The organism is Cellvibrio polysaccharolyticus, from assembly GCF_015182315.1.
In the GTDB taxonomy this organism is placed as follows: domain Bacteria; phylum Pseudomonadota; class Gammaproteobacteria; order Pseudomonadales; family Cellvibrionaceae; genus Cellvibrio; species Cellvibrio polysaccharolyticus.
The window spans coordinates 1,323,830-1,381,500 of the sequence record NZ_PRDL01000001.1; the positions used below are offsets into that span (position 1 = coordinate 1,323,830).

General features: G+C 51.4%; 51 protein-coding genes (2 of these 51 running past the window's edge). 19 read left to right on the forward strand and 32 right to left on the reverse strand.

Features of this window, described 5'->3' with window-relative positions; translation table 11 throughout:
- Positions 1-368, reverse strand: the beginning of a protein-coding gene (locus C4F51_RS05575) for a CvfB family protein (protein WP_193907923.1). 472 nt of this gene lie to the left of the window's left edge; only the first 368 of its 840 coding nucleotides appear in the window; its start codon is at positions 366-368; its stop codon lies beyond the left edge, outside the window.
- Between the two features lie 130 nt (positions 369-498).
- Between C4F51_RS05575 and C4F51_RS05580 the strand changes: the two genes are divergently transcribed.
- Both C4F51_RS05580 and C4F51_RS05585 read left to right on the forward strand, forming a co-directional pair.
- The gene (locus C4F51_RS05580; protein WP_193907945.1) at positions 499-1,599 is read left to right on the forward strand and encodes a site-2 protease family protein; all 1,101 of its coding nucleotides are present in this window, start codon (positions 499-501) and stop codon (positions 1,597-1,599) included.
- A 26-nt stretch (positions 1,600-1,625) separates the two neighbouring features.
- Complete coding sequence (locus tag C4F51_RS05585; RefSeq protein WP_193907947.1) at positions 1,626-2,183, forward strand: thioredoxin family protein; 558 nt, start codon at positions 1,626-1,628, stop codon at positions 2,181-2,183.
- A gap of 109 nt (positions 2,184-2,292) precedes the next feature.
- Here C4F51_RS05585 and mdoH read toward each other — a convergent pair whose 3' ends face one another.
- From mdoH to coxB, 8 genes are all read right to left on the reverse strand, one after another.
- A complete protein-coding gene (gene mdoH / locus C4F51_RS05590) occupies positions 2,293-4,419 on the reverse strand; it encodes a glucans biosynthesis glucosyltransferase MdoH (protein WP_202987625.1) in 2,127 nt (708 codons plus the stop codon).
- Positions 4,419-4,673 (reverse strand): hypothetical protein, encoded by a 255-nt coding sequence (locus tag C4F51_RS05595; RefSeq protein ID WP_193907949.1) that lies wholly within the window; start codon positions 4,671-4,673, stop codon positions 4,419-4,421. The genes mdoH and C4F51_RS05595 overlap by 1 nt, the downstream gene beginning before the upstream one ends.
- A gap of 9 nt (positions 4,674-4,682) precedes the next feature.
- On the reverse strand, positions 4,683-6,251 hold the full coding sequence (locus C4F51_RS05600) for a glucan biosynthesis protein (protein WP_193907951.1): 1,569 nt from the start codon (positions 6,249-6,251) through the stop codon (positions 4,683-4,685).
- Positions 6,252-6,627: 376 nt separating this feature from the next.
- Complete coding sequence (locus tag C4F51_RS05605) at positions 6,628-7,233, reverse strand: exopolysaccharide biosynthesis protein (RefSeq protein ID WP_193907952.1); 606 nt, start codon at positions 7,231-7,233, stop codon at positions 6,628-6,630.
- Between the two features lie 58 nt (positions 7,234-7,291).
- The gene (locus tag C4F51_RS05610) at positions 7,292-8,122 is read right to left on the reverse strand and encodes a cytochrome c oxidase assembly protein (protein ID WP_193907955.1); all 831 of its coding nucleotides are present in this window, start codon (positions 8,120-8,122) and stop codon (positions 7,292-7,294) included.
- Between the two features lie 13 nt (positions 8,123-8,135).
- A complete protein-coding gene (locus C4F51_RS05615) occupies positions 8,136-8,471 on the reverse strand; it encodes a hypothetical protein (RefSeq protein ID WP_193907957.1) in 336 nt (111 codons plus the stop codon).
- Complete coding sequence (gene ctaD / locus C4F51_RS05620) at positions 8,468-10,984, reverse strand: cytochrome c oxidase subunit I (protein ID WP_193907959.1); 2,517 nt, start codon at positions 10,982-10,984, stop codon at positions 8,468-8,470. Before ctaD ends, C4F51_RS05615 begins: the two co-directional genes overlap by 4 nt.
- Position 10,985: 1 nt before the next feature.
- Complete coding sequence (gene coxB / locus C4F51_RS05625) at positions 10,986-11,600, reverse strand: cytochrome c oxidase subunit II (protein ID WP_202987626.1); 615 nt, start codon at positions 11,598-11,600, stop codon at positions 10,986-10,988.
- 189 nt (positions 11,601-11,789) lie between these two features.
- On the opposite strand from coxB, the gene C4F51_RS05630 reads away from it, so the two are divergent.
- Positions 11,790-12,269 (forward strand): DUF2231 domain-containing protein, encoded by a 480-nt coding sequence (locus C4F51_RS05630; protein ID WP_193907963.1) that lies wholly within the window; start codon positions 11,790-11,792, stop codon positions 12,267-12,269.
- A gap of 50 nt (positions 12,270-12,319) precedes the next feature.
- On the opposite strand, the gene C4F51_RS05635 is transcribed toward C4F51_RS05630, so the two are convergent.
- From C4F51_RS05635 to C4F51_RS05645, 3 genes are all read right to left on the reverse strand, one after another.
- The gene (locus tag C4F51_RS05635; protein WP_193907965.1) at positions 12,320-12,754 is read right to left on the reverse strand and encodes a CopD family protein; all 435 of its coding nucleotides are present in this window, start codon (positions 12,752-12,754) and stop codon (positions 12,320-12,322) included.
- A 227-nt stretch (positions 12,755-12,981) separates the two neighbouring features.
- Positions 12,982-13,731, reverse strand: coding sequence for an SDR family NAD(P)-dependent oxidoreductase (locus C4F51_RS05640; protein ID WP_193907967.1), 750 nt, complete (start codon positions 13,729-13,731; stop codon positions 12,982-12,984).
- 209 nt (positions 13,732-13,940) lie between these two features.
- Complete coding sequence (locus tag C4F51_RS05645) at positions 13,941-15,563, reverse strand: PKD domain-containing protein (protein ID WP_193907969.1); 1,623 nt, start codon at positions 15,561-15,563, stop codon at positions 13,941-13,943.
- Between C4F51_RS05645 and C4F51_RS05650 the strand changes: the two genes are divergently transcribed.
- Positions 15,542-15,712 carry a hypothetical protein gene (locus tag C4F51_RS05650; RefSeq protein WP_193907971.1) on the forward strand — a complete coding sequence of 57 codons (171 nt, stop codon included), beginning with the start codon at positions 15,542-15,544 and terminating at the stop codon, positions 15,710-15,712. The two genes, C4F51_RS05645 and C4F51_RS05650, sit on opposite strands and share 22 nt — an antisense overlap.
- Positions 15,706-16,173, forward strand: a complete 468-nt coding sequence (locus C4F51_RS05655; protein WP_193907973.1) for a hypothetical protein — start codon at positions 15,706-15,708, stop codon at positions 16,171-16,173. Before C4F51_RS05650 ends, C4F51_RS05655 begins: the two co-directional genes overlap by 7 nt.
- Positions 16,174-16,369: 196 nt before the next feature.
- Here C4F51_RS05655 and C4F51_RS05660 read toward each other — a convergent pair whose 3' ends face one another.
- From C4F51_RS05660 to C4F51_RS05725, 14 genes are all read right to left on the reverse strand, one after another.
- Positions 16,370-17,695, reverse strand: a complete 1,326-nt coding sequence (locus C4F51_RS05660; protein ID WP_193907975.1) for an OmpP1/FadL family transporter — start codon at positions 17,693-17,695, stop codon at positions 16,370-16,372.
- A gap of 210 nt (positions 17,696-17,905) precedes the next feature.
- Positions 17,906-20,587, reverse strand: coding sequence for an InlB B-repeat-containing protein (locus C4F51_RS05665; RefSeq protein ID WP_193907977.1), 2,682 nt, complete (start codon positions 20,585-20,587; stop codon positions 17,906-17,908).
- A gap of 93 nt (positions 20,588-20,680) precedes the next feature.
- Positions 20,681-23,293 carry an InlB B-repeat-containing protein gene (locus tag C4F51_RS05670; RefSeq protein WP_193907979.1) on the reverse strand — a complete coding sequence of 871 codons (2,613 nt, stop codon included), beginning with the start codon at positions 23,291-23,293 and terminating at the stop codon, positions 20,681-20,683.
- A 246-nt stretch (positions 23,294-23,539) separates the two neighbouring features.
- Complete coding sequence (locus C4F51_RS05675; RefSeq protein WP_193907981.1) at positions 23,540-25,396, reverse strand: InlB B-repeat-containing protein; 1,857 nt, start codon at positions 25,394-25,396, stop codon at positions 23,540-23,542.
- Positions 25,397-25,776: 380 nt separating this feature from the next.
- Positions 25,777-27,063, reverse strand: coding sequence for a phosphoribosylamine--glycine ligase (gene purD, locus C4F51_RS05680; RefSeq protein ID WP_193907983.1), 1,287 nt, complete (start codon positions 27,061-27,063; stop codon positions 25,777-25,779).
- A gap of 66 nt (positions 27,064-27,129) precedes the next feature.
- Complete coding sequence (gene purH / locus C4F51_RS05685) at positions 27,130-28,710, reverse strand: bifunctional phosphoribosylaminoimidazolecarboxamide formyltransferase/IMP cyclohydrolase (RefSeq protein WP_193907985.1); 1,581 nt, start codon at positions 28,708-28,710, stop codon at positions 27,130-27,132.
- Positions 28,711-28,823: 113 nt separating this feature from the next.
- On the reverse strand, positions 28,824-29,126 hold the full coding sequence (fis, locus tag C4F51_RS05690) for a DNA-binding transcriptional regulator Fis (protein WP_193907987.1): 303 nt from the start codon (positions 29,124-29,126) through the stop codon (positions 28,824-28,826).
- Positions 29,123-30,112, reverse strand: a complete 990-nt coding sequence (gene dusB / locus C4F51_RS05695) for a tRNA dihydrouridine synthase DusB (RefSeq protein ID WP_193907988.1) — start codon at positions 30,110-30,112, stop codon at positions 29,123-29,125. Before dusB ends, fis begins: the two co-directional genes overlap by 4 nt.
- Positions 30,113-30,435: 323 nt before the next feature.
- Positions 30,436-32,046 (reverse strand): DUF3426 domain-containing protein, encoded by a 1,611-nt coding sequence (locus C4F51_RS18010; protein ID WP_202987758.1) that lies wholly within the window; start codon positions 32,044-32,046, stop codon positions 30,436-30,438.
- Between the two features lie 210 nt (positions 32,047-32,256).
- Positions 32,257-33,141, reverse strand: coding sequence for a 50S ribosomal protein L11 methyltransferase (gene prmA / locus C4F51_RS05705; RefSeq protein WP_193907989.1), 885 nt, complete (start codon positions 33,139-33,141; stop codon positions 32,257-32,259).
- A 114-nt stretch (positions 33,142-33,255) separates the two neighbouring features.
- Positions 33,256-34,599: an acetyl-CoA carboxylase biotin carboxylase subunit gene (gene accC / locus C4F51_RS05710; RefSeq protein WP_193907990.1), complete on the reverse strand. Its 1,344-nt coding sequence runs from the start codon at positions 34,597-34,599 to the stop codon at positions 33,256-33,258.
- Positions 34,600-34,655: 56 nt separating this feature from the next.
- On the reverse strand, positions 34,656-35,111 hold the full coding sequence (accB, locus tag C4F51_RS05715) for an acetyl-CoA carboxylase biotin carboxyl carrier protein (protein WP_193907991.1): 456 nt from the start codon (positions 35,109-35,111) through the stop codon (positions 34,656-34,658).
- Positions 35,112-35,173: 62 nt separating this feature from the next.
- Positions 35,174-35,614: a type II 3-dehydroquinate dehydratase gene (gene aroQ / locus C4F51_RS05720; RefSeq protein WP_193907992.1), complete on the reverse strand. Its 441-nt coding sequence runs from the start codon at positions 35,612-35,614 to the stop codon at positions 35,174-35,176.
- A gap of 306 nt (positions 35,615-35,920) precedes the next feature.
- A complete protein-coding gene (locus tag C4F51_RS05725; protein WP_193907993.1) occupies positions 35,921-37,717 on the reverse strand; it encodes a protein-disulfide reductase DsbD family protein in 1,797 nt (598 codons plus the stop codon).
- Between the two features lie 287 nt (positions 37,718-38,004).
- On the opposite strand from C4F51_RS05725, the gene C4F51_RS05730 reads away from it, so the two are divergent.
- From C4F51_RS05730 to C4F51_RS05785, 12 genes are all read left to right on the forward strand, one after another.
- On the forward strand, positions 38,005-38,742 hold the full coding sequence (locus C4F51_RS05730) for a hypothetical protein (RefSeq protein WP_193907994.1): 738 nt from the start codon (positions 38,005-38,007) through the stop codon (positions 38,740-38,742).
- Between the two features lie 67 nt (positions 38,743-38,809).
- Positions 38,810-39,298: a copper chaperone PCu(A)C gene (locus C4F51_RS05735; RefSeq protein ID WP_193907996.1), complete on the forward strand. Its 489-nt coding sequence runs from the start codon at positions 38,810-38,812 to the stop codon at positions 39,296-39,298.
- Positions 39,299-40,327, forward strand: a complete 1,029-nt coding sequence (locus C4F51_RS05740; protein WP_193907998.1) for a DUF2333 family protein — start codon at positions 39,299-39,301, stop codon at positions 40,325-40,327.
- A 595-nt stretch (positions 40,328-40,922) separates the two neighbouring features.
- Positions 40,923-42,038: a phosphoserine transaminase gene (locus C4F51_RS05745; protein WP_193908000.1), complete on the forward strand. Its 1,116-nt coding sequence runs from the start codon at positions 40,923-40,925 to the stop codon at positions 42,036-42,038.
- Positions 42,039-42,103: 65 nt separating this feature from the next.
- Complete coding sequence (locus C4F51_RS05750) at positions 42,104-43,279, forward strand: 3-phosphoglycerate dehydrogenase family protein (RefSeq protein WP_193908002.1); 1,176 nt, start codon at positions 42,104-42,106, stop codon at positions 43,277-43,279.
- Between the two features lie 2 nt (positions 43,280-43,281).
- On the forward strand, positions 43,282-43,614 hold the full coding sequence (locus tag C4F51_RS05755) for a Nif3-like dinuclear metal center hexameric protein (protein WP_193908004.1): 333 nt from the start codon (positions 43,282-43,284) through the stop codon (positions 43,612-43,614).
- A gap of 28 nt (positions 43,615-43,642) precedes the next feature.
- Positions 43,643-44,224, forward strand: a complete 582-nt coding sequence (locus C4F51_RS05760) for an NUDIX hydrolase (protein ID WP_193908006.1) — start codon at positions 43,643-43,645, stop codon at positions 44,222-44,224.
- A gap of 48 nt (positions 44,225-44,272) precedes the next feature.
- Positions 44,273-45,064, forward strand: coding sequence for a dienelactone hydrolase family protein (locus C4F51_RS05765; RefSeq protein ID WP_193908008.1), 792 nt, complete (start codon positions 44,273-44,275; stop codon positions 45,062-45,064).
- 339 nt (positions 45,065-45,403) lie between these two features.
- Positions 45,404-47,020 carry an AMP-binding protein gene (locus C4F51_RS05770; RefSeq protein ID WP_193908010.1) on the forward strand — a complete coding sequence of 539 codons (1,617 nt, stop codon included), beginning with the start codon at positions 45,404-45,406 and terminating at the stop codon, positions 47,018-47,020.
- Between the two features lie 181 nt (positions 47,021-47,201).
- Entirely contained in the window at positions 47,202-48,110 is a 909-nt protein-coding gene (locus C4F51_RS05775; RefSeq protein ID WP_193908012.1) for an SPFH domain-containing protein, read from the forward strand.
- Between the two features lie 17 nt (positions 48,111-48,127).
- The gene (locus C4F51_RS05780) at positions 48,128-48,589 is read left to right on the forward strand and encodes an NfeD family protein (protein WP_193908014.1); all 462 of its coding nucleotides are present in this window, start codon (positions 48,128-48,130) and stop codon (positions 48,587-48,589) included.
- A 36-nt stretch (positions 48,590-48,625) separates the two neighbouring features.
- On the forward strand, positions 48,626-49,801 hold the full coding sequence (locus C4F51_RS05785; protein ID WP_193908015.1) for a patatin-like phospholipase family protein: 1,176 nt from the start codon (positions 48,626-48,628) through the stop codon (positions 49,799-49,801).
- Positions 49,802-49,876: 75 nt separating this feature from the next.
- On the opposite strand, the gene C4F51_RS05790 is transcribed toward C4F51_RS05785, so the two are convergent.
- The 3 genes from C4F51_RS05790 to C4F51_RS05800 form a co-directional block, all read right to left on the reverse strand.
- On the reverse strand, positions 49,877-50,380 hold the full coding sequence (locus C4F51_RS05790; protein ID WP_193908016.1) for a DUF934 domain-containing protein: 504 nt from the start codon (positions 50,378-50,380) through the stop codon (positions 49,877-49,879).
- Complete coding sequence (locus C4F51_RS05795; protein ID WP_193908017.1) at positions 50,364-52,028, reverse strand: nitrite/sulfite reductase; 1,665 nt, start codon at positions 52,026-52,028, stop codon at positions 50,364-50,366. The genes C4F51_RS05790 and C4F51_RS05795 overlap by 17 nt, the downstream gene beginning before the upstream one ends.
- A 562-nt stretch (positions 52,029-52,590) precedes the next feature.
- The gene (locus tag C4F51_RS05800) at positions 52,591-52,812 is read right to left on the reverse strand and encodes a DUF2970 domain-containing protein (RefSeq protein WP_193908018.1); all 222 of its coding nucleotides are present in this window, start codon (positions 52,810-52,812) and stop codon (positions 52,591-52,593) included.
- Between the two features lie 207 nt (positions 52,813-53,019).
- Here C4F51_RS05800 and C4F51_RS05805 point away from each other — a divergent pair, with 207 nt between their 5' ends.
- Entirely contained in the window at positions 53,020-53,721 is a 702-nt protein-coding gene (locus tag C4F51_RS05805) for an RluA family pseudouridine synthase (protein ID WP_193908019.1), read from the forward strand.
- Between the two features lie 7 nt (positions 53,722-53,728).
- Here the strand turns inward: C4F51_RS05805 and C4F51_RS05810 are convergent, their stop codons facing one another.
- Together C4F51_RS05810 and C4F51_RS05815 are read right to left on the reverse strand one after the other, a co-directional pair.
- Positions 53,729-54,325, reverse strand: a complete 597-nt coding sequence (locus C4F51_RS05810) for a response regulator transcription factor (RefSeq protein WP_193908020.1) — start codon at positions 54,323-54,325, stop codon at positions 53,729-53,731.
- The gene (locus C4F51_RS05815) at positions 54,322-55,467 is read right to left on the reverse strand and encodes a sensor histidine kinase (protein WP_193908021.1); all 1,146 of its coding nucleotides are present in this window, start codon (positions 55,465-55,467) and stop codon (positions 54,322-54,324) included. Before C4F51_RS05815 ends, C4F51_RS05810 begins: the two co-directional genes overlap by 4 nt.
- Before the next feature lie 249 nt (positions 55,468-55,716).
- On the opposite strand from C4F51_RS05815, the gene C4F51_RS05820 reads away from it, so the two are divergent.
- Positions 55,717-56,211, forward strand: a complete 495-nt coding sequence (locus tag C4F51_RS05820; RefSeq protein WP_193908022.1) for a TIGR00645 family protein — start codon at positions 55,717-55,719, stop codon at positions 56,209-56,211.
- Positions 56,212-56,275: 64 nt separating this feature from the next.
- On the opposite strand, the gene C4F51_RS05825 is transcribed toward C4F51_RS05820, so the two are convergent.
- Positions 56,276-57,671 carry the 3' portion of a DUF3300 domain-containing protein gene (locus C4F51_RS05825; RefSeq protein ID WP_193908024.1) on the reverse strand. The gene runs 20 nt beyond the window's last position, so the window shows 1,396 of its 1,416 coding nt (coding positions 21-1,416); the start codon falls outside the window, past its right edge; its stop codon occupies positions 56,276-56,278.

A 57,671-nucleotide genomic window follows, 5' to 3' on the forward strand; every position in this document is an offset into this window, starting at 1 on the left:
GTATGCGGGTCGAGGAATACATGAACCACGTAAGCGCGGTCAGCCTCCATCGGCTTTTGCTGCTCGTTGTAGGGCACCAGCAGGTCTTTGGGTAATCCCCAATCGAGGAAGGCACCCACCGGGTTAATTTCCTTGACGGTAAGAAACGCGCACTCGCCCACCATGACTTTGGGGGTGAGGGTGGTGGCAATCACATCGTCGTTGGAATCCAGATAGATAAATACGTCCAGTTCATTGCCCACTGCCGCGCCCTGGGGTACATAACGCTTGGGCAGAAGAATATTGCCAAGGGTGTCGCCGTCCAGAAAAATACCGAAATCCACGGTTTTAACGACTTTCAGTCGGTTCATGCGGCCAATTCTGATCATGGTAAATACCTTGTGGTGTCTCAATAGCGTTCAGGGTGTGCAGTGTAAGTGCGCAGAAACGCTTACGCCAGCCGGAATGCAGGTACAATCGGCGCAATCAGCCACAGCCAGCGATTTTTAAGAGACGGTTATGCAACTTTTATCCTTTGAATGGAACAGCCACCAGATTCAGTTGAACGGCAGCAGTTGGAGCGGCGAGGAGATTCTGCTGGTAGACGGGCAGGAAGTCTCCCGTCTGCGCAATTTTGGCACCAGTAACGAGCACCGGTTTGTGCTGGAAGGCCATGGTGAATTGATTCTGCGCTTTAACATGTCGCTTACCCGCGGCGAGGTGCGTTATGTATTGATGTCGGGTGATACGCTGCTGGCCGAAGGTGAGCAGACCATTGCCCTGGCTGCCTCGCCGTTGGCGGCGGGCAATGCGCCGGAGGTTGCTCCGGTGGCCTCCGCCGGTAATGGCCATAGTGTTAACAAAGGCCAGTGGTGGCTGTGGCTGGGTGCGGGCCTCAAACTGTTGAAAACCGCCAAGGTTTTTAAAGGGGCGTTGGCGGTTGCATCGGTATCGGTGTACAGCGTGATGTTTACGTTCGAGTTTGCTATCGCGCTCATCGCTATTCTGGTGTTCCATGAATATGGCCATCTGCGGGCGATGAAAAAATTCGGTATCCCTACCAAAGGCATGTACCTGATTCCGTTTGTGGGTGGTCTGGCGGTGGGCGATAAACCCAATACCCGCTGGCAGGATGTTTATATCTCGATGATGGGGCCGGTGTACGGTTTGATAATGACCCTGGTGTTTTACGTGGCCTGGTTGATTACCGACAGCCACTTTGCCGGGTTGGTCGCCTCAACCAGTGCCTTGATCAACGCCTTTAACCTGTTGCCGATGTATCCGCTGGACGGTGGCCGGGTTATTAAATCGCTGGTGTTTTCGGGTCGCCGCAAAATTGCCCTGGTGTTTTTATTAACCCTGTCTGCGCTATTTTTTGTTTTATCGTGGAAACTCGGTTTTGCTTTGATTGGCTTTTTCATTATTTTGGGGGTGATCGATATTGTTGCCGAATGGCGCGTCTCGATGAACGAAGATATTACCCCGCTGAATCTCTATGGCATTCTGTTTTGTCTGGGTTGGTATTTACTCACCCTGGCGGCGTTCCTCGGCATTATTGTGCTGATTGCCAACAGCGGTTTGCCAGGCTCTGAAATTGCATTAAAAGTATTGAACTCATAAACCATAAAATTCGGGAGAACATCATTATGGCTCGTACACCTTCGAACATGTTGCCACTGGGCACCACTTTGCCTGCCGCGACTCTGCCAAACGTAGACGGTTCGTCCGTGTCGCTGGAGCAGCAGGTCGGCGACAAAGGCCTGCTGGTCATGTTTATTTGTAACCACTGTCCGTTTGTTATTCACATTGCGCCGCAGCTGGCGTCGATTGTGCAGCAGCTGAAAGAAAAAGGCATCGGCGTGGTCGCCATCAGCTCCAATGACCCGGTTGCTTACCCGGCGGATGCACCCGACAAGATGGGTGATTTTTTAGCGCAGTATCAATTGCAGTTTGCGTATTTGTTTGATGAGAGTCAGGCGGTTGCCAAAGCCTTTGATGCGGCCTGTACGCCGGACTTTTATCTGTTTGATGGCGATAAAAAACTGGTATATCGCGGTCAGCTGGACGAGAGCCGTCCGGGTAACGGGGTGGCAGTAACCGGTAGTGATTTATTGGCTGCGGCGGCATTGGTAGCAGACGGTAAAGCACCGGCAGAAGATCAGAAGCCGAGCCTGGGTTGTAACATTAAATGGCGTGATGCCTGATATAAAAAAAGCGGCAGTGCTATCACTGCCGCTTTTTATTGAGTCACCGTGTTTTTTTGATCAGAAACCGGTGCAAGTTTCTCCGCTTTTCACCAGATGTTTTTCCACATTAAAGCGCTGTACGTCTCGCTCTGCGACGCGGGTTTAACAAGCGGCCCCAGTAGGACTCAGGCGGAGAGCGCCAGGCTTGTTCATGCAGCCAGCGTAATGAGTTTGCATCTTTGGCCAACCGGTTTTTTTCTACCGTCGTCAAGGCATCCGCACCTTCTTCCAGACACTTTTCTCGCAAGGCTTTTAAATTGGCGAGGCGTGCTTCACCTTTGGTGTCGCGTGCCATGGCGATTTGGAAGCGGTTGATTTTCGGGTTCAAAATACTGGCAATAAACGGCGGCCAGTCGGAGTCGATGTGATAGTGCTCCTGAAACTCTTCAAGGTCATCTACCAGCACTGACCCGGAACGCTCTTCCGGTGTTAACAGCCAGCCTTTACGGCGCAACTTTTGTCCGGTTTGCACTTTACTCAGCAGCACTGAAATGGGTGCGGCAAAGATCAATGGCAAAGCAACCGGCAGTGACCAGTAGAAGAACATCGGTTGTAACCACAGCGCAAACAATGACCAGCTCAGCGCCAACACCATGCCCGGTGCGTGGCTGGTGAACGCTGACCACCAACCGGTTTCGTCGGTACGGTTTTGCCCCGCCCAGCGCAGCGTGAAGTTGAACAGGGCTTCCAGGACGTAACGGCTGTGCGACAGCATGCGAATCGGTGCAAGCAACGCCGACACAACGATTTCAAACAGCACACTGCCAAGCATTTTCAACTTGCCGCCAAATTGTTTGGAGCGCCCTTGAATCATGGCGTCGGCAATGGCGAGAAATTTCGGGGCAAACAGCAGGCCGAAGGTGGTCAGAATCAGGATCAGCGCTTTCTGCGGGTCCCACTCCGGCCAGAGCGGAAACAGTTGATGCGGATCGGGAAAGTAGTTGATGGGCCAGAGCACCAGGCTGGTGGTGGCGATGGTACTGAGAATAAGAAACCCCAGCCATAACGGCGACGCCAGGTAAGACATGATGCCGTTTAAAAAAGCGGCGCGGTGTGCGAGCCGTATGCGGCTGCCGCGAAACATCAGCCAAAGGTGTTGCATGTTGCCTTTGGTCCAGCGGCGGTCGCGCATGAGTTCGTCAACCAGGCTGGGCGGCGATTCTTCGTAGCTTTCGCCAAGCCCCGGCTCCAGCCAGACTTCATAACCGGCTCGGCCCATGTAGGCGGCTTCTACAAAGTCGTGACTCATCACCGGGCCGCTGAATAAACCGCGCCCCGGCAGTTTGCGCAGCCCGCACCAGGTCATAAAAGGTTTGATGCGCAGAATGGCGTTATGCCCCCAAAAAGCTGCTTCGCCCAATTGGATAGAGGCCAGCCCGGTGGTGAATAACGGGCCGTATAACTGGCTGCCGAATTGTTGTACCCGTGCAAAAAGAGAGCGGCCATTTAACAGTGACGGGCTGGTTTGCAAAATGCCTACCTGCTCGTTGCGCTGCATCAACTGCACCATATTGACCAGCGTGTCGCCGCCCATCAGGCTGTCGGCGTCGAGTACGATCATGTATTCGTAATTGGCGCCCCAGCGACGTAAAAAATCACCCACGTTACCGCTTTTGTAATTCAGGTTGAGCGTGCGGCGGCGGTAAAAAATACGCTGTTCTGCGTTAAGCTCCTTGCATAAATTTTTCCAGGCCACTTGCTCTTCGAGCCAAATGTCCGGGTTGCGGCTGTCGGACAAAATGAAAAAATCAAAATGCTCCAGCTGGCCGGTGCGCTCCACACTTTGGTAAACCGCCTTTAAACCACCAAGGCTGCGCTCCACCGATTCATGGTAAATCGGTAGCAGGATGGCGGTTTTGGTGAGGGGCGTTTGTTGCAGGGTGGCGGCGTCGATCTGTCTCATCAAACTGGCCGGATCGCCACCGCGACAACGGTAGAAAAAGCCGAAAACACCGATCCAGAAACCGACCGAAATCCAGCTGAATAAAATAGCGAATAAGCACAGCATGCCAATTTCTACGGCGTTACCGCCGTAGTAGGGCAGCACCGATTTCATAAACCAGGTGGCTATCGAGGTTTGCACAATAACCAGAAAAAGCAGCAGCCAGCGACGCAGGCTGGCGATACCTTGCCAGCTGCGTTTGGAAAAAACCGGTGCTTCCATTGCGGGTGATGCCGACTCCACAGAACTCATCAGAACTCTCCGTAGCCGAGACTGGTGCGGCGAATAGGCGGTGCTATTTGCGGTAGCGCTTCAGGTGCTTCGTCGAGCTGCCGTATCACCAACTCCAGACATTCATTCATTGGCTCGCTCGACTCGCGCTCGTATATTTCGGAAACCAGACGCAATGCCTTGCGTTCGGTTTCCTGGGTGATGCTGACACCCGACTGTAGCCAGTAATTCAGAATGCGGTGCAAGGTGCGCTCGCTGGCTGTAGTTTCCATCACCCGACTCCCTTACTTGATCACACGCAAAATGTCATGGCCGGCCGGTAGCTGGTAGGTCCAGGTTTCTGTCAGGGTTTGCTCATCCTGTTTCAGGAAGGCGCGCAACGACAGGGATTTTCCGGAAGCCGGACGGGCAAGAATGGACAGTCTCCAGCGCTTCAGCGAGGCGATGTATTCCACAAAATGCTCAATCACTTCGCCGTCATCCATCGCGGTAACCGAACCGACTACCGGTGCGTTCGTGGCGAGAATATCCAGTGGGCCTCCGGCGAAATCGACAATCACGCGCACCGCACCGGCCTGGTTACCACCGCCGACAATGGAGCCATCGCCAACGAAAGTGTCCTGGGTTTTGCCGAGCGTTTCACGCGCGATATCTTTTCCGCCGAAGCGGGCGCTGTAAGACAGTTGAATCGGGTTGCCCGCGGTTACTTGCGCTTCAGGTTTCCAGAAAGCGACGATGTTATCGTTGGTTTCATCCGGTGTGGGCAGTTGTACCAGTACCACCTGGCCTTTACCCCATTGTCCCTGGGTTTCAATCCAGGTGCTGGGACGCGATTGATAATGGGCTTCCTGATCCATGTAGTTGGTAAAGTGCGTGTCGCGCTGAATCAAGCCAAAACCGCGCACGTTTTCGGTGCTGAAATAATCCATGGTCAGCGATTCGGGGTTGCGCAGCGGACGCCACAGCCATTCATTGGACGGGCCGTCGTGAATCAGCAAGCCATCCGAGTCGTGCACTTCGGGGCGCCATTCGCCAGCGGGTTTGCGGGTGTTTTCGCCGTAGAAGAACATGCTGGTGAGCGGTGCTACACCGAACAACTCGACGTTCTTGCGCGGGAACAACATGGTTCTTACCGTTACGGTGGTTTCGTCGCCCGGGGTTACGGTGAAATGATAAGCACCTGCTACCGATGGGCCATCCAGCAATGCGAAGAAAGTCATTACCCGGTCTTCGACGCCCGGTTTTTTCAACCAGAACTCAACGAAGGACGGAAATTCCTCGCCGGTGGACAGGCCGGTGTTCAAGGCGATACCGCGCGCCGAAATACCGAAGTTGTTATCGCGGCCAACGGCACGGTAGTAACTGGCTCCGGAGAAAACCAGAAACTGGTTTTGTACATCCGGACCGGTAAGCGGGAAAGTGAGTTTGAACCCGGCATAGCCGAGATCAGCCGGAATCAATTTTTCCAGGTGGGCATTCGGGTAGGTAAATTTGCTTTTATCAAAACCCAGTGTCTTGCTGATGTCATCTTCAATAACGTTAACTTTTACCGTGTGGTTGTAAAACAACCCGGGCGGTACCAGCATGGCATTGAAGTTGGAGCCTTCTTCCAGCCATAAACTGCTTTCCGGTTTGAAGCGGATTGCCTGGTAGTCGTCATAGCTGAGTTCGCGCAAAAATGCCGGTGTTTCCGGCGGCGCCTGGTAAGGTTGTTCGGCGAGTTGGCGCGCTTTGTCCACGACTTGTTGAAAATCAAACTTTTCAACACTGGATGCGCTACTGCCGCTCTGAGCAAACGCCACTGACGTGGTCAATGCAGAGAAGAGGGTAAAAATCGCGGAAGCACATGTCATCCTGCAAGTCATTGGTATAACTCCCTTGAACGTTCGTAAAAAAAACAGGTGGTTTGAATGCCCCGACCAACGCCGAACCGCACGGGTTTGCATCGCGGTTGTATCAGGGGATAGTGAAAGTCTGTTCCTTGCTATTGGCGACAACCCGGCACCGGCGATAGCCATCTACCCGGTCACATCAATTCTGCCGCTATTCCCTCGCGGCGCCGCATGACTCTTTTTGACAAGTGACTGTTATCAAAAAGATTTTTTAAGTCTAGCCGTCCCTGAAATTGGCGTATAAATATTTTTGTGAAACAGTGCTCTCTGTGGAGTATCAGTAAACTCTGCGTGCCCGGACGAATCCACAGGAGAAATCAGGATGGGGGAAGGGGAGTTAGAGAATGCTTTGTACCACCAGCATCACAGTCAGGGCAGAAATACTGAAAGCGATGCAGGCTAGCAAACCATCGTTGGCAATGAGGGCGAGGCCAAAGGTGGTCAGTGCGATCCCGGCACTGCTGGCGGAGAAGGGAATCAATTCCATGGCAGGCATAAACAGGGCCATCGCAATACATAACATTGCGATCAGATAAATACTGATGCCCTGAATGAAAAAATCCAGACGCGGACGTAAAAACCGGTCAACAGACCTGGCCGGACGCCGTAGCCATTCGATCATCAACAACACTTTTTCACCAGGTAATGACCGCGCCAATAGCCATTGTGGGAGCCAGAAATAGTGGCGGCCGATGAGTAGTTGCGAGGCGATTAACAATACCAGAATTCCCATGAAAGTAGCCATACCGGGAATGCCACTTAATGGCGAAACCAGCACAATTCCTGGCAGTAATAACAGCGGGCCGAACGAGCGGTTGCCAATGGCTTCAACCACGGTACCCAGCGACACCCATTCCTCTTTGGCGGACCCCTGGGATATGCAATCCAGTAACTGCTGCAAGTTGGTCAGCGGACGCCTGATTTTTGGAGTTCTGCGTTTCATAAATTTCCCGACGGTTGGTCAAAAAATAGTGTGTGGGCAGCCTGCACTGCGCAAGAGCTCAGTGTTCGCTGGCCGGCTGTCTGCGCAAGCGTTGTTGGTACCAGCGCGCTGCTGCCCAACAGGCGGCGGCGAGATAGGGGCCAGCGCCAACTACCCACATAATCAACCCGGCTAACTGTTGATCGGCAAGCGAGCGGGTATCACCGTATAACGGGCTTTGTGCAAAGGTGAGCAGGGCGCCCAGAAAACCGGTATGCATTAACGTTAGCAAACTGGCCAGCAACGCCCAGTGCGCCTGCAGGTGGTTGCTCTTGAGTACTGACCACCAGAACAGCCCGGCGGTAACAACAAAGAACGCGTGTTCGACAACATGCCACCAGACATTGTCCAGCGCTAACATGTAAAAGTAGGGGATGTGCCAAAACCAGATGGTCGCGCCGTGAAGATAGGCCATTAACATCGGGTAGCGCACCATCAACAAAAACGGTTGCCACAACCGCACCAGCCATTTGCCAAAGGCGTGGAACTGGGCCAGCGGGCTGGCTAACACCCACAGCGGTGTGACCACCAGCATCAACACCATGTGTTGCACCATATGGGCGGTGGCGCTGGTTTTTGCCCATTCGTCCAGCGGGCCGAGCACCGCCAGGTAACAGATTATCATGCCGCTGTGAAAAGAGAGTTGCTGCCACAACGAGGCTTTAACGCGTCGGCTACCGACAATATAGAGTAACCAGACAATCGCCAGCAGCAGCGTACTGAGTATGGCCGCATACCATTCTTCACCCCGACTGGTTAAGGGGCTGTGTGCGTAAGCCGGTGAGATTAAAGATAATAAAAACAAACAGAAAAAACTGTGACGGGAGAATGAAAGCAGAGTTCTTAACATGAAAAATTTCTCATCATACGCAGGGCGGCAACAACATAATGGGTACTGCTACGGCGATAGTGGCAAGAGCGGAAGCGGCGTACAGCGCTGCAGAAACAACCGCAATAAAGCGGCGATGGCCGGCTGCCGGGTGTCTTGCTCGCCAACAGCGTTTCATCAGCCAAAGCAGCAACAGCACGGTAGCTACCGTTGCCAGCAGTAACAGAGCATTGTTAAGTGATAGCGGGCTTTCCCGTTGCCAGTCGGTTGCGGCGCAAGCAACCGACAGCCCGCCGTAAACGGCAACAAACCAGATGGCCCATAGGGTGAGGCCCCAGATTAATTGCAAGGGGTGATTTGGGTGCGTCATGACAGCCCCCGCATTTGTGGCAGCAGTAAAAATACCGCAAGACTGATCCAGTAAATGCTCAGGCAATACAACCACAGCGGTTGCAACACCATGGGTTCGTAGGGCAGGGTGCGGCTGACATAACCTTTACGAACACGCAGTGCTTGCAACAGGGTTGCAATGACCACCATGCCGCTGTGTAACAACAGATAAAGCATCATCACGCAAAGTATCGCGTCGTGTGCCATGGCGCGCGGTTGCAACTCGGCAGCGGCAAAAATAAAAATCAGCAAGGCAATATGAAACAATCCCAGCGCGGTACTTATCCACAAGCGGCGCTCAAGGTGCTGGTCATTTTTTTGCCGCAGGCGTTTTAGCGTGTTCAGGTAAACCCAGGCGGCCAGTGTCAGGCTGACACCGCTAATAAGAAGTCCGCTGATAGAGAAGGCTTTGTGGTCAGGTATTTGCCAGTTAGGTGCAACCGTCCATAAATAAAACCAGCCAAATAGCAGCGACAAAAACAGCGTACCGTTGGAGAGCAGCGTCACCACCATGCCCCACAAGCCTGGGCCGTCAAACGTGCGCGAATGTAGCGGCGGGTTTACCGGGTCGTCATCGCGTACCGGTGCTGCTACCGGGTGAGCACCGTTATGCCAGCTCCAGCGGAACAACATAATAAACGCAACAATAGCGGCGGCCAGCGCGCCCCAGTAAATTTTATTTAATAAACACAAACAGACCATGGCGATAACAATGGCTGTTTGCAAGGGAATCCATGAGTTGGAAGGCACGTGGGTGATATCGCGAATTTTTCCATTGATCGGGTCGGTACCCAGCGTCTCTCGACGGCCGTGTTCAATGGTGGCGAGGTGGTGTTCACCAGCGGCAATCGTTGCCGGTAAATCCGGGTTGTCCCACAGCGGATGACGGCTGGAAACCGAGGGAATACTGGCAAAATTATAAGAGCCCGGTGGTGTGCCGGTGGCCCACTCCAGCGTGTCGGCCCCCCAGGGGTTGTGCTGCGCCGGTCGGCCAAAACGGAAATGCAGCGCGATATCGATAATCAACATGGCGATACCAATCGACATAATAAAGCCGCCCACCGAAGAGAGCAGGTTGAGCCAATCCCAGCCCAGCCCGGCTTCGTAGGTGTAGATGCGCCGTGGCATGCCGAGCAAACCGGTGAGATGCATCAACAAAAAGGTCACGTTAAAACCGACGAAGGTAAGCCAGAAGGCCCAGCGCCCCAGCAGGTGCGATGGCATGCGCCCGGAGTAGTGTGGCAGCCAATAATAAAGCCCGGCAATTAACGGGAAAAACATACCGCCCACCAGCACGTAATGCATATGTGCGACCACAAAGTGGGTGTCATGGATTTGCCAGTTAAAGGGGACCAGCGCCAACATAACGCCGGTCAAACCACCGCAGACAAAGATGATCAGAAAGCCGGTAATCCATAACATGGGGAGTGAAAAGGTCACCTTGCCGGTCCATAGCGTGGCTATCCAGGCAAATATCTGAATCGCGGTGGGAATGGCCACCAACATACTGGCGATCGAGAAAAATGCTTGTGCCAGTTGCGGAATGCCCACCGTAAACATGTGGTGCACCCATAACCCGAAGCTGATAAAACCCATCACAATAATAGCGAACACTACCCAGCGATAACCCACCAGCGGGCGACCGGCAAATACCGGTATCAGCGTTGATACAATACCGGCCGCGGGCAAAAACAAAATGTAAACTTCCGGATGGCCGAATAGCCAGAATAAATGTTGCCAGAGTAGCGGATCACCACCGCCATCCACCGCGAAGAAAACCCAACCGGCAGCGCGTTCCAGTTCCAGCAAAATACTGGCGAGAATCAGCGGCGGAAAGCCGAACACAATCATCAAGGCCATGGCCAGGATGTACCAGCAAAAAATCGGCATCTTATCCAGTGTCATCCCTGGTGCGCGGGTTCGCAAAATGGACACCACCAGCTCAACACCGGCTGATATCGCCGAGATTTCTACGAAGGTAATACCGATCAGCCAAAAATCCGGACCTTTGTCCGGTGAGAAGGTGGCATCGCTCAACGGCGTATACATAAACCAGCCACCGGCCGGTGCGATACCCATCACCAGACTGGATAAAATAATCAATCCGCCAAATAAATAGCAGTAATAACCCAGTGCGCTGATACGCGGAAAAACCAGATCGCGCGCGCCGAGCATTTTCGGCACCACATACATGGCCAAACCTTCCAGCACCGGAATCGCGAACAAAAACATCATCACGGTGCCGTGCATGGTGAACACCTGGTTGTACACCTCGGCGTTGAGAATTTCCTGTTGCGGCAGTGCCAGTTGAGTTCTGATCAGCATGGCGAGCAAACCACCGACCAGAAAGAAAAACATACCGGTCACCATAAAGCGTGCACCGATGGAGGTGTGATTCACCGCTGCAAGCGAACCCCAACCCGAAAGATTGCCCCAGACTTTTTCCAGTTGCTGATGAAATTTGGCAGGAAAGGAAAGACTTTGTTGCGTCATTTTATTGTGCCTCCTGCAGCCACTGTGCAAAATTTTCCGGTGAATGAGCCGTTAGCGTGAACTGCATAAAGGCATGGTTGAGGCCACAAAATTCAGCACATTGCCCGCGATACTCGCCCGGGTAATCGGCTTGTAAACGCAGCGTATTGGTTTTACCGGGAATCATGTCCAGCTTGCCGGCCAGCTGCGGCACCCAAAAAGAGTGAATAACATCGTTGCTGGTCAAACGAATATCAATCGGCGTATCGGCTGGAATATGAATTTCATTTTGCAGTCGTATGCCGTGCTCCGGGTACACCACTTCCCACCACCATTGATGCCCGGTCACTTCGATAACAAAAATATCTTCACTGTCGCTTGGCAAGGGCAGCATGCGATGCCCGGCGGGGATGCCAAAAAATAGAATCAGAATCATCGCGCTGATGGGAAGGATCAGCCCGCCACCAATAATCCAGCGGCGGTGCATGGTGGCGGTGTTGTGCTGCGGCGTCTGTTTTTTGCGAATGGCGACAAACCATAAAATAATGACTGCGAAAAAAACGACACTGAACATGCCAAACATCAGCCACCATAAAAACAAGGCGTCTCTCGCGGCAGGGCCCTGAGCGTCGAGCATGGAAAACGGCCCGGAGCATGCGCTTAATAAAAACATCAGGGGTAAGTACATCAGTCGGGCTGTAGACGATTTTTGTGGGCTTTGCGACATGGCTTTGCGCGCAAGTGATAAACGCTGACTACACTTTCTTCGGTTATCAGAAAAAAAACCGCAGTTATTTATCATTTTATTGGCAGGAAAAAACACACTATGGCCCCGGAGTCGATTATCAGTAAAATTTCCATCGGTGGACATCCCATCCATCCGATGCTGATTCATTTCCCAGTCGCGGCACTGGTTGGCCTGATTGCCAGCGATATTGGTTACTGGATGACGGAAGATTATTTTTGGGCCAGAGCCAGTTTGTGGTTGGCTGGTATAGGTGCATTCGGCGGCTGGATTTCCGGCATGGCCGGCTTGCTGGATTTGGTACTGGTGCCGCGCATTCGCCGTTTGATCACCGCCTGGTGTCATGCCATCCTGGCGGTGATGATGTTGTCGCTCGCTTCGCTTAATTGGTTGTTGCGCCTGGATGACGCGGCAGCCCTGCTGGTGCCCTGGGGTATTTTTCTCTCCTGTATTACCGGTGTGTTGATCAGCGCTGCAGGTTACCTGGGTGGCCAACTGGTGTATGAACACGGTGTGGGTGTTGATATTGAGCCGACAGTTATTGAAGACATTACCCGTTAACGGGCCTGAAATAATTTTTATGGAAGCGTGTGCGGGAGTATTGTTTTGTTTCACAGCAATGCTCCGTGCTCCGGCTTATCCAGCACTATCCAGATAATAAGCACCATCAGAATTGCCATCACCGCCTCCAGCAACCAGCATCGCCACGCCAACCAGCGATCACCTTCGCGCTCAACCCGCAAAATCAAAACGCCCGTCAGCGTGTGACCAATCACCAGCCCCGTTACCAGCGTTAATTTGGCAATCAACCAGCTTTCCAGGGTCCGGTTAATCAGAAAAACGATAGTACCGGCAATAATTGCCAGTAAAGCAGCGGGGGTTGCTACATGTGTAAACACAAAACGCGCGATAGAATTATGATGCTGCGATTGCCGATCTACTGCCATAGCACCGGAATAATTGCCAGCAATCAGCGGCGGCAAGTACAACAAAGTTGCACACCAGATCAATAGCGCTGCAATGTGAAGGGTCAGAAACCAGATCATAAGATTAATAAAGTTATTGGCTGGGAGGTTTTTCTCCTCCGGTGCGGAAAGCAGGTTATGTAAAAGTAGCCTGGTTTTTGCAGCACTTTTCAGGAATTATCGATTTTGTGACCTGGTAAGTCGTGGGGGATGAGAGGGGAGGTCGTTTCAACCTGTATGAGCAGATAAAGCCGGGTAATGGCAACGATGGGACGCGCCGCGATGCATCACTACATCACGACGCACCTTTACTGTGCCAAATAGCCACCATCAATCGGATAATATCCACCATTTGCAAAGGAGGCCTTTTCCGAGCTTAACCAAAGCACCAGCTCAGCCACTTCTTCCGCGGTGCCCAATCTGCCGATGGCATGTTTGCTTTCCAGATAGCGAATGGTTTCCTTGTCCATATGTTCCAGCAGTGGTGTGTTAATAAAAGCAGGCCCTACGGAGTTGGCTCGGATTCCTTTGGCCGCATACTCAAGAGCGATAGTGCGTGTTAAACCAACCACACCGTGTTTTGCTGCTACATAAGCCGGGCTGTTGGCGAATCCAACCTGCCCGAGAATAGACGCCATATTGACAATTGCCCCACCTCCCGATTCAAGCATTGCCGGAATCTGATAACGACAACCATAGAAAACACCATTCAAATTGACATTAATAACTTTTTGCCAATCATCTATAGAATATTCGCCTGTAGAAATGGAAGGGCCGCCAATTCCGGCGTTGTTGCATGCAATATGCAGTCCGCCAAAGTGCTCAAGCGCCACTCGAACCAGCTTATTGTGGTCTTCCGCGCGGGCGGCGTCTGCCCTTATAAAGACAGCCTCTCTATCCGTTCGCTGGATTAGGCTGACAGTTTCTTCGCCTGCAGCATCATCAATATCAGATACCAACACGGTAGCACCAGCTTGAGAGTAGGCGAAAGCGACCGCGCGGCCAATACCGGAACCCGCTCCGGTAACCAGGGCAATTTTGTTCTGCAGGTGGCTCATAATTTATCCCCTTGGTGGATCTGACAAGGGTGATATTTTATGAAGAGGAGCGATAGGGAATTTGATTGAAATCAAGAGGTAGATATTGAAACGAATGCTTTTGGGGTCGGCTGGGCTACTTATTTAAGCCGAAATACCTGGTTGGTAAAGAGGTGGCGGTAGTTCCAAGTCAAAAAGAGGAAGCGCATTACGCGCTTCCTCGCAATATCTTACTGTCCTACGAGATCAATGACGTGGCCAGATAGTTCATCAACGACCGAAATTACATGCCCTAATTCATCATCAATTTCAGTGCGGCTAATGATATAAAATAGCTGATCACTTGCGGAATAGGTAAATAATTTGTCAAAACCACCGGTCCTTATCAAATTATTGCTAATGGGTGAAACCAGACCAGTTGAAAGGTTAATCTTAATCAGATTAGTGCCCGCAGAAATTGCAAAAACATCTTCACCGAAAATTATTATCTTACCTTTGTTAATTAATTTGGTATCTGTTTTATTAATTTTTTTTAAAATTTTTGTGTCTGGATTCCATGAGTGGATGCTGGATTCGATATAGTTATTATAGATAATAATCACTTCACCATTTAATTCGTTATAGGCTATATCGGCTATTGCATAGCCTGGTGATTCCCTATCTTCTGATTCCAGAAGAACTTCTCTATTACCCGTAGATATATCAATTCTCATAATTCCAGAAAAACCATTAGTATTATTTTCACCAACGTAGATGTGATTTTCGCCAGAAGCCAAGGATAGTCCTGCAGATGCTATACCGAGCTCCTCGCCATTTCCGCGCTCATCACCTGAAATAACGGTAATCAAGCCATCCGATTTTTGAACAGAATGTAGTTTTGCAGTTTCAGACCATACACCACCTGAGACGATAAACTCACTCTGATCTTTATTGAAGATCATTGTGTGAGTTGCTAAAGGTTGAGTCAGGATTGAATCGCCTACGGCTCCCGAGCGAGGATTTATAGGTTCGAGTCTAACCGAATCTGTGAAAAATCCAGAATGCAGGAGCCAGAGAATTTTTTCTTCCTCATCCCACAAAAGGCCTTTTGGCGTTCGGCTGTTTGGAAAAAGAAGAGCGCGCTTTGTTTCAGATGTACCAAGTCGGAGATAGGCTTCCGAAATCCGCTCCAGTGAATCTTCGGCTACTACATTAAAAGTAATGCTGGAAATATCTGCAGGTATTGAAAAATCACTTGCTCTCCAATTGTTGCCGGAAATTACGGCATTTACTGGAGAAGTTGATCCGTTTTCAGTGATGGCAATGACGGTAATCTTGCTAAGTGAAGACCCTGCTTTTGTCTGAGCTTTTCCAAAGATTGCTATTTTATTGTCGTTCGAAGACGGATTGTAGTTGGCTCCCGGGGTGGGGAAGGTTACATGAATCTTTGGAGCATCAGGGTCAGCATTGATAGTAACTGAAGTTGTATCTGATGATGTTCCGTTTAAGTCATCAGTTACGGTCAATCTGAACTTCAGTGTAGTAGTTGCAGAAACATATGGTGCAGAAAATGATGAATTGGGTTGATCTTCATTATCGAGAATTACCCTCACGTCTGTAATATCAATTTGCTCCCATAAATAAGAGACAATTGTCTGTCCATTTACAGCAGTAGCCGTAGGAGAAAATCTGAACACTGCCCCGGCTTCCACAGAGGCTAACGGGCCCGCATCTACAATTGGAACAGCCACTTGGCTGGATGATGAGCTGCTTACGGATGAAGATGGGCTACTGCTGCTCAACGAAGAAATACTACTTGATGATGTTGAAGAAGAACTGGATGTACTTGTTTGTGATGACGCTTCACTGCTCATACTCTGTGCGCTGGAGCTGGAGCTGGAGCTGGAGCTGGAGCTGGAGCTGGAGCTGGAGCTGGAGCTGGAGCTGGAGCTGGAGCTGGAGCTGGAGCTGGAGCTGGAGCTGGAGCTGGAGCTGGAGCTGGAGCTGGAGCTGGCAGTGTTAATGGGAGTTGAGGAAGAGCTGGCTTGCCAGGAAGAGGTAGTGCCTCCCCCGATATTTAGCGTTGAGCTTAATGCAGATGAGCTTTGTGACGTCGCAGCACTGGAGCTTGACGATTCACTGGAAGTTAATGAGCTTACTGCAATTGACGAGGAGCTGTTATCCAGCGATGAGGAGGTTATCGAAGATTGGCTGGCTGGTGGTGTAATTACGACCGACGAACTTGCAGAAGAGGCAGGTGCTGGTTGCTGGCTACTACTGCCTCCGCTACCCCCTCCGCAAGCGGTAATGGAAAGGGCCAGTGCAGCGATGCTGAAAAATTTACCCAAATGGGCAAAGTTGAATAAAGGAATACCACTCATTTGCAATCCCTTGAGTCTATGTTTTGTTAGGGGCTTTTATCCAAAAGATAGAATGCCCGAAACGAGATCAATCCTTTGGCGTGTTTTAACGTATAGGTATTAAGGCGGGGGAAGTTAATAGATGCTTACGCGTTGTTCAACAATTTTTTACAGTTTTTTTGCGGATTTTGTGAATGAAGGTTTTGGTGCGTTTGTTTTTTGGCAAAAATTAATTTATTAGATGGATTTTTTATTTGGTGTCAAAATAATGATAAGTATTTGAAATGCAGAGAGTCCAATCCGAACTCTCTGCGGTTGCCTTAAAACTTCCAGTTGGCCTGAACACCCAGAATATTCACATTGGCATCGAAGTGACCTGCAACCTGATGACCCGTTTGCGGATTGGTGTTATCGATATGGGTTTTATCCACTTTGATATAGGTGTAACCCACATCCATAGACATTTGCGGTGAGAACTCGTAATTAAAGCCCGCGCTTAACCACAAGCGATCCTGATCAGGAATACGAGGGTTGTTAATCAACGGATTGGTTTGCGGCGCTTCATCAATGGCAATACCAAAGCGCCATGTCCACGGACAATCTGACTTATGGGTAAAGCCGATTGCGTAACGCATGGTGTCATCGTAAAGCAGCTCAAGCTGGTTGATCATTTGACCATTGCCAGCATTCAGCACATCAACCTCCTGAATGCTGCTCCACTCAGTCCAGGCGACATCCGCATGAACCCACCAGTATTGGGTCAGTTGTTGGGATGCGCTGAAGGTGATGGTATCCGGCAGGGTGAAATCTGCTTTGGCTTTACCTTCCAGTGCCCCCAGTGCACCAGCACAAATAGTTCCTGTGGTTGGCGCGGGTGGTGCACCGGTTGGATAACCTTGTCCTGGTGCACAGGCAGCATTCAAGGTGAAGTCAGCATTGCCGTCCAGATTGAATTCACCCCCCTGGCGCCATACCAGGCCGAAACGAGTACTTTCAGAGGGAGCAAAATAGAGACTGACATCTGCAGCAAAGGCATCGTCATCACCTTTGATCCTGGCGTTGCTATCGGTGGTGGGCGAGGGTGCTACACCGAAAGTAGAATCCACCTTACTCTCGAGAGTGACCTCTGCCCGCTGATAGTTCACACCAACACCCACTGAGAAAGTGTCGCTCAAGTCAAATGCAAAGGTCGCATTAACATTTACTACTTCCAGTTCGCTGTGTGTCGCGAGGTAGCGGCCTACCCAATCATCCTGATATTTACTGGCAAGGCCGTAGGGCGCATTAATGCCAAGCCCGAACGTCAGTCGGTCCGACAGGGGTTGGATATAGTAGATATTGGGAACGAGGCCAATTTCATCAGTTTTTCCGGTTATGGTACCTGTGTTCGAGCCATCATCATTGAATTTGGCTCGCGTAAAAATTGCATTACCGGCGACAGTGAAAGCACGGCTGTCCAGCCTGCCCATGGCTGCCGGGTTGAAATAGACCGTGCTGGCATCGTTAATATTGGAAGCTGTACCCGCAAACGCGGTACCCAGATGAGCCGGGCTTTGTTCCAGAATCTGGAACGATGCCGCAGAGGCGATACCGGATAGCGAGCAAAATGTCATTGCCAGAAACAGGCGAGTGTGATTGAGGCGCATAATTCCTCCCGAAGGTGGCCGGATTTATAGAAATATTTTCCTGCTTCTTCTGTATAGACTATTTTCACCGGAAGCGCTGTTTTTTGGATGTTTGCAGAAATTTTGTGAAAGGAAAGTGATTAAAACAGGGGGGATAATAGATGGGTATATCGCCTTGGTGGATAACTGGCTATGAAGGCAGTTATCCACCGAGGTGAGGTAGACTGGTTTTTACTGATCGGCTAAAGGCTTGTTCAGATCAAAAATCTTAATGGTATGGAAATAATAATGGGACTCGTAGAGCGGTGCGTCCAATAAGCTGGTAGCCAGAAGCGTATCGCCTTTTACATGCAATCCCGTGATGTTGGTCATATTATTTTGCTCAAGCAGGTTGCCTGTCTGGTCATAAACGCGCAGCGCATTTTTACGGTCTGCATATGGCCAATGCAAATTCTGCATACCTAAAAATATTTTTTCATTGTTTGTGGTAATGAACTGAATTCTACTTGGGTGACCATTGGAGCTTTCTTCATTTATTTCCAGCTGCCAGTCCAACAGATCTCCCGATGTATTCATTGCCTTCAATTGGTTTATTTCAGGACGAAAGAATAGCTTTGTCTCGCCCACATGGAATGGGGTTAAACCTTCTATACCGTCGATTTTTCTAATAAAATTTCCCTGGTGATCATATTGAGAGATGGCATCGTTCACAAGAAGGACGTCAGCCACATATAGAGCCTCACTATTGACTCCAATATTCCCTACATCGTATATCGGTTGATCAAATTTCCATAGTAGTTGTTGTGATTGATTCAGCGCGACAAAATTTTTACCAAGTACAATGGAGTTGCTTTCATCCATAAGATTGAAATTTCCACCGATGTAAATCTGATTTTTATGAGATGCCATGGTGGTAATATTAGGAGGCATAGGCGGCCAGCCGGCTTCAACCTGACCTCTTGACACAAGATTAACTTTCCAGGATTGACGATTGCCATTTTCGTCAAATGCAGCCATTTCGTTGCCGCCACTGTAGAAAATACCTTCTACCTTGGTGGACGCATAAACTTCACCTATATCGGGTGAAACCCATGGGAGTAATTCTTCTTTGTCATTGATTAGTGCCAGGTTAGTCTGGGCTCTGCCACCAGGCAGAAGCTGCGCACCGGAAAGCAGAAGCAGGTCATCAGATGGAAAGATGGATTGTAGAGAATCTCCCGCAAATACCTCCATTTTTTTGGTGCTTAAGTCGGGAAAGGTAAATGCTATGACTCGCAGGCTGGTCTCACTGTTGGTATCGGAAAAATAAACAACGCCTTTGTTGATTGCAATAGGAGCATCCGCGTACCGGAGCTCAGGTATTTTTAATGGAGTGACATTTCCGCTTGTATCCAGTCGTAAAAGGTTAAACTCTTTACTGGAGCTGTTGTTCCCCGTAGGTGGTGTAACGAAGTTGGGTGCTGTGGTGCTGAAAGAACCCGAGATATAGAGATAATCTTCATCCCGGTAGATGTTGTAGATAGATTGGTCAGCAATATCCACCACAAGGAGCTTCTCTTCTCCCTGTGCATTGATTTCCCAAAAACTGTTACCCATGAAGGGGCCAGCCTTCATTACATAAACGTTGTTGTTCAGCTCAATAACTTTCACAACTGGCAAGCCGTTAGCTGATTTTGGCCAATCAAGGAAATTTCCCTGGTAATCCATTGCTGCCAGACTAGTGTAAATATTTCTATAGCCTCCCACGAAAGTGCCTCCGATATAAATAGTGGAGTCTGATAGTGCTATGCTATTTACGCGATGACTCTCATCCTCACCTAAATACTTATATATCGTAGGGTTTATTTTGCCCTCTTCAAAAGAAGCTACAGCTGTTGCGTAAGGATGACTGGCGGTTTTGTAGTTTCCTGCAATATAGAGTGCATTTTCTTTTTTAACTATCTGAGTAATCTGCCCTTCCACTGGCATCCACGGAAGTACTTTTCCGGTATGGTCTATATGAGCAAATCCGGCTCTATCCTCGGTGCCTACTTTTTTGAAATCTCCCCCGATGTACCACCCATTGTTGCCATCCGATACGGCTGTCCAGATAGGTTTGTCTGTTGACGGGAATGCAAGAGGGGCTGAGGTATCTACCCCACTTTGTGCTGATGGCAGTAGCGCCGTAGTACCATGACCTGGTCCGATTTGTTGAAATGCTCCCCCGATAAAAATATTGCCATTATCCATCAGTTGCATAGTCTGGATCGGACCATTGGTAACAATTGAGCGAGGCGTGGTGCTGCTCCATGCTGTGATCACATCATCTCGCTGAATAGCAACGTATACCGGTTGATCAACGTTAAGATTTTCCAATTTGAATGGCGGGGTAACATTAACATGCCAGTTAACATCGGCTATCTCGCCAATATTTGCATCCACATCATTGCGAGTGGAAACCATAATGGTGCGAGGTTCATTCCCTTCCCATACGACATTGATGCTGCGTGGGCCGAGCACTTCCAACGACATCTGTCCGGAATAAGGCGCAGCTACCCATAAATCGGCTGCGACAAAGTTTGCAGTCAAGGTGACATTTTGTTGAATGTTATTATCAGTTCGTGCGGCTTTGAGGGAGCCGTCACTCCAGCCTGCAAAGCGATAGTTGGCAGCGGCTACGGCCGTGACGCTGCTGCCAGAACTTCCTGCTACTACACTTTGAGAGATCTGGCCTGAAACGCTTCCCCCTGCGCCAGCACTATAAGTCAAATTATAGCTGGTTGTTACGGCGCTCGAAGATGAATTGCTGGATGACTTGGCTGGAGAACTGCTTTTGCTACCGTCGCTTCCACCCCCGCATGCGGTGAGAATAGCCAGCGTGGCTATAAGTGGAAACCTCAAAAAAAATCCCATTTTTTTCCTGTTATCAATCATTTTTTGATTGCTCCTTTGGATAAAATTTATAGCTCATCTATATAAAAATTGTTTGCGGCAACGATTTGGAAAAGCGTTGGTTTTTAAAAATATCTATTGTTCTCCCAGTGGGAGCTTCAGGTTGAATGCTTTGTAAGCAGCAAGATCCTGGTTGTAGGAAAATGAGTCAAAGTCGCTCTCAATAGTCAGGCTGTGTGCGGCAAACAACTGATTATTCTTGATTTCGAGAGCAGTAACCCCGTTTAGATTTCCTTCGTCAATGACTTCACCTTTTTCATTCAGTACAAGTAACCCTTTCTCCATGCTGATGTTATGGCCGCCAATGAGAATTTTATCTGCGTAGGTGGATATTGAGTGTGCTATTGGTACTGCCCAGTCCATTCCCCAACTTTTGCTCCAGTTCGAATGATTGGTGTTGGCATCAAATTTTTGCAAAAAAATCGAAGGGCTTATTGAATATGTCCCTGTTACATAAATTTTGTTACCGTTGTTGGCCATTGCTGTGGTGGATTTGTAGATAAGATTTTCGAAATGATCGTGCAAGAGATTACCTGCCTTATCTACGGCAGCTATGCCGAAGCGATCTTTGTTATTTACACGCGTAAACGGCCCGGTGAAAAAAATTTTGTCATTGATTAATGCTATGTCTGTAATTGAAGAGCGCTCACCCTCCGGGAAATGGAGCCGGGTGTGGTGTAAGGCGCTTCCTGAATGATCAATCGCCAACAAATAGGCTTGTGATTGATATAGGTCACTGGCTGATATAAGCCCCCCCGCGTAAACGCCGGAGCTGTCCGTTTTAATTATATTAATTTCCAATGAGCTATTGTATGGGTGTGTATCAGGTTGCCAATCGGTGATGAAACCGTCCATATCAAAAGCAGCCAAATGGGAACGAGGTAACGCTCCCTCAATATCAAATTTCCCTCCTGCATATAAGGTGCCATTAAACCAGGAGAGTGAGGATACATAGCCGATAGCTTGTACCTTCCAATCAGTTAATTGATCGTCGGCATTGAAGGACGCCAGAGCACGACGATACTTTCCTCCTGCAACACGCTGTATGCCACTGGTGAGCAGAGTTTTATCGGAAATAGTCAGGTGGTGTATACCTTCGGAAGCTCCCGATTCCCATGGTATAAATTCATCGTCTCGCAGCGAGTAAGCTTGCAAGCCTTTACCGAACATTTTATCTCCAGGGGCACCGTGCGCAGTAAAATAGAGAACCTGTTCATGCACTAGAATGGCGTCATTGGCAGCTACAGTCAGTGAATTTTTAAACGGATGATGGTTACCCTGTTTGTCGATACGGATGATTTGTGATTTTCGGCGATCTTTATCGACATCAATGTAACCCGATGCGTAGATATATTGATCATCAGCTTGTAACTGTTTTATTTCGCCATAAATATAATCAATAATGCGAATCAGCTCTCCACTTTCGTTGTATATCCTGAGGTTGTTTGAAGACTCTCCGGTAGCGACGAAGATTAGTTCATCCAGCGTAGCTAACGCCTTTACACCGCGAGCTAAGGGAGGAGACCATTCCAATCTGTTGCCACTCAGATCATAAGCTACCAAAGGTAGTTGAGAGTTGTCCTGTGCGATATAAAGAATATCTCCCTTTCTGATGATTTCAACACTGGAGTTATTAAGCGGCATATTCAAATCGGGCTCCGATGCGCCATGGCGGTAACCTTTGAGTGTGGTCGTAGGATTCCAGGAGTCATGGGAGCTTTCTACAATGAAAACTCGATTTTCGTATGCATAAATATTATGAACAGTGCCTTTTCCCGGGGCCCATGAAGTGATCTCTCCGCGCGCATTGATATGCGCAAAACCAATTCTTTCCTGATCTCCAATACGGGTAAATAAACCTCCCAGATACCAACCCCCTGAACCATCACTTTGTGCAGTTGTTACATAGTCGTCAGTTTCCGGAAAGGCAAGGGGAGCTGTTTGTGCACTGCCTGGTAAAGGCAATAATGCCGTGCTTTTTTGTAAAGCGCCGAACATAGTGAAATAGCCACCCAGGTAGCGGGTATCATCGGCTCCAATCTGAATACTATTAATGGGGTAATTAGCAACAATTTTGCGAGGCGTGGTGCTGCTCCATGCCGTGATGACATCATCCTCCCGGGTTGCCACATAAAGAGGTTGATCACTAACAAGGTCTTGTAATTGGTAAGGAGAGGTAACGTCGGTGAGAGTAGTAGCTTCTGAAAGATCAACATTATGCGAAATCAACAGTGTGCGACGTTGACCACCTCGCCACGTGACTGTTACAGATGAAGAACTGTCAATTTCCAGAGCGAGGTTACCCTCATAGGGGGCTGTCGACCATATGTCAGCGGCTTTAAAGCGGGCAGTAAGCGAGGTATTCGTTTGGATATTACCATCCGTGCGCTGACTTTTAAATGAGCCGTCACTCCACCCGGCAAAACGGTAATTATTCGCTGGCTTGGCTATAACACTACTGCCTGAACTTCCGGCAGCTACGTTTTGTGATGCTTCGCCGGAGATGCTACCTCCACTGTCTGCGCTGTAAACTAAAGTGTAGGTAGCAGCCGGAGAGCTTGATGATGCCCCGGAGCTGGATTGGTGGTTTTTGTCATTCCCACTGCCACCACATGCTGAAAGCACTATTGAAATGACGGTAATAATCAGGGCTGACAAGGCTCCTGAGTTTATGTGGATTCGCAACATAGTTACTCCTTGTGAAGAAAACCACGAAAATTTGACCATTCAATTTTTAAAAAAATAGCTGGACTAGAATTAGTGCAGCTACTTTTCCCCGTAGTAGTTCCAATATGAAATTTTTTTAAATGCGTTGGTTTAATGATGGCCGTAAGCGGTAACCGGCAGCCTTATCTTGTTAAAAACCGGCACAGTGGGCTCGCAATTAAAGCCGAGTGCTACGTCACTCCTTTCCATGCAGGCAGAAAGGGTCAATTAGGGGTGAAAACGAGTCCCACTGGAATCAGTTGTTATTTCCGGTAGTAACTCTTCATTTTCATTAAGTACGGCCTGCCCTGGCCTGTAAGTCCGTCCAGCGAATAAGACAGTACTGCTGATCAAAACCGTGTCATCGGAAACAGATACTGTTGATGGGTAGCTTGAAGTTGCCCAGGGAATGTCTTTGTTGTCCTTGAGAGAGAAAGCCCGTAGCTTCACTTGTTGTTCATCCCGATGTCGATTGATGTAGTATATTATTTCATCATGAACTACTGTGGTGCCGTGTGGGATTTGCGAGGATGGAATATTCAAAAAACTTCTATTACCTTGAGCATCCAGGCGAATAATCCCTGCGGGTTTTTCTCCGATTGCTGCCGCATTGAATGCTATGTTTATATATAAATATTCAGAGTCACTGAAAATTCCCCAAAGTCTTTCTCCAGGAAGATCAAAGCTTAATTGGCCAGCTTTTCCTGCTGCATCAATTTTGTAAAAAAAAGGCAGCATAAAAACTTCAGTTTGAATATATAGATCATTATTAAAGGTAACAATTTTTAGCGGACTAAAGAAATCAATTAATTCCGTTGGCCAGTTCAAAATATTGCCATTGTAATCAATGGCTACAATGTTGTCTGGAAAGTTGATATGGCCGTGAACATAAATTCGATCCTTCGCCAGTTCTACTTGATTAACATATGTTGGATACTCCGGATATCCGGCAGGGTCGGCCAGCTCTACATGAAATTCAGGAGTATCGTTATTGATTTCAAAAGCGCTAAGAGCAACCAGGTAGGAATTGGATACTGTTTTGTAGGTGCCGCCTATGTACAAAATACCGTTACGTTTTTTAATCTGACGAATATCCCCTTCAACGGGCTGCCAGGGTAATACCTGTCCCATGCGGTCGATATGGGCAAATCCCGGTTTTTCGTGATTGCCCACTTTGGTGAAGTTGCCGCCGATAAACCACCCGCCTTGCCCATCGTCGACTGCAGAGTAAACCAGACCATTGACGTGGGGGAACGCCAGTGGTGTGGGATTGGCAATACCGCTGCTGGCGGAGGGGAGTAGTACCGCAGAGCCATGATCCGGTGCAATATACTCAAAATCACCACCGAGAAAGATGTTGCCGTTTTCCATTTGCTGAATGGTTTTGATTTCTCCATCCGCTATCCACTTGCGGGGCGTGGTGCTACTCCAGGCGGTGATTACATCGTCTTGCTGAAGAGCAACATACACCGGCTGATCAACTTTCAGGTTTTCCAATTTGAAAGGCGAAGTTACCCCTGCATGCCAACTAACACCCGGTAATTCACCAATGCTGACCTCAGCAGTAATCCCGTCAGATATAACCATTATTGTGCGGGGTTCATTATCGTCCCAGGAGACGTTTACGCTACGAGGGCCGAGTACTTCCAGTGACATTGCTCCTGAGTAAGGAGCTGTTGACCATATGTTTTCAGGTGCGAAATTGGCCGTTAGTGTGGCACTTTGCTGGATGTTGCTGTCAGTGCGCGTGGCTTTCAATGATCCGTCACTCCAGCCAGTGAAGCGATAATTTACAGCGGGTATAGCCGTGACACTGCTGCCAGTATTTCCTGCTGCAACATTCTGAGAGGACTGACCTGAAATACTGCCACCAGCGTTTGCGCTGTAGGTCAGGTTGTAGCTGGTGATGGCGCTTGAAATAGAACTGCTTGAAAATGAGCTGCTTGATGAAGTGATAGATGTGCTACTACTATTTTTACTGCCTCCGCTGCTGCTGCTACCACCGCAGCTAATCAGGCTGGTGAGTAACATGGCTAATAGCGCGCTTTTGCAGGTGGTTTTATAAATAGGGGGAAGAGATTGCATGTAGTTTGAGCTCCCTTGTTGAATTCCTTGCACCGGGCGATAAATTTTCCAATCTAGTTGGTGCGGTTAGTCTTCTTTATTGAATGTTTGTTGTTTTTGGCGACAGGTGCGTTGGTGTTTTTAAACCGATGCTGTGTGCGGTTTCAAACGCACCTTCGCTGTGCACATTGGAGGGGATAGTATCAGATTACTGTTGAAAATTTATCCACTTCCGTAACCATCTCAAAGGCATAGGCTGTCGGTAGAGGAGAGTGGGCGATAAAGTATTAGCGGGGGAGGTGGGCTGCTTTGTTGAGCCCCCTGAGTTATCGACAAATAAAAAATTTGAACAGGCAATTGAATAAAAAACGGGGCGATCAACGCCCCGTTTTTTATTGGTATCAGGCCTCTTCCCGTGCAATAGCGCGGTAGCCGATATCCTTGCGGTAGAACACGCCGTTCCACTGGACTTTGCTGGCCAGTTGATAAGCGCGGGTTTGCGCTTCACGAACGGTGTTGCCCAGTGCGGTAGCGCAGAGTACGCGGCCGCCAGCGGTGACGGTGTTGCCGTCTTTGCTGGTGGTGCCGGCGTGGAATACTTTTTCGCCAGCGACTTCTTCGGTGGGCAAGCCTTTGATGATATCGCCTTTGGCGTAATCGCCAGGGTAGCCACCGGCTGCCAGAACAACGCCGATAGAGGCTCTCGGATCCCACTCTGCAGTGGCTTTGTCGAGTTCACCTTTCAGTGCGCTTTGGCACAATGCAACCAGATCAGATTGCAGGCGTAACATAATCGGCTGGGTTTCCGGATCACCAAAGCGGCAGTTGTATTCGATGATTTTCGGCGTGCCTTCTTTATCAATCATCAGGCCGGCGTACAGGAAACCGGTGTACACATTGCCTTCAGCAGCCATGCCATCAACCGTCGGACGGATGATGTCGCGCATCACACGCTCATGGACTTCGGCAGTCACTACTGGTGCCGGAGAGTAAGCACCCATGCCACCGGTGTTCGGGCCGGTGTCGGCATCGCCTACACGTTTGTGATCCTGGCTGGTGGCCATTGGCAGAATATTTTTGCCATCAACCATCACGATAAAGCTGGCTTCTTCGCCATCGAGAAATTCTTCGATAACCACGCGACAGCCGGCATCGCCGAAGGCATTACCGGAAAGCATATCGCGCACTGCTTCTTCGGCTTGCTCCAGGGTTTCTGCAACGATGACGCCTTTACCGGCGGCAAGACCATCAGCCTTTACAACAATCGGCGCACCTTTTTCACGCAGATAAGCGAGGGCTGGTTCAACCTCGGTGAAGTTTTGGTAATCACCGGTCGGAATTTTGTGGCGAGCCAGAAAATCCTTGGTAAAGGCTTTGGAGCCTTCCAGTTGTGCCGCGCCTTTGGTGGGGCCAAAGCAGGGCAACTTACGGCTGTTGAAAAAGTCCACCACGCCGGCAACCAGCGGAACTTCCGGGCCAACAATGGTCAGGCCTACGTTGTTCTGCTCGGCAAAATTGGCCAGCGCTTCAAAGTCGAGAATATCAATAGCAACGTTTTTAACACGGTTTTCAAGATGAGTACCGGCATTGCCCGGTGCAACGAATACGGTTTCAACCTGTGGGCTTTGCGCCGCTTTCCAGGCCAGTGCGTGTTCACGTCCGCCGCTGCCAATCACGAGAATGTTCATGAGTTGTCTCCTGTGGAGGTCAAAAAAAGCGAGCTTGAGATGTCAGCTCGCTTATTGGTAAATCCATTAATGGCGGAAGTGACGCATGCCGGTAAATACCATCGCCATACCGTGCTCGTCGGCTGCGGCGATAACTTCTTCATCGCGCATGGAACCGCCCGGTTGAATAACGGCAGCAATACCCACTTTCGCAGCGTTATCAATGCCATCGCGGAACGGGAAGAAAGCATCGGAAGCCATCACTGAACCTTTAACTTCAAGGCCAGCATGTTCTGCTTTAATCGCAGCAATACGCGCAGAGTTTACGCGGCTCATTTGGCCAGCGCCGACACCGATGGTGCGGCTGTCTTTTGCATAAATAATCGCATTGGATTTAACAAATTTTGCGACTTTCCAGGCGAACAGCAAATCGCGGATTTCTGCTTCAGTCGGTGCGCGTTTGCTCACCACTTTCAAATCGCTGGCGGTAACAATACCGTTGTCGCGATCCTGCACCAGCAGGCCACCGTTTACGCGTTTGTAATCCAGTCCGCCAATACGCTCAGTGCCCCAATCGCCACAGGCCAGCACGCGCACATTTTGTTTGGCCTTGGTAACTTCCAGGGCTTCTGCAGAAATAGACGGTGCAATAATCACTTCAACAAATTGACGGGAAATAATGGCTTCGGCGGTTTTTGCATCCAGCTCGCGGTTGAATGCGATGATGCCACCAAAGGCAGATTCGGTGTCAGTTGCGTAAGCCAATTCGTAAGCATCGAGAATATTGGCTGCAACACCTACACCGCAAGGGTTGGCATGTTTAACGATCACACAGGCCGGTTCGTCAAAGGATTTAACAGTTTCCAGTGCAGCGTCGGTATCAGCAACGTTGTTGTAGGAAAGCTCTTTGCCCTGCAATTGTTTTGCGGTAGCAATGCCGACTTCCTGCGGATTTTTCTCCAGATAAAAGGCGGCTTTTTGATGCGGGTTTTCGCCGTAACGCATTTCCTGGGCTTTGATAAATTGGGTGTTGAAGGTGCGAGGAAAAGTTTCGCTGCCGCCCTCAACCAGAAGGCCAAAATAATTGGCAATCGCGCCATCATAGGCGGCAGTGTGTTCGTAGGCTTTAATGGCCAGGTCAAAACGGGTTTTGTAGGTGGTGTTGCCGTTGTTGGCTTGCAGCTCTTCCAGAATGCTGGCGTAGTCAGAAGCGTTTACCACGATATTGACAAAAGCGTGGTTTTTCGCCGCGGCGCGCACCATGGTGGGGCCGCCGATATCGATATTTTCCACCGCATCAGCCAGCGAGCAATTCGGGTTGGCCACGGTTTTTTCAAACGGATAAAGATTAACAACAACCATATCAATGGTGTTAATACCGTGTTCGGCAGCAACCGCGTCATCCTGGCCGCGACGGGCAAGAATACCGCCGTGTACTTTCGGGTGCAGCGTTTTGACACGACCGTCCATCATTTCCGGAAAGCCGGTGTAATCCGATACTTCAATTGCCGGAATTTGATGGTCTTTCAGCAGCTTGTAAGTACCACCCGTGGAGAGAATTTCTACACCCTGTGCAGAAAGCGCCTGGGCAAATTCAACAATACCGGTTTTGTCGGATACGCTGATTAACGCGCGTTTGACAGGGGCGAGATCGGGGTTGCTGGACATAGTCAAAAGTTTCCCTTAATAAAAGAACGAAAACTGAAAAAGCAAAAGGGGTGGAATTTAACCACCCCTTTGGGGAGATGTGCCGGAGTGAACACAGCACGTCATGAAATTACTTAAAGCAGACCGTATTGCTTCAATTTTTTGCGCAGCGTGCCGCGGTTAAGGCCCAGCACTTGCGCGGCACGTGTCTGGTTGTGGCGGGTATATTTCAGCACAATTTCCAACATGGGGGCTTCAACTTCTGCCATAACCATGTCGTACACATCGCTGACTTCCTGGCCGTCGAGATTCTGGAAGTAGTTTTCCATGGCTTGTTCTACACAGCCACGCAATGATTGCGCTTGTGCTGCACGGGTAAAGCCGGAAGGTTCCTGCACGGCCGGGGCTTCGGTAGTCAGTAAAGTTGCTGTGTTCATGCTGCAATATCCTCTTTCGTAATCAGCTGTTCAAAATAAGTTTGAACGCTGGCATGTTGTTCTTCTGCATGTTCAAGGTGATTGAACTGTTTGCGAAATTGCTCGTTGTCAGAAAGTGTCTGCAGATACCAGCTCACGTGTTTGCGAGCGATCCGTGGCCCCATGACATCCCCATAAAAACAATACAACTCGCGCAGATGGTTACAAAGAATATCCCTGATTTCAGTCAGGGATGGTTCGGGAAGTTTCTCACCGGTTTTCAAGTAGTGATTCACTTCCCGGAAAATCCATGGGCGCCCCTGTGCGGCGCGTCCAATCATGACGGCGCTGGCGCCGGTGTGTTGCAAAACCTGTTTTGCTTTTTCCGGCGAATCAATATCGCCATTGCAAAATACCGGGATGGAAACGGCCTGCACGACCTGGGCAATGGTGTCGTATTCGGCTGCCCCTTTAAAGGCGCAAGCGCGGGTACGACCATGTAAAGCCAACGCCTGAATACCGGCATCTTCGGCAATGCGTGCAATGCGCAGCGCGTTACGATTTTCCGGGCTCCAGCCAGTGCGAAATTTCAGCGTGACCGGAACATCCACGGCATTGACAACGCTTTGTAAAATGGATGCTACCAGCGCTTCGTCCTGCAACAAGGCAGAACCGGCCGCTTTTTTGCAAACCTTTTTTGCCGGGCAACCCATGTTGATGTCGATAATCTGCGCACCGTTATCAACATTCAAACGCGCTGCCTCTGCCAGCATGTCGGCGTCGCCACCGGCAATTTGTACTGCGATGGGCGCTGCTTCACCCTCGTGATCCAGACGTAAACGGCTTTTGCGGCTCGACCATAAAGAGGCGTCGGCAGTGACCATTTCTGAGACCACCAGCGCAGCCCCCAACTCTTTACACAATTTGCGGAAGGGTCTGTCGGTAACGCCGGCCATAGGTGCCAGAATTACCGGATCATCAAAATGATAGTTACCAATTTGAAACACGACGCGCTCCACGCGGTTGGGACTGACTTTTCAATCCTGTTTTTTATCGGAAAAAATAGCGACGAAGCCTGATATAAATTGGCACCGGCATGGCGTATAAAGTCGATTTATAACGTCAACCCCGTGTACAGGGGCCTTTCCGAAAGGGTCGCCATGATACCCCTTTGTGCAGGGCATTGGAATGTGAAAACAAGCCAATTTGTTGTTTTTTTGAACAATAAATTCGGGCTGGGCGGTTGATTTTTCTGATCGTTATCGTTATAGGCCCGGTTCGGATAACCGCGCCAATTGCCTCGCTATTAAAGGCAAATCGGTTATCGTGATTATCGAGGTTCAATTTTGTAATTAACCGCGGCTTCGCCCGGGTCAACCAGCTCCAGGGTGATGCGAACCGGTTGGTTGCGTGGCATATTTTGCAGCGTTGCAAGTTCACCCTGCAAATAATCCCGGGGTACAAAGCGACGGTTGGCGAGTGGCTCGTCATTGATGTTGCTGAAAACCACATCCAGATCCGGGAAGGGTTGGTCAAAGGCGGCACCATTGACCAGAATCACGTCGATCATCAGCGCGTTGTCGGTGTCGGGATGTTTGCGCACCACCAGGTTGCGCACGGCGATTTTGCTTTTGTCTTCCAGTACCGGTACCTGGCAGCCAATCCAGGGGCAAGCGGTTTGATAAAGCTGTCGCCAGGGTTCCTTGCGGCTGAGCGAATCAAACTGCAACCAGGCCACTTGTGTCAGTAACAGATGTATCAACAACAGTGCCACGCCGATTTGACGCGGCTGGCGATACCAGTGCCGCGTATTTTTAGCGGCCATCATTACCGGCTCGGGTTGAATGTTAATTAACAACGTTTCCCGGGAGTGAGATTCTGCAGCGCCATTGGCTGCATTTCCTGGCCGTGGTGGCGGTGCCAGTCGGTGGCTGAGATCAGTGCTGGCTGCCAGTATCGCACCGCTTTCGGAATGTTCATGCGGTGTTGCCGCGTCTTCTACCAGATGGAACATTGGCGGGTTGGCGGTTAAGGGTGCTGGTGAAGTGGCATCAGTTTGCGCAGGACTTTCCAGCAGCGATTGTTCGTATTCATCTGAAATAGTGGTGGCAATAATCTCCGGGGTCGGATCATGCTGATCGGCATCGGCATCGGCATCGGCATCGGCATCGGCATCGGCATCGGCATCGGCATCGGCATCGGCATCGGCATCGGCATCGGCATCGGCATCGGCATCGGCATCGGCATCGGCATCGAGCAGTGCTTCAGCCCAGGATTCATCCGTCAATGTGTGGTCTTCTTCCGCCTCATCTTTGTTGTAGCGGCTGCGCTCAAATAGCGACGTGCTTTCCGGAATGGCGGGCGTCACGGCAGAAAAATGTTCGATGGCGTTATCTGCCATTTTTTCATCGTGCCAGGCGAGAAATGCTTCCATATCATCGCTAATCAGGAAATCCTGTTCCTGTTCCTGTTCCTGTTCCTGTTCCTGTTCCTGTTCCTGTTCCTGTTCCTGTTCCTGTTCCTGTTCCTGTTCCTGTTCGTAAGCGTCTTCCGGCTCTTGTTCCGGAATTGACGGTTCCGGGGAGAAATGATTTTCTGTGGTTACCGGGAAACTCTCCGCGACTACGTCTTCCGACAGATCTTCCTCCTCTGCCATCTCTTCGACCGGTGGCAGAACCCCGAGCCGGGTGCTTTCCAGTGGCAGGCGAACGGGGGATTGGGTGGGATCGCGTTTGGCGATGCGCGGAATATGCGGTTCATCTTGGGGGTCGGGTACGGGTGGCGTAACCGGCTTTTCGGCAATAATCGTTAAATAGTTATTGGCTTTGAAGATGTGCAGGCAGGCGCCGCAACGAACTGCCCCTTTTGCAGATTGCAGCTGAGCAGTGGTGACACGAAAAGACGTTGCGCATTGCGGGCAGCGGGTAACCATGTTGCTCATGGGCAGTTGCTATTCCTTGTTCACCGGATGATGCGATAAGGCGCGTTGGATTATTCTAAAAAGTTGAAGTGTAGCGCCAAGGTAGAGAGCGGTAAATCGACGTGCGTAAAGACTGTTAAGTGGTGCGTGCCTGCTTGTGGGCCAGCCATCACAGGCAGTTTGCTTTTAATGGCTGCGGGCCTGAGAGTGCAGGCCCGGTTACCTGGTTTTTCAGCCGCGATTTTTGGTGGCGGTCAAACAAACCCATTCGTCTTGCGTGTTGATGGGGTCAAAATCAAACCAGTTTTCATAGGCTTTCATAACCGTTTTGGCTTGAATGGCCAAAATGCCTGACAGGCATAATTTACCGCCGACTTTGGTCAGACCGGATAGCGTAGGCGCCAATTCTGCCAGGGGGCCGGCAAGGATGTTGGCCAGCATTACATCTACCGGTTCTTGCGGGGTTTTGGGTGGTAAAAATACCGGCATGGCATCTTCGGCGAGCTGGTTGCGGCGGGCATTTTCCCGGGTTGCCAGTAGGGCCTGGTGATCAATGTCCACACCGATAACCTGCTCTGCGCCGAGCAGCAAGGTGGCGATACCGAGAATGCCGGAGCCGCAGCCGTAATCCATAATGCGCAGGCCGGAAAAGTCCTGTTGGTCAATCCATTGCAAACACATAAAGGTGGTCGGGTGGGTGCCGGTGCCGAATGCCAGGCCCGGGTCGAGCATCAAGTTGACCTTGTCCGGTTCGGGCGGTTGTTGCCAGCTCGGGCAGATCCACAGTTTTTCACCGCAGCGAATGGCGTGGTAATTTTTCATCCACTCGCGTTCCCAATCTTTGTCTTCCAGCAATTCCCAGGCGTGTTCCGGCAATGTTTTGCCAAAGTTTTTTTGTGCCTTGAGTGTGGTTGCTGCGGTATCAATATCGGCTTCGTAAAGCCCGGTGATTTTTACGTTGTCCCAGAGTGGCGTTTCACCCAGTGCTGGCTCAAGAATGGGCTGGTCTGCATTATCTTGCAGGGTGACAGACGCGGCACCGCTGGCCAGCAAAGCGTTCTCAAGGCGGGATGCCTGGTCCCGTGAAGTAATGACGTTGAGTTGAAGCCAGGGCATAGTTTTCTCTGCAATAACAAAAGTAAAAATCGACAATAAAAATGCGTGTGCTGGAAACTAAAAAAGCGTTCGGCCGATAAATGACCGAACGCTTTCAGAAGAACATGGCTGTGCTTACAGCGCCAGCTTCTTCTCCAGGTAGTGGATGTTAACGCCACCTTTACGGAACTCGGGATCGCGAACCAGCATTTGTTGCAGTGGAATATTGGTGCGAATGCCATCCACGATGGTTTCGTCCAGTGCGTTGCGCATCCGATCCAAAGCAATTTCACGGGTTGGGCCGTAGGAGATAACCTTGCCAATCATGGAATCGTAGTTGGGCGGAACGCGATAGCCGCTGTACAGGTGAGAATCCACGCGAATACCCAGGCCGCCTGGAGCATGGTAATTTTTTACCAGACCAGGGCAGGGCATAAAGGTTTTGGGATCTTCAGCATTAATACGGCATTCAAACGCATGGCCGCGAATAACAACATCCGATTGCTTGATAGAAAGTTTTTCGCCCGCGCAAACCAGAATTTGCTCGCGAATCAAATCAATACCGGTAACCATTTCTGAAACCGGGTGCTCAACCTGAATACGGGTGTTCATTTCGATGAAGTAGAAGCGGCCATCTTCGTAGAGAAACTCGAAGGTGCCGGCGCCTTTGTAGCCGATATCCACACAGGCTTTAACGCAAGCGGCATAAGTTGCTTCACGCACGTCATCGGGAATGCCCGGTGCCGGAGCTTCTTCCAATACTTTCTGGTGGCGGCGTTGCAGTGAGCAATCGCGGTCACCCAAGTGAATGGCATTGCCCTGGCCGTCAGACAAAATTTGCACTTCAACGTGACGCGGGTTCTGCAGGAATTTTTCCATGTACACAGTGCCATCACCAAAAGCCGCTTTGGCTTCGGCCTGGGTAATCTGAATGGAATTCAGCAGTGCCGCTTCAGTGTGAACAACGCGCATGCCGCGACCACCACCACCGGCGGCAGCTTTGATAATAACCGGGTAGCCGATGCGGCGAGCAATCACCAGACACTCATCCGGATTGTCGATCGGCAGCGGACCATCAGAGCCTGGCACGGTGGGTACGCCGGCTTTTTTCATGGCCTTGATCGCTTCAACCTTGTCACCCATCATGCGGATAACATCGGGATCGGGACCAATAAATACAAAACCGCTTTTTTGCACGCGCTCGGCAAAATCAGCATTTTCCGCCAGGAAACCGTAGCCGGGGTGCACAGCGACAGCATCGGTGATTTCCATGGCGCTGATGATCGCCGGAACATTTAAATAGCTTTGCGGGGAAGGGTTGGGGCCAATGCAAACCGACTCGTCAGCCAGACGAACGTGTTTAAGATCGCGGTCCACTTGTGAGTGCACGGCGACGGTTTTGATCCCCAGTTCTTTACACGCGCGAAGAATGCGAAGCGCAATTTCTCCGCGGTTGGCGATAAGAATTTTATCGAACATAAACCAATACCTTTAGCGGAATGTTCCGCTGTGAAGACTCATCCGTTAAAGGGTTGTTATACGATAGTAAACAGCGGCTGATCAAATTCAACCGGCATACCATCGGTAACCAGGATAGCTTCAATAACGCCTGATTTGTCGGCTTCAATCTGGTTCATCATTTTCATCGCTTCGATGATGCAGATAACATCGCCTTGTTTAACGTGCTTGCCTATTTCAGCAAATGCCGGTGAGCCCGGGCTTGGTGAACGGTAGAAGGTGCCTACCATCGGGGATTTTACCAGGTGGCCGTTAGTAACCGGTGCTGCGGCTTCTGCAATCGGCGCTACCGCTGCTTGCGGTGCAATCGGGGCTGCTGCCGGTGCGTAGGCTGGCATAGGCGCTGCAATAAACTGGGTTTGCGGGCTGTTGCGGCTGATGCGAACAGATTCTTCGCCTTCTTTAATTTCCAGCTCGCCGATGTTGGACTCTTCAAGTAACTCAATCAGTTTTTTAATCTTGCGAATATCCATAGGATCCTCTCTTGTTAATGTTGGATGAAAACCGCGGGCAGTTTTCTTCTTTCTATCCGGTGTTAGTGAGCAAGTTGTTTGATTGCGGCCTGTAGCGCCAGTTCATAACTGTGCGCGCCAAAGCCGCAAATAACGCCTTGAGCAATGTCTGAAAAATAGGAGTGATGACGAAAGGCTTCCCGTTTATGCACATTGGATAAATGCACTTCAATAAAGGGAATGCTCACGGCCGCCAGAGCGTCGCGCAGTGCGACGCTGGTGTGAGTAAAAGCAGCCGGATTGATCAGAATAAAATGAATACTCTCGTTGCGAGCGTCATGAATGCGGTTGATCAGCTCATGTTCCGCATTGCTCTGCGAGGTGTACAGGTTGTGTCCCGCATGGCGGGCAATATCTGCCAAGGTTTTATTGATACTTTCCAGTGTATCCGCGCCATAAATACCTGGCTCGCGGGTGCCGAGCAAATTCAGGTTGGGGCCGTGTATTACCAGAATGTTTGCCATAGAAAAGTCGCTTGCTACCTGGACAGAGGGTCGGTTGGGAGCCGGCGCTGTAATATTTGACCAGCGCTAAAAATTCGGGCGAGTTTGACGGAATTTCTTATATATGTCCACGATATGGTGGAAATTTGTTTAAATTGGCGAAAATGGCTGCACGATTGAAGAAGATGTCAGTTCGGTGGGGCGGAAATCTGTCAGGATCGCGTCCCGATTGCAGGTGTTTGCTAATCTTGCCAGCCAGATGCCGGCAAGATAGCGCAAAGTTACCAAAAAAACACGAACTTGATGGTATTTTTATTAACTTATCACTTAATTTGTCGGCTTCGTGCCATTTTGTTGCAGGGTAGATAATGTCTGGCCGCGCGTCAACAGTTGCGGCAGCACAATACCGGCACCTTGATGACCTGCCGGAAACCACACATATAAGGGCACGCCGCTACGTCCGTAGGTTTGTAGAAAGGCGGTAATCGCCGGGTCGGTATTGGTCCAATCGCCTTTCAGGCCGACGATGCCAAGTGTCGTAAATGCTTCCTCAATCTCGCTGGTCGATAGCACCAGTCGCTCGTTGGCAAGGCAGGTGAGGCACCAGTCAGCGGTCATATTCACAAATACCGGTTTGCCTTCGGCGCGCAAGCTTTGCAGCTTTTGTTCTGACCAGGGTTGCCAAAGCGAACTGCTGGTGCTGCTCTGCAAGGTTTTCCATGGCAGCAGCGCGGAGCCTGCCCAGCATAACAAAACTACCAGCGTCAGCAGGATGCTTTTGTGACCAGCCTTCTTTTTGCCGAGCAGCCAGAAACCAAAAGTAATCAGCAGGGCGCCAACACAGGCTGCGGCTACCGCATTCATGCCCGCTTGACGCCCCAGCACCCAGAGCAACCAGATGGCGGTAAGGTAAAGCGGAAAGGCCAGTACTTCCTTGAAGGTTTCCATCCAGCCGCCCGGTTTTGGCAAATAACGGGCCAGGCCCGGGGCATAACATAGCAACAGTAAAGGCAGTGCCATGCCAAAACCCAGTGCTGCAAAAACGGCGAGACCAATAACGGTGGGTTGGGTTAATGCGAAGCCGAGAGCTGCGCCCATAAAAGGCGCCGTGCAGGGGCTAGCGACCACGGCGGCGAGCACGCCGGTGAAAAAAGAACCTTGCAGGCCGTGTTTGCTGGTGAGTGACTCACCAGCGCCCATCCAGCGCTGGCCGATCTGAATATTGCCCGCCAATGCCAGTGCCATGACAACGAATAGATAGATAAGGGCTGTTACCAGCAGAGGTGATTGCAGTTGAAACCCCCAGCCAATGGCTTCGCCACCAGCGCGCGCTGCCAGCAGGATGCCGGCCAGCGCCAGAAAGCTGAGCAGCACGCCGGCGGTGTAGCTCCAGCCGTGAGATGCCAGGCGTTGCGGGTCGGCCTGGGTCAGGCTCATCACCTTGATAGAGAGTACCGGGAACACGCAAGGCATTAAATTTAAAACGATGCCGCCCAGCAGAGCGAGCAGCAGGGCGTGCGGCAACCACAAAGGCGCTGCTGTTGTGGTTGTCGGGGCGGTTTCAGCAGGAGCATTTGCAGGCGCTATATCGGTTACCGTCACGGTGCCGGCAGAGAGGTCGATTTGCAGGTAATCGGTATGTGGCGGGTAGCAGAGGCCGGCATCGGCACAGCCCTGGGATTCGACTTGCAGGTTGAGCGGCGAGCGGTGTTCCGGCAGATCAATAACCACAGTGGCCGACTGGTAAAAAACCGTCATCTCCTTTTCGAAGAATTCATCGTACTTGGTGATGCCTTGCTGGTATTGCGGCGTCAGCGTCAATTGCTGATCGTTGCGCAGCCGAAAGCGTTCTTCGTAAAGGTAATAGTGGGGGGCGATGGTCCAGTGCAGCGTCAATTGCTGGCCATTCAGCTCCGGCTGTAATCTGAAGGCTTCGGTAACGGGTAAAAATTCGTCGTTAACAGGCAGAAAGCCCAGGTTGCCGCTTGCCTTGGGTTGGCCGAGAAAGTCATCGGCGAGAGCCGGTTGCAATAGTGGTAGCGTGAGTAACAGGGCCAGCAATAGCCGTGGCTGCGGACGGGTGAGTTTAAAAAGGGTGGATAAAGTGTGCAGGAAAGTTGTCATTTGCGTCACAACGTCCGGAAATTCATGGGGTGGCAGTTACCGGCTGGTAGTGCCCCGAAGTCGCCATTTTAACCACAGAATGCCCGGAAAGTTTCGTTGTGGTGTGAATAAAGTCGCAAGCCGGGGGTAATCCGCCGTCCGTCGAAAAAGTCATTGGCTACCGGTTATTGATTGAACGTATTATTATTTCCAAAGATGTTGGCAGGTGCGGTGATAATTTTTCAGGCCAGGCATGAAATTTTCGGGCAGTTTGCTGTAATTAAATAAGCAATTGAGACAGGAATACTATGGTTTTTCGTAGCGTATATGCAGGTTCGTTGGTCGCGGTAATCGCCATGCTGACGATGGGGTGTCAGTATTTTCCGCAACAGCAGCAGGCACCGGTTGAGGCCAGAACCACACCGAAAGCCGCTACGCCGGTGCCGCAGGCTTCAGCGCGTGACAGAACCATTGCCCGATTGCTCTCCGATGCCGATTACGCCTTGTCCCGCAATCAATTGCTAACGCCGGTGCAGGATAACGCCTTTGACCGCTATCAATCGGTGCTGATCATGGACCCGCTGAACACCCGGGCCAAAGTCGGGTTGCAGGCGGTTTCGTTGCGTTATGTCGAGCTGGCGAGAAACAGTATCGGGCGTGGTCAGTTCGCCCAGGCGCGTGAGTATCTGGACAATGCAGCAGGTATTGACCCATCCAGTCAAATCGTGGCGGAAACCCGGCAATATCTCCGCCGCCAGATGGCCGCGCAGCCGGCAACACCCACCGCCAGTTACAAGCCGGGCCCTGGCGAGCATTTGCTCGATGTTGGCGGGCTCACTCGTAAATCCCCGGAAATCATTGCACAGCTGGGGCAGTTGGCGAAAAAAGCACAGGACACCGGAGAGCTGGTAATCATCCATGCGCGCAACGACGCGGAAGGGCGTTGGATTTACTCCACCATGCGTGATTCGCTGGAAGATTTCCTGTTGCGGGGTGATATTCGTATTGCCAAACAGCCGCGCATCCAGTTTGTGCCTGTCTTATAACGGTTCGGTTTTACTAAGCTATCGGAGCCGGCCAATTTTCCGGCTTCGAGTTTCCAAGGGATAGGACATGAAAACATTGGCAAAACTGCAATACCGGCTAGCCTTGATAGTAGCCGTCTTATTTTCCTCTTTCTTATCGGCGGCGGATGACTCTCTTCCGGCCGCATCCGATGCCTGGTTTTATCTGCCGATTCCCGGCCAATCTGTCAGCGCCGCTTATCTCACGCTGAGCAACAACACGCCACAGGATCTGGTGCTTACCTCTGTCACGTTGGCTGAGGCGCTGCGCGCTGAAATTCATGATCACCGGATGGTGGATGGCATGATGCAAATGCGCCCGACGCCCGACGTGCAGGTGCCTGCCGGACAATCTATCGAGTTTGCGCCGGGCGGATTGCATGTCATGTTATACGGCGTATCGCCGGCCTTGACGGCGGGCGACAAGGTGAATTTGCAATTGCATTTTGAGGGCGATATGTCAGTGGCGGTGTCGGCGAAAGTATTGCTTCGCTCGTCGGACGGGGTGTCGGAATTGTTAAAAAAAGAGGGTCGATAAATGTCCTGGAATCACTTCAAAAGCTGGTGTAGTAACAGTTTGCACCGCGCGCATGATGAATACGACGATACGCGCGATGATATTTCCCATACCCGCTGGCCGTGGCGAATTGCCGCGGCGGTGCTCCTTGCCTGGCTGCTGATAGCGGTTTTGCTGGGTATCTGGTGGAGTGCGTCGCCGTCATTGTTTGATGTTCGCGAGCATCGCGATCGGGTGCTCGATCAGCGTCAGCTGGTCGCGGCGCCAGGCAGCACCACGGCAATTACGCTGATTCGGGTGGCGGAAACCATGCTCGATAAGCCGGGCGGTTATTTGTCCAACGACATAGCTCCGCCAGGTGTGTGGCTCGACAATATGCCGAACTGGGAATATGGCGTACTGGTGCAGGTGCGCGATCTCTCCAAGGCGATGCGGGAGTCCTTCAGTCGCTCGCAGTCGCAATCCCGAGAGGATGTTGACCTGATTCTGGCTGAGCCGCGCTTCAACTTCGATAGCGACAGCTGGATTTTCCCGGCCAGCGAATCGCAATACCGCGACGCGATTCAATACCTTGATCGGTACTTGCAGCGGCTTTCTGCCGGTGACGCCCGCTTTTTTGCCCGTGCCGACAACCTCAACTACTGGCTGTCTACGGTGGAGACCCGTCTTGGGGATTTGTCGCAGCGATTAAGCGCCAGCGTAGGGCAGAAGCCGCTGGGTAGTGACAGCGACGATGCGGTCACCCAAACCCCCTGGAGTGAATTGGATGATGTTCTGTTTGAGGCGCGGGGTTCGGCATGGGCGCTGATCCACCTGTTAAAAGCCGCAGAGGTGGACTTTCAGGATGTGCTGGATAAGAAAGGCGCTCGCGTCAGCTTGCAGCAAATCATCCGCGAGCTGGAAAGTACCCAGCAGCGGTTGTGGAGCCCGATGGTATTAAATGGCAGTGGCTTCGGTTTTCTGCCTAATCACTCGCTGGTAATGGCTTCTTATATTTCCCGCGCCAATGCCGCCATCATCGACCTGCGTCGTTTGCTCAATCAGGGTTAACCCTTGAGGGTGGGCAGGTCGATTCGCCGGTAAACGTTCAGCAGGTTTTGGGTGTTCAGGAAAATTTGACAGCGCTGTCAGGATTAATTACAGTGATGGCTGTAACCGTGTTACACGATTTATTTTTAATCATGAGTATCGGTTACATCGGTTTTTTCAAAACTTTTGATAAATGAACATTGTTTATTTTTTGAAAGCTGGCATTATCAGGTCGTAATTGTTTCGTACTTGCCGGTCAATCTGGTATAGTCACAAGCACCTGGCGCGCTGGAAGCGCCTGAACAGTCTCTCACCGTCGATGTCTGGTTGATGCATCGACGTCTCCCTCTGCCCTCTACACTTGTAGAGGGCTTTTTTATTTCTGGCATATGATTCCTCTGTAACCGTTTTCATGGTGTTTTTTTGCAGGGCTCTGATATGCATTATTTCGTCGTCTGAAGCCCATTCTGCTCCTAGGTTATTTGCCCCCAAGCTGGCATAATCACGCCCCCATCCCTTGCCGGGTCACCCTGTTGTCTGGCTTTCCCGGTAAATCGCAAGGCGCCCGAAATATTGGCGGGTGCTCAATTGTTGAGTTCGTACACCGAGGATTAACATGCAACCACAGGTAAAACCCCGCAATCCCCATTTCTCTTCCGGTCCATGCAGCAAGCGTCCGGGATACGACGTTAATAGTCTGGATATCTCCACACTGGGTCGCTCACACCGTTCAACAATTGGCAAAGCGGCTTTGCAACGTGCTTGTGAAGATACAGCCGAGTTGTTGGGATTGCCTGCGGGTTACCGTGTTGGTGTTGTGCCGGGTTCCGATACCGGTGCCGTAGAAATGGCCATGTGGTCTTTGCTGGGCGCACGTGGTGTGGACATTCTGCAGTGGGAATCCTTTGGTAAAGGTTGGTTGAGTGACGCCACCAAAGAGTTGAAGCTGCAAGTTAACGCGCACGAAGCCGACTATGGCGTGCTGCCGGATTTGGCCAAAGTCAATTTTGACAACGACGTTATTTTTACCTGGAACGGCACCACCTCCGGTGTAAAAGTGCCCAATGGCGACTGGATTCCGGATGATCGTGCCGGTCTGACCATTTGTGATGCCACCTCGTCGGTTTTCGCCATGGAAATGCCGTGGGAAAAACTGGACGTAATCACCTACAGCTGGCAGAAAGTGCTGGGCGGTGAAGGTGCCCACGGTATGCTGATTCTCAGCCCGCGCGCTGTTGAGCGCCTGGAATCCTGGAAACCGGCCTGGCCGATGCCAAAGCTGTTCCGCATGACCAGCAATGGCAAATTGAATGAAGGCATTTTCAAAGGCGACACCATCAATACGCCGTCCATGCTGGCCGTAGCCGATTACCTGGATGCGCTGGATTGGGTGCGTGCCATTGGTGGTGTGGCAGAAACGATCAAGCGCTCCAATGCCAACCTGGCGGTTCTGGCCGGTTTTGTTGCAGCCCACGATTGGATTGATTTCCTCGCGCAAACGCCGGAAACCCTCTCCAACACCAGCGTCTGTTTAACCCTGAAAGCAACGCCTGACCAGGTTAAGGCGATGATCAAATTGCTGGATAAGGAAGGTGTTGCTTATGACATCGGTTCTTACCGCGATGCACCTCCGGGCCTGCGTATCTGGTGTGGCGCAACCGTTGGCGAGCAGGATCTGAAAGATCTGCTGCCATGGTTGGAGTGGGCTTATAAGGAAGTGGTACCGGCGTAATTACCTTCAGGAGGCGGGTGCATTGCATCCGCCTCGTCAGAACCGAGTGATGAAAGGGTGTGTGCATGTTCAGGATCAAAACCTACAACCAGATTTCTGTAAAAGGTCTCAACCGTTTTCCGCGCGAAAATTATGAAGTTGCCAGTGATATCGGCCAGCCTGATGCCTATATGCTGCGCAGCCACAAACTCCACGACGAAGCGCTGCCTGCCACCGTAAAAGCAGTGGCCCGTGCCGGTGCCGGTGTTAACAACGTGCCCGTTGCCGATTACACCCGCAAAGGCGTGGTGGTTTTCAACGCGCCGGGTGCTAACGCCAATGCGGTAAAAGAATTGGTACTGGCTGGCATGCTGTTGGGCTCGCGCGGTATTTTGCCGGGTATGCGCTACGTGCAAGGCCTGACCGACATGACCGATGCCGAGGAAATGTCCAAACTGCTTGAGAAAGAAAAATCCCGTTTTGCTGGCAATGAAGTGCTGGGTAAAACCCTGGGTGTGGTCGGTCTTGGTGCCATCGGGTCAATGATTGCAGAAACGGCGCTGGCTCTGGGTATGAAAGTGGTCGGCTTTGACCCGGCGTTGTCGGTAGAAGCGGCATGGCGTTTGCCCAATCAGGTGTCCCGCATGGAAAACCTGCAAGCGTTGTTGGCACGTTCCGACTTTATTACGCTGCATGTGCCGGCTATTGATGCAACCCGCCATTTGATTAACGGCGAATCCCTGAAAAGCGTGAAGAAAGGTGCGGTACTGCTTAACTTCGCCCGTGAAGCCATTGTTGATGCGACTGCCGTTGTTGCCAGCCTTGATGCCGGTCAGCTGGGCAAGTACATCTGTGACTTCCCGGAGCCGCAGTTACTCAATCGCGATGACGTTTACGCGATGCCGCATATCGGTGCCAGCACCGAAGAAGCTGAAGAAAACTGTGCGATTATGGTAGCCGACCAGCTGGTGGATTACCTGGAAAATGGCAATGTGCTCAACTCGGTAAACTTCCCTACAGTTTCTCTGGATCGTTCGTCAGGTACCGTTGCCCGTATTACTTTCTCCAACGATAACGTCTCCGGTGTGCTTGGCCATGTATTGTCTGTTCTGGCCGACAATCAGGTTAACGTCATTGATATGGTGAACAAGAGCCGTGGTGAAACTGCTTACAGCATTATTGATGTGGCAGTGGCGCCTTCGGCAGCGGTTATCGAAGCCATTACCGCCGTTGATCACGTGATCAGCGTACGCGTTATCTGATTATGTTCAAATTGGTGTTCTTTGTACCGGACTCCCATCTGGAAGCCGTCAAGGACGCCGTGTTTGCCGCAGGAGCGGGGCGTATAGGCGACTATAGCCGCTGCTGCTGGCAAACCGCCGGCGAGGGGCAATTTTGCCCTTTGCCCGGCAGTCAGCCCTTTATTGGTCAACAAGGCTCGCTGGAACGGGTTGCCGAATACCGCGTAGAAATGGTTTGTGACGATGTTCATATTACGGCAGTCGTAAGCGCGTTAAAGCAGGCGCATCCTTATGAAGAGCCCGCTTTTGATGTGTGGCGCCTCGCCGCCCCGGAAGATTATGTGCTAAGGTTGTAAGAGTTTTTCAGCCTTGGCAGTGCAGCTCATGACCCAACAATGGCAGCGGCTAAAATCCAGACTTCTCGACCACTCGCTTTCTCCTCCTGGTCAATATCCCCGCCAGGCCTCTGTGCTGGCGTTATTCACCCGGCAGCCCGAACCTTCTCTGCTTTTTACCCTGCGTTCGCGTCATCTCACCAGCCATGCTGGCGAAGTTTCTTTTCCTGGTGGTAAATGGGAGCCGGGTGATCTTACCTTGCGAGATACCGCGCTGCGTGAAACCCGCGAAGAAATCGGCCTCGCCGCTGAATGCATCACCTTGCTGGGCGCTTGCAAACCGCGAGCAACCCGGGCTGGCGTTATCGTTACCCCTTTTGTGGGGTTGATTGATCACGCTAACGATCTGTGCCCTTGCCCTTATGAGCTGGATGCTATTTTTCAGGTGCCGCTGGTGGAATTTCACCGCGGCATTCAGGTGCGCATTGACAGTATTCCCCGCGGCAATCGTGTTTATCAGGTACCTGCCTATCAATATCAAAGCTATGAAATCTGGGGCTTCACGGCGTCACTTACCTGTGAACTGCTAGCCATGTTGCAGGCTCAGCCTGCCTCCAGCGAAATGGTTTGATACACTTTCTTTAATACTCACATTGGCTTTTATCAGGGAGGCATCGTTATGCAAAAGGTCTATGGTTTGCTGGCCGGTTTACTACTGGCTGGTTCAGCGCAGGCGGCTATTCAGTCGCAAGTTATTGAATACAAAATTGATGGTGAATCCTACACCGGTTATCTGGCTTATGATGATGCCATTACCGGCGAGCGGCCTGGTGTGCTGGTGGTGCACGAATGGTGGGGCCACACCGATTATGTTCGCAGCCGTGCCGACAAGCTGGCTGAGTTGGGTTACACCGCGCTGGCACTGGATATGTATGGCACTGGCAAGGTGGCCGACCACCCGGATGATGCACTGAAATTTATGAAGGTTGTTTCAGAAAACCAGCCGCTGGCAGAAAAACGTTTTAATGCCGCCTATGTGTTGTTGCAGGCAGATAACCATGTCGATGCCGAACGTATTGCGGCCATTGGTTACTGTTTTGGTGGCAGCACGGTACTGAATGTGGCGCGCCAAAACAGCGTTGATCTGGCGGGTGTCGTCAGTTTTCACGGCGGCCTTGCAACGCAAGCGCCCGCAGAAAAAGGGCGTTTGACAACACCGATCCTGGTGCTCAACGGCGCTGCTGACCCGATGGTACCGCCAGAGCAGGTTGCCGGCTTTGAAAGCGAAATGAAAAACGCCGGTGCAGATTACCGGCTGGTCAGCTACGAAGGTGCGGTGCACAGTTTTACCAACCCGGGCGCAAACTTGCTGGGTGAGCGTTTTAATATGCCACTGGCTTATGATGAAGTGGCAGACAAGGATTCCTGGCAGCAAATGCAGGTATTTCTCGAGCGCGTCTTTGGTCAGTAAGGTTTGATAACATCAGGCGTGTCCTTCGTTTGCGATGCGCCTGATGTTATCGGTAGTGTCTATATCAGTGGTTTATTGGGGCGTTAACGCAAAAAAATCAGCGGATTTGCAACGCTTTTGCCCGCTAGCTGACCGGAATAATGCACTGAAAAAAATAAGATTTTGTCTGCGCTTTCGCTCAACTGCTAAACTGAAATCAGACAACTCATATCGGGAGCCGTAATTCTCGCCCTTTTTTGTGGGGGCCAGTACAAGCCGGTAGCGGCATCTTTCCGATCAAGCAGCCAATAAAATTTTCACCTTCACAAATAAAGTCTGATCAGAAAAGGAGTCTGCACTATGTCCCTGGATTACAATCGAACGCTGGTTGATGTCTTTGCGGAATCATTTGGTAAATACACCGATAGCCCTGCATTTACCTGTATGGGGCAAACCCTGACGTTTGGCGAGCTGGACGAACTCTCTGCCCGTTTTGCCGCCTGGTTGCAACAATCCACATCCTTGAAGCCCGGTGATCGTATTGCCGTACAGCTGCCCAATGTTTTGCAATACCCGGTGGTTGTGTTCGGTGCGATTCGCGCCGGTTTGGTGGTGGTAAATACCAATCCGCTGTACACCTCCCACGAATTGAAGCATCAGCTGAGTGACTCGGGCGCAAAAGTGCTGGTGGTGTTGGCCAATATTGCCAAAGCCGCTTCGGAAATTATTGATCAAACATCGGTAGAACGGGTGATCGTTACCGAGATTGCTGATTTGCATTCTCCGTTAAAGCGCGTGCTGCTGAATTTTGCGGTTCGCTACATTAAAAAAATGGTGCCGGAATTTTCTTTTGCGCATCAAATAGCCTTCCGTGACACGCTTAATTATCAGGCTGACAGTTGGAAACGGGTAAATGTAGTACCCGATGATGTGGCGGTTTTACAATACACCGGCGGCACCACCGGCGTTGCCAAGGGCGCCATGCTGACGCATCGCAATCTGGTTGCCAATATGTTGCAGGTGAATGAACACATGAAAGCGGTGTTCCGGCCCAATCAGCAAACCTACATCGCGCCGCTGCCGCTGTACCATATTTATGCCTTCACGATTCATTGCACATCCGCATTGTCATTGGGCAATCACAATGTGTTGATCCCCAATCCGCGCGATATCAAAGCATTTGTTGCTACCCTGAAAAAAACACCTTTCACCTGTTTCGTCGGTTTGAACACCTTGTTCAACGCCTTGCTGCGCAATGCCGATTTTCGCCAGCTGGATTTCAGCAAGGTAGAGCTGACATCTTCCGGTGGTATGGCCCTGACTGCAGAAACCGCTAAACAATGGTCGCAACTCACCGGCAGCGCAATCAGTGAAGGCTACGGATTAACCGAAACCTCACCGGTGGTCTGCATTAACCCGCCAGGAAAAGTGCAGCTGGGCACGGTGGGTACGCCGATGCCGGAAACCGACTGCAAAGTAATTGATGAAAACGGTAAAACCTTGCCAGCGGGTGAGCCCGGGGAATTGTGTATTCGCGGGCCTCAGGTAATGAAAGGTTACTGGCAGCGCGAAGATGCTACCGCTGAAGTGCTGGATGCCGACGGCTGGTTTAAAAGTGGTGACATTGCCATCATTCAGGACGACGGGTACATCCGCATTGTTGATCGTAAAAAAGACATGATCAACGTTTCCGGCTTTAAAGTGTTCCCCAACGAAGTTGAAGATGCATTGAGCGCTCACCCGGATATCGTTGAGGTGGCGGTGGTTGGTGTGCAGGATGACGATGGCAGTGAAGTGGTTAAAGCGTTTGTGGTCAGTTCCAATCCGGATCTCACGGCCAAAGCGGTTCGCGAATTTGCCAAAACGCGTCTCACGCCTTACAAGGTTCCGCATCAGGTGGAATTCCGCAAGGAACTGCCGAAAAGTAATGTAGGTAAAGTATTGCGCCGTGAACTGAAAACCCCGGCTAAAAAATAAGAGTGATTTACTTGATTCACTACCCTGAAGCGGCTACTACAAGTAGCCGTTTTTTATTCAGGATGGATTACCTGTGCTACGGCAATCGCTGGTGATTCCTTCACCGGCCATGTACTCTCAGCAGTCGACGCCATGTGGCGTCAGTTGGAACCGAACCTGACAAAATAAATAAGGATTGTCTATGTCTTTTGAGTTTGTGGCCTTGCTGGCCGTATTCGTTGTTATTTTTATCTTTACCGCCGTGAAGAGCGTGCCGCAGGGACACAATTGGACGGTCGAGCGCTTCGGTAAATTTACCCAATTGTTAACCCCGGGTTTGCACATCATTATCCCCTTTGTCGATGCCATTGGCCGCAAGGTGATTGTGATGGAGCAGGTGCTGGATATTACCCCGCAAGAAGTGATCAGTGCGGATAACGCCATGGTGACGGCAGACGCTGTGTGCTTTTATCAGGTGCTGGATGCCGCCAAAGCCTCCTATGAAGTGAATAACCTCGCCCACGCCATGCAGAACCTGGTGATGACCAACATCCGTGCGGTGGTGGGTTCCATGGAGCTGGATGCTATGCTTTCCAATCGTGATGTGATCAATACCAGCCTGCTGATGAAGGTGGATGAAGCCACCTCACCCTGGGGTGTTAAAGTCACTCGTATCGAGATTCGTGACATCACGCCCCCCCGCGATCTGATTGATGCCATGGCTAACCAAATGAAGGCCGAGCGTGAAAAGCGCGCGCAAATTTTGCGGGCAGAAGGCGAGCGTGAAGCGGCCATTAAAGTTGCTGAGGGCGAAAAGCGCGCACAAATTCTCAAGGCTGAAGGTCTGCGGGAGTCAGCATTTCTCGAAGCAGAAGCGCGTGAGCGGGAGGCAGAAGCAGAAGCCCGTGCAACCGAGCTGGTCAGTGAGGCGATTGCCAAAGGCGACCCGCAAGCCATTAATTATTTCGTGGCACAAAAGTATGTTGATGCTTTGGGGCAAATCGCCAGCGCCAACAACAGCAAAGTGGTGCTGATGCCACTGGAGGCTTCCAGTGTGATTGGGGCGATTGGTGGTATCAGTGAATTGATCAAAGCGGCAAAGCAAAACTGATCGGGTAGGGTTCGCCAATGAATTTTATGATCGGCCTGGAGTTCTGGCATTGGCTGGCACTCGGTATATTACTTCTCATGCTGGAGATGCTGGGCATCAACGGTTTTTTGCTGGGCATTGCGGTGGCCAGTCTGACGGTTGGCGGTCTGCTGTTTTTAAACCCGGAAATGCTGTGGTATTGGCAGTGGTTGGGGTTTGCGGTGCTTTCGGTTGTCTTTACGCTGGTGTACTGGAAACGGTTTCGCCGTTTTAACCACCGTACCGATCAGCCCCAATTGAATGCCCGTACAGCGTTGCTGGTGGGGCGCAAGGTGCCTTTGTTAACGCCGGTCATCAATGGCTCCGGTAAAGTTCAAATCGGTGATGCCTTGTGGATGGTGCGCTGCACCGATGATCTTCCGCAGGGCGCAACAGTTGAAATTCTGGCCGTCGAAGATATGACGTTGGTGGTCAGGCCGGTAGCGGCTGCTGGTGAGTAACATGATGGCAGTGTTAAAAGAGAGGCAAGGGGTGTTGTGAAAAAACGGGCGCTTGTACTTTCCGGTGGCGGTGCTCGGGCCGCGTATCAAGTGGGTGTGTTGCAAGCGCTGGCGGAGTTGTTGCCAGCGGATATCAATAACCCGTTTCCCATCATTTGCGGTACGTCGGCGGGCGCCATCAATGCGGTGGCTCTGGCATCGCACCCGGGTACTTTTCGTGAAGCGGTTACCGGTTTGGCGTCTCTCTGGAAAACCCTCACCCCCGGCCATATTTTTCATGATGGCTGGGGGGATTTAAGTAAAGGCATCAGCCTGCTGGCGATGTCGCTACTCAACGAAGGGGTGGGGGGCAAGAAGCCGTTATCCCTGCTCGATAACGCCCCTCTGTGGCAGTTACTGGGCGATACCATCCATCTGGAAAATATTGAAACCGCCATCAAAAATAACCGCCTGCTGGCGGTGTCGGTTTCCGCCATGGGTTACAGCTCTGGTAAATCCATCAGTTTTTTTGAGGGCGTCCCCGAGTTGCAAGGTTGGAACCGATATCGCCGCGCCGGCGTGCCTACCCGGTTGCGGCTGGAGCATTTAATTGCTTCATCGGCAATTCCCACTATTTTTCCCTCGGTGCGTATTGATCAGGATTATTACGGTGATGGCGCTTTGCGCCAGCTGGCACCCATCAGCCCGGCATTGCATCTGGGCGCCGAATCGGTATTTGTGATTGGGGTCAGCGGGAATCGTAGCAACCGCAACTGGATCAAGAAAAAGCCGGCTCGCCACTCGCCGTCAATGGGGCAAATAGTGGGTCATTTATTTAACAGCGCGTTTATTGATGCGATGGAAGGCGATCTTGAACACATGGAGCGTCTTAACGAGCTGCTTGATTTGATTCCGCCAGAGCGCCGCGAAGAGGCCGGCCTTATTTTGCGGCCGGTAGAAAACCGGGTGATTTCACCCTCACGCTCAGTAGATTCGGTTGCCGGGCGTTGCATTCGTTACCTGCCAGGCAGCCTGCGTTTTTTTATGCGAGCCATTGGTGCTACCGCCAAAAGCGGGGGCGCGACAGCGGCGAGTTATTTGTTATTCGTTAATGAATTTATCAGTGAGCTGATGGCCATGGGGTATCAGGACACCATGTGGGAAGCGGAAGATCTCAAGGATTATTTTGCCGATATCATCGAGTCGGCAGACGCGGCAAGGCAGAAGAAATAAAAAATTACCGTGGAAAAAGCGGGGCAGTTTACTATCCACTGCCATTATCCATGGCAGTGGATAGTAAAAACAGCATCAATGACGGCGGCGGAAAAGCGGCAATGGCTGATCGACTGACGCCTGGTAATACTCGGTAAAATCGTTCAGCGATTCGAGAGCATCTTCAAGGCTGATTTCGTTATGGGTAAACTCAAAGGCATTAACGCCACAGCGTCTCAGGTAGCAAAGTTGGTCGCGCAGGAAGTAGCCGATAGCACGCAGCTCACCGGTAAAGCCAAAGCGTTCACGCAGCAGGCGCGCGGTAGAAAAACCGCGGCCGTCCATAAACAGCGGGAAGTGCACGGCAACCAGCGGCAGGCTTTTGGCGTCGTCGCCCAGCTCTGATGCCAGCTCGCCGCTATCCAGCCACACGCCGATATCGTTGCGTTGTTGCAGGGTTTCTTTTTGCGCTTGCCAGACGGTCAGCGGCACAATCACCTTGCCAGCCGGAACTTCCTGGCTGGCGGCATCCCCTTCGGGTTTTTCCAGTAGCGTCCATTCATTCGGGGTGATTACCCCGTCCTTAATGAGCTTTGGCATACACGCGCTCCTTGAATGGGGCTGCGCCGATACGGCGGTAAGTATCAATAAACAATTCTTCGTCGGTGCGGTTGCTGATAAACACATCAATCAGTTTTTGAATCACCACCGGCATATCGGCAGCGCTGAAAGATGGACCAAGCACGTCACCCAATGACGTGTCGTTGCTTGAGCTGCCGCCCAGCTGTACCTGGTAAAACTCTTCACCCTTTTTATCAACGCCGAGAATACCGATGTGGCCCACATGGTGGTGACCGCAGGCATTCATACAGCCGGAGATATTCAGGTTCAGGTCACCCAGGTCATACACATAATCGAGGTCATCAAACTGGCGCTGGATGGCTTCGGCAATAGGAATTGACTTGGCGTTGGCCAGCGAACAGAAATCACCGCCAGGGCAGCAAATAATGTCGGTCAGGGTGCCGATATTGGCAGTGGCGAAACCAAAGGTATCCGCTTTTTGCCACAAGGCGAACAGATCACTTTTGCGCACATCGGCCAGAACAATATTCTGCTCGTGGGTAGTGCGGGCTTCACCAAAGCTGAATTCATCCGCCAGGTCGGCGATGCGTTCCAATTGGGTGTCGGTAATGTCGCCCGGTGCTACACCGGTTGGCTTCAATGACAGGGTAACGGCGGCGTAACCGGGGATACGGTGACCGCGTACGTTACGGCGCAGCCATTTGGCGAAACCGACATTTTGCAGTGCCTGATCATCAACATCGGCCTGGGCCGCTTTGCCGTCCAGGGTCTGATAATCCGGTGAGGTAAAGAAGCTGCGAGCGCGCTCGATTTCTTCCCGGGTCAGGCGGGTGTAACCATCTTTCAGGTGATTCCACTCTTGTTCTACCTGAGCGGCAAACACTTCAGCGGTTACCGCTTTGACCAGGATTTTAATACGGGCTTTGTATTTGTTATCGCGACGGCCGGACTGGTTGTAAATACGCAGAATGGCTTCGAGATACGACAGTAAATGCTCTTCCGGCAGGAATTCACGGATCAGGCTGCCAATCACCGGTGTACGGCCAAGGCCGCCACCAACATAGACACGGAAACCGGTTTCGCCGGCTTCGTTCTTCAGCACTTCGAGGCCGATATCGTGTACATGAACCGCAGCGCGGTCAGAGGCAGAGCCGGTTACCGCAATTTTGAATTTGCGCGGCAGGAAGGCGAATTCAGGGTGGAAGCTGGACCACTGACGAATAATTTCACAGTAAGGGCGCGGGTCAACCTGCTCGTCTTCGGCAACGCCTGCGAACGGATCGGAGGTAGTGTTGCGGATACAGTTGCCGCTGGACTGGGTGCCGTGCATTTGCACTTCGGCCAGTTCTGCCAGGATGTCCGGCACTTCGGTCAGATCCGGCCAGTTAAACTGGATGTTCTGACGCGTGGTGACGTGACAGTAGCCTTTGTCATAGTGACGGGCGATGTGAGCCAGGCGTCTCAGCTGGGTGCTGTTAATCATGCCGTAAGGCACGTTAATGCGCAGCATGGGCGCCAAACGTTGCACGTACAGACCGTTTTGCAAACGCAGGGGCAGGAACTCCTCGGGCTTGAGGTCGCCGTCCAGGAACCGTCCGGTTTGCGCACGGAACTGGGCGATACGTTCGCGCAAAATGTTGTGATCGTATTCGTCGTAAATGTACATAGAGGTAAATACACCGTGAACTGAGAGGGTCGGGCTGTACAACGAAGCCGACCTGCAAAAAAACAGGGGCGAAGGATACACCAAATCCCCCGGTATCGCGAGAGAGTAGAGCGGTTGCGGGTGGCTCAGCTTAAGATTGGTGCTGGCGAAAAATACTCCTTTGCTGGTGAACAGGGAAAGAATCTTTGGTGCTTTGTATATCCTGTCCGGTTATATGGCGGATTTTTTTCTTGTTTCTGAATTTATACTATGCTAGGAATAGAGGGTTGTTGTTGCGTTGCCCTGTTATAGGGCATTCAAACAGTAGCGATCTTCAGGATATTTCTATAGCAGGAGTATAAAAACAATGAATGAACCAATAGAAATGAAGGATGGCGATAGTGTGGCAGATGCCGTTGCGGCGGTAGTGCTGATTCTACTATTTGTTGCGGCTTGCATCTTCTGGGTGAGCGGGCAATAAAACCTGACATTAACGGCGTTACCCCGAAGAAACCGCGCGCGCCCTTGCTGCCTCGGTTATCTGCTTTTCGGGGATACCCTGCCCACTATACTACTGTATGCATCAAACATCGTTCAGGTGCAGAATGGTTTTCACAATCACTACCATGATGATGATAAAGGCCAGGGTGAATACCAGCCCGGCAAATAAATACACGTAGATATTGCCTCCGCTAAAATCCCTTTCCCGATTGCGCTGACTTTGTACGCCGAGAGCGGCGGCCAACGTGCTGCCAAGAATCTGCCAAAAGCCCGGTTTTTCTGTGGGGTCCTTGTTGTCATTCATGACTCACCTTCCTGCGTTAAAACCTTTTATTGGCGGTGATCTGGCGCCTGCGGTATTAATTTGAGTGTAGCAGAGCCTGGTTGGCTGCAAGGGGCTTTACCGGCGGGTTTTTGTTTTGGCCGGTGAGGGCGGTATGATGGCGGTTTTCCGACTTGTCACCTTGTTCCTGTGTCTTTTACGACAGCTCCTTATATGAAAGCGCCTTATATGAAAGCTCCCCTTGCCCCGGCTACTGCTGCCCCTGCCGCTGATGAGTTGGCTGTTTTGCCGGTTTGCCATGAAGCGATTCGTATCCTGCAGCAGGAGGCGACGTTTTTATTGATTGATAAACCGGCCGGCTTGCTCAGTGTGCCGGGGCGCAACCCGCAGAATCGGGATTCTGTTGCGGTGCGCTTGCAGCAGGCGTTCGCGGGTGCCAGCATCGTGCACCGGCTGGATTTTGATACCTCCGGCGTGATGGTAATTCCGCTCACCAAAGCGGCGCTGTCATCCATCAGTAAGGCATTTCAGCAGCGGGTGGTGGAAAAGCATTACACCGCCGTGGTGGCGGGTTTGTTGCAGCAAGACAGTGGCGAGATCAACTTGCCGATTGCATCGGATGCGGAAAACCGCCCGAAATACAAAATTTGCCAGCAGACTGGCAAACCTTCCTTAACGCACTACCACGTATTGGCTCGGGATGAAAAAGCGCAAACAACCCGTGTGCTGCTAAAGCCGGTAACCGGCCGTTCGCATCAGTTGCGGTTGCACCTGTGGGCAATAGGCCACCCGATTCTCGGTTGTTCTTTTTATCACAATGACTGGTCAGCAGAGGCTGCCGACCGCTTGCTCTTGCACGCCACCGAGCTAAAATTCCCACATCCGATTAGCGGCGAAACCCTGCGTGGCTGGGCGCCGCCAGCCTTTTAAATGAGGTTTACAGCCAGCCTTTATGCCGCGCGATGCGGGCGGCATCGACCCGGTTGGTGGCGTTCAGCTTGCTGATAGATTCCGATAAATAATTTCTTACCGTGCCCTCTGACAGGCACAGCAGCGTGGCGATATCGGCGGTGGATTTGCCCTCTGCAGCCAGACGTAATGCCCGCCGCTCTTTATCGTTGAGCGGGTCACTTTCACCCAGCGCCGTCAGCGCCAGGTCGGTGTTGATAATACGTTTACCCGCCATAACGGCATGAATTGCATGAATCAATTGTTCGGACGGGTCATCCTTGAGCAAAAAACCGCTGACACCGGCATCAACGGCGCGTCGGATATAGCCGGCACGGCCAAAGGTCGTAATCAGAATAGTGCGTACCGGCAGCTGTTGTTGCTGAATCCAGCTGGCCAGTTCAATGCCGCTGCGACCGGGCATCTCGATATCGGTGAGGAGTAAATCAAAAGTTTCGGTTTTTAGCAGCCGCAAGGCATGGTCGCCGTCGCACGCCTGAACGACATCGAAACCGGCCTCCAGAGATAGCAAGGCCGCCAGTGCGCCGCGCACCATGGATTGGTCTTCGGCTAACAAAATTTTCATGAAAACTCCGCTTCTTCCTGGTGCATGGCCAGTGCCACTGCGGGCAGGATAAAGCGAAAGCAGGTGTGTTGGGCGGTATCGATGACCAGTTGTGCGCCAATGCTTTGCAGGCGCTCCTGAATGCCGCGCAAACCGTTACCGGGCTGCAGCTCTTTGATCTTGCCATTATCGCTAAACACAATTTCTGTCTGTTCGTCGGCGCTGGAGAAAGACAGTGTGCAGTGGGTGCCCTGGCTGTGGCGCAATACGTTGGTGGTGAGTTCGGTGAGGGTGAGAATGGCGATAGTTTCCGAGCGGGCGTCCAGATCGGGAATGCGGCCTTCCACCATCACCATAAAGCCGCGGGTGCGCAAGGTGTCACACAGGCGCAGAACTTCTCCTTGCAGGCCGCGGTGCTTGTAGCCGGAAACGGTTTGTCGTACCAGCCCCAACCCCTCTCTCGCCACTTTGTGCAGCGCCTTGATGTGTTCAAGTGCCTCGGCTTCGCGATGGTGTTTTAGCAGTTTTTCCGCCAGCTCTGCAGTAACGGCAATGCTGGACAGGGTGTGGCCCAGCAAGTCGTGCAAGTCTCTGGCAATACGTTCACGCTCGGCAATGGTGGCAAGGCTTTTCATTTCCTCGTTGCTTTTCAGTTCCTGCCGATGCGCTTTCATGCGCATTTGTTCCAGATAGCCCCAGGTTCCGATGGTAATAGTGCCGGCTATAATCGGTATAAAAAAATAACTGGCATGATTGCCCAGGTAGAAATAGAAGAGCGTTACCAGCAGCAGAAGCGACCCTATGGTAGGAATGAGGCGTCGCAGTGGCAGCACAAACCCCAACAGAAAGCCGGCGTAGGTAAAGAACGTACTGCTGCTGCCAGCCGATATGGGCGTGACGATAAAGCCCAGCAGGATCAACCCGATAACCGCAACTTTGAAAGCCAGCCCCCGGGGTTGCATGCAATGCCCGGCTGCCAGCAGAAACAGCAGCACAAAAATACCGTAGGCCAGTATCAAAACGCCCTGAAACGACCAGGACAGCGGCGAGTAAAAAAAGGGAACAAAATAATAAATACTGAAAATCAGCCACAGCCAGGTGCGCTCCAGAAAAAGCGGGCCATGCAGTTCTTGTGTTGCGGGTAGTCCGGTGCTGGTCGTCATAAGGGTGTTCCGGCAAGCTGCCAGTGCATTTTCCATGAAGCTATTATTGTGCGGTATGCCGGGGCGATTCGGCCAGCCGGAAATGTCATATCGCCAGCGTGACAATTGTCATCAAAATGTCATGTAAATTTTCCTGCGACAGCGCTGCAATGGATTACCGGGCGGTGTAGAATCCGCTCCCCCTGATCTGTCGAGCCTGCCTGGGCAGGGCATATAGCGGCAGTAAAGGCCATCATTTCCGGAGACGCTATGGAAAAACTTATCGAAAGATTGATCTACCGTTCACGCTGGTTGCTGGCACCTATTTATCTCGGCCTGAGCCTCGCGATTATTGCTTTGACTATCAAGTTTTTTCAGGAAGTCTTTCATCTGCTAACCCATATCTGGATTCTGAAAGAAGCCGATATGATTCTGGTGGTGTTATCAATGATTGACCTCGCCATGGTGGGCGGTTTGTTGATCATGGTGATGATGAGTGGCTACGAAAATTTTGTATCGCGTCTGGATGTGGGCGAGGGCGAAGAAAAGCTGGGTTGGTTGGGCACCATGGATTCGTCGTCCCTGAAAGCCAAAATTGCAGCTAGTATTGTGGCCATTTCTTCGATCCATTTGCTGAAGATTTTTATGGATGTGCAAAACATCAACAACGACAAATTGATGTGGTATGTGCTGATGCACCTTACCTTCGTGTTGTCGGCGTTTTTGATGGGATATCTGGATACCAAGGTGAAAGATAAAAATTGATGTTTGTTCGATCCATAAAAAAACCTGCGCCAGCTGCCTGCCGCAGGTTTTTTTATGTCTGTTATCAGCGTTGTTCCTGGCGGTTGCCGCGGTTCTCAGCTGCTGGCCGGTGGATGCGCGACTCGCGTTGGCTATGAATGCGCTGGGGCTGCTCGGCGCGTTGCCTTAAACCGCTATTGGAGGTGGCCTCCCGTTGAATATTGGGTCGTTGCGGTGCACGGGTTTCGGTCGCTGGCTGCGGTTGGCGCACCGTGGGTTCACGTTGCACCCTGGGCGGGGTTTGGCGCGACTCCTGGTTGCCCGACGAAAAATGCCGGGTTTGATTGTTGTTCTGACGAATGCGCTCCGGCTGCTGCACAGATGGTTGTGGTGTTCCTGTCTGGCGGGGTTCGCGGCGCTGCTCCCCGGGTGCTGCCTGCGGGCGCTGGTAGCCTTCCGGGCGTTGGTAGTTGGTTCCACGCTCCCGGTTACGCTGTTGCAAACGTTGCTCTATCCGTTCGGCATTGCGCAGTTCCTGTCTGCGGTCAGCGGTTGCTGACGGCCGGTTAGCGGCGTTTTGCGCACGCTGTGCGGTAGAAAAATTGCCACGGTCAGTGCGCTGCTGATAGCGCTCGTGGGTGGTTGGCCGGTTGCTGTTGAATTGCCGCTGGGTATGTTCATGGCGATAGCCTACGCCGCGACGGTGGTTCGGGTTATGCCGCCAGTGCTTCGCACCATGATAGTGGCTAATGCTGCGGCCGGAGTAAAAGTGTGGCCGCTGGTGATGGTAGCCATGGTAATCCACATAAACTACCTGACGGCGCGGCCAGTGGAAGCTGCTGAAGTAAAAGCCCGAACCAACATGAATGGCCGAGCCCCAGTAAAAGCCGCTGGAATAGTTATAGTGGGGGTGATGCCAGTAAACCGGTGGATAATCCGGCCACCACCAATTGCCGTAAACCACCCTGGTATCGTAAACCGGTACGTAAACGACCCGTTCTACGGCGGGTTCAATAACAATCACTTCCTGCTCGCGCTGCACTTGTACATGGGGCAACTGATCAAGATTGCCGGATGCCCAGGCTTTGTTACGCAGGTTTTGAATGCTGTCCATCACCCGGGCTTCATCATCCAGAAAGGCATCGCCCAGCTGCTGGGTCCAGGCAAGGTCATCGCTCATCCGCTCCAAAACTTGCGGAAACGCCACCAGCGCCTTGACGCTTGGCTCCCAATCTTCGTTTTCTACCGCTTTAACGGCAGCTTCGCCCTCAAGGTGATTGTTATCCCGGCTCCAGCGATGCGCCTGAACAATCTCCAGCGGGTAGGTCGATGCAATCAGAATGTGGGACAGCACGGTATCCGGGTAGAGTGCGATAGGCGCCAGCATCTGATCCAGCCGGGCATCGTTGGACGGCGTTGAGTACACCCGCGTATCCGCATGAGGGCTGGACGTGCAGGCGGTCAGCATAAAAAGTAACACA

Coding starts and splice junctions, on each gene's coding strand:
- C4F51_RS05580 (WP_193907945.1), top strand. CDS start 499: ATGCAACTTTTATCCTTTGAATGGAACAGCCACCAGATTCAGTTGAAC.
- C4F51_RS05585 (WP_193907947.1), top strand. CDS start 1,626: ATGGCTCGTACACCTTCGAACATGTTGCCACTGGGCACCACTTTGCCT.
- mdoH (WP_202987625.1), bottom strand. CDS start 4,419: ATGAGTTCTGTGGAGTCGGCATCACCCGCAATGGAAGCACCGGTTTTT.
- C4F51_RS05600 (WP_193907951.1), bottom strand. CDS start 6,251: ATGACATGTGCTTCCGCGATTTTTACCCTCTTCTCTGCATTGACCACG.
- C4F51_RS05605 (WP_193907952.1), bottom strand. CDS start 7,233: ATGAAACGCAGAACTCCAAAAATCAGGCGTCCGCTGACCAACTTGCAG.
- C4F51_RS05610 (WP_193907955.1), bottom strand. CDS start 8,122: ATGTTAAGAACTCTGCTTTCATTCTCCCGTCACAGTTTTTTCTGTTTG.
- C4F51_RS05615 (WP_193907957.1), bottom strand. CDS start 8,471: ATGACGCACCCAAATCACCCCTTGCAATTAATCTGGGGCCTCACCCTA.
- ctaD (WP_193907959.1), bottom strand. CDS start 10,984: ATGACGCAACAAAGTCTTTCCTTTCCTGCCAAATTTCATCAGCAACTG.
- coxB (WP_202987626.1), bottom strand. CDS start 11,600: ATGCTCGACGCTCAGGGCCCTGCCGCGAGAGACGCCTTGTTTTTATGG.
- C4F51_RS05630 (WP_193907963.1), top strand. CDS start 11,790: ATGGCCCCGGAGTCGATTATCAGTAAAATTTCCATCGGTGGACATCCC.
- C4F51_RS05635 (WP_193907965.1), bottom strand. CDS start 12,754: ATGATCTGGTTTCTGACCCTTCACATTGCAGCGCTATTGATCTGGTGT.
- C4F51_RS05640 (WP_193907967.1), bottom strand. CDS start 13,731: ATGAGCCACCTGCAGAACAAAATTGCCCTGGTTACCGGAGCGGGTTCC.
- C4F51_RS05645 (WP_193907969.1), bottom strand. CDS start 15,563: ATGAGCAGTGAAGCGTCATCACAAACAAGTACATCCAGTTCTTCTTCA.
- C4F51_RS05660 (WP_193907975.1), bottom strand. CDS start 17,695: ATGCGCCTCAATCACACTCGCCTGTTTCTGGCAATGACATTTTGCTCG.
- C4F51_RS05665 (WP_193907977.1), bottom strand. CDS start 20,587: ATGATTGATAACAGGAAAAAAATGGGATTTTTTTTGAGGTTTCCACTT.
- C4F51_RS05670 (WP_193907979.1), bottom strand. CDS start 23,293: ATGTTGCGAATCCACATAAACTCAGGAGCCTTGTCAGCCCTGATTATT.
- C4F51_RS05675 (WP_193907981.1), bottom strand. CDS start 25,396: ATGCAATCTCTTCCCCCTATTTATAAAACCACCTGCAAAAGCGCGCTA.
- purD (WP_193907983.1), bottom strand. CDS start 27,063: ATGAACATTCTCGTGATTGGCAGCGGCGGACGTGAACACGCACTGGCC.
- purH (WP_193907985.1), bottom strand. CDS start 28,710: ATGTCCAGCAACCCCGATCTCGCCCCTGTCAAACGCGCGTTAATCAGC.
- fis (WP_193907987.1), bottom strand. CDS start 29,126: ATGAACACAGCAACTTTACTGACTACCGAAGCCCCGGCCGTGCAGGAA.
- C4F51_RS18010 (WP_202987758.1), bottom strand. CDS start 32,046: ATGAGCAACATGGTTACCCGCTGCCCGCAATGCGCAACGTCTTTTCGT.
- prmA (WP_193907989.1), bottom strand. CDS start 33,141: ATGCCCTGGCTTCAACTCAACGTCATTACTTCACGGGACCAGGCATCC.
- accC (WP_193907990.1), bottom strand. CDS start 34,599: ATGTTCGATAAAATTCTTATCGCCAACCGCGGAGAAATTGCGCTTCGC.
- accB (WP_193907991.1), bottom strand. CDS start 35,111: ATGGATATTCGCAAGATTAAAAAACTGATTGAGTTACTTGAAGAGTCC.
- aroQ (WP_193907992.1), bottom strand. CDS start 35,614: ATGGCAAACATTCTGGTAATACACGGCCCCAACCTGAATTTGCTCGGC.
- C4F51_RS05725 (WP_193907993.1), bottom strand. CDS start 37,717: ATGACAACTTTCCTGCACACTTTATCCACCCTTTTTAAACTCACCCGT.
- C4F51_RS05730 (WP_193907994.1), top strand. CDS start 38,005: ATGGTTTTTCGTAGCGTATATGCAGGTTCGTTGGTCGCGGTAATCGCC.
- C4F51_RS05735 (WP_193907996.1), top strand. CDS start 38,810: ATGAAAACATTGGCAAAACTGCAATACCGGCTAGCCTTGATAGTAGCC.
- C4F51_RS05740 (WP_193907998.1), top strand. CDS start 39,299: ATGTCCTGGAATCACTTCAAAAGCTGGTGTAGTAACAGTTTGCACCGC.
- C4F51_RS05745 (WP_193908000.1), top strand. CDS start 40,923: ATGCAACCACAGGTAAAACCCCGCAATCCCCATTTCTCTTCCGGTCCA.
- C4F51_RS05750 (WP_193908002.1), top strand. CDS start 42,104: ATGTTCAGGATCAAAACCTACAACCAGATTTCTGTAAAAGGTCTCAAC.
- C4F51_RS05755 (WP_193908004.1), top strand. CDS start 43,282: ATGTTCAAATTGGTGTTCTTTGTACCGGACTCCCATCTGGAAGCCGTC.
- C4F51_RS05760 (WP_193908006.1), top strand. CDS start 43,643: ATGACCCAACAATGGCAGCGGCTAAAATCCAGACTTCTCGACCACTCG.
- C4F51_RS05765 (WP_193908008.1), top strand. CDS start 44,273: ATGCAAAAGGTCTATGGTTTGCTGGCCGGTTTACTACTGGCTGGTTCA.
- C4F51_RS05770 (WP_193908010.1), top strand. CDS start 45,404: ATGTCCCTGGATTACAATCGAACGCTGGTTGATGTCTTTGCGGAATCA.
- C4F51_RS05775 (WP_193908012.1), top strand. CDS start 47,202: ATGTCTTTTGAGTTTGTGGCCTTGCTGGCCGTATTCGTTGTTATTTTT.
- C4F51_RS05780 (WP_193908014.1), top strand. CDS start 48,128: ATGAATTTTATGATCGGCCTGGAGTTCTGGCATTGGCTGGCACTCGGT.
- C4F51_RS05790 (WP_193908016.1), bottom strand. CDS start 50,380: ATGCCAAAGCTCATTAAGGACGGGGTAATCACCCCGAATGAATGGACG.
- C4F51_RS05795 (WP_193908017.1), bottom strand. CDS start 52,028: ATGTACATTTACGACGAATACGATCACAACATTTTGCGCGAACGTATC.
- C4F51_RS05800 (WP_193908018.1), bottom strand. CDS start 52,812: ATGAATGACAACAAGGACCCCACAGAAAAACCGGGCTTTTGGCAGATT.
- C4F51_RS05805 (WP_193908019.1), top strand. CDS start 53,020: ATGAAAGCTCCCCTTGCCCCGGCTACTGCTGCCCCTGCCGCTGATGAG.
- C4F51_RS05810 (WP_193908020.1), bottom strand. CDS start 54,325: ATGAAAATTTTGTTAGCCGAAGACCAATCCATGGTGCGCGGCGCACTG.
- C4F51_RS05815 (WP_193908021.1), bottom strand. CDS start 55,467: ATGACGACCAGCACCGGACTACCCGCAACACAAGAACTGCATGGCCCG.
- C4F51_RS05820 (WP_193908022.1), top strand. CDS start 55,717: ATGGAAAAACTTATCGAAAGATTGATCTACCGTTCACGCTGGTTGCTG.